The organism is Sphingobacterium kyonggiense, assembly GCF_039536825.1.
Classification (GTDB): Bacteria; Bacteroidota; Bacteroidia; order Sphingobacteriales; family Sphingobacteriaceae; genus Sphingobacterium; species Sphingobacterium kyonggiense.
Map to the genome: position 1 here is coordinate 230,687 of NZ_BAAAZI010000007.1, position 57,671 is coordinate 288,357.

General features: G+C 38.1%; 49 protein-coding genes and 2 tRNA genes (2 of these 51 running past the window's edge). 22 read left to right on the forward strand and 29 right to left on the reverse strand.

The window, feature by feature from the left end:
* Together ABD676_RS09755 and ABD676_RS09760 are read right to left on the reverse strand one after the other, a co-directional pair.
* Nucleotides 1-852 carry the 5' portion of a FecR family protein gene (locus tag ABD676_RS09755; protein WP_344674483.1) on the reverse strand. The gene continues 303 nt to the left of window position 1, outside the view, so 852 of the gene's 1,155 nt are visible here — the first part of the coding sequence; the start codon lies at nucleotides 850-852; its stop codon lies beyond the left edge, outside the window.
* 86 nt (nucleotides 853-938) lie between these two features.
* Nucleotides 939-1,463: an RNA polymerase sigma-70 factor gene (locus ABD676_RS09760; RefSeq protein WP_344674484.1), complete on the reverse strand. Its 525-nt coding sequence runs from the start codon at nucleotides 1,461-1,463 to the stop codon at nucleotides 939-941.
* A 383-nt stretch (nucleotides 1,464-1,846) separates the two neighbouring features.
* On the opposite strand from ABD676_RS09760, the gene rpsL reads away from it, so the two are divergent.
* From rpsL to rpsJ, 4 genes are all read left to right on the forward strand, one after another.
* Nucleotides 1,847-2,260, forward strand: a complete 414-nt coding sequence (gene rpsL / locus ABD676_RS09765; protein ID WP_188505550.1) for a 30S ribosomal protein S12 — start codon at nucleotides 1,847-1,849, stop codon at nucleotides 2,258-2,260.
* Between the two features lie 19 nt (nucleotides 2,261-2,279).
* Nucleotides 2,280-2,747, forward strand: coding sequence for a 30S ribosomal protein S7 (gene rpsG / locus ABD676_RS09770; protein WP_344674485.1), 468 nt, complete (start codon nucleotides 2,280-2,282; stop codon nucleotides 2,745-2,747).
* 128 nt (nucleotides 2,748-2,875) lie between these two features.
* The gene (fusA, locus tag ABD676_RS09775; protein WP_344674486.1) at nucleotides 2,876-4,999 is read left to right on the forward strand and encodes an elongation factor G; all 2,124 of its coding nucleotides are present in this window, start codon (nucleotides 2,876-2,878) and stop codon (nucleotides 4,997-4,999) included.
* A gap of 78 nt (nucleotides 5,000-5,077) precedes the next feature.
* Nucleotides 5,078-5,383 carry a 30S ribosomal protein S10 gene (rpsJ, locus tag ABD676_RS09780; RefSeq protein WP_013667229.1) on the forward strand — a complete coding sequence of 102 codons (306 nt, stop codon included), beginning with the start codon at nucleotides 5,078-5,080 and terminating at the stop codon, nucleotides 5,381-5,383.
* Between the two features lie 321 nt (nucleotides 5,384-5,704).
* Here the strand turns inward: rpsJ and ABD676_RS09785 are convergent, their stop codons facing one another.
* On the reverse strand, nucleotides 5,705-6,343 hold the full coding sequence (locus ABD676_RS09785) for a porin family protein (protein ID WP_344674487.1): 639 nt from the start codon (nucleotides 6,341-6,343) through the stop codon (nucleotides 5,705-5,707).
* A 310-nt stretch (nucleotides 6,344-6,653) separates the two neighbouring features.
* On the reverse strand, nucleotides 6,654-7,295 hold the full coding sequence (locus tag ABD676_RS09790) for a porin family protein (protein ID WP_344674488.1): 642 nt from the start codon (nucleotides 7,293-7,295) through the stop codon (nucleotides 6,654-6,656).
* Between the two features lie 305 nt (nucleotides 7,296-7,600).
* On the opposite strand from ABD676_RS09790, the gene ABD676_RS09795 reads away from it, so the two are divergent.
* Nucleotides 7,601-7,671 (forward strand) — tRNA-Cys (locus ABD676_RS09795).
* Between the two features lie 28 nt (nucleotides 7,672-7,699).
* Nucleotides 7,700-7,879, forward strand: a complete 180-nt coding sequence (locus ABD676_RS09800; protein WP_344674489.1) for a spore protein — start codon at nucleotides 7,700-7,702, stop codon at nucleotides 7,877-7,879.
* Between the two features lie 42 nt (nucleotides 7,880-7,921).
* On the opposite strand, the gene ABD676_RS09805 is transcribed toward ABD676_RS09800, so the two are convergent.
* On the reverse strand, nucleotides 7,922-8,665 hold the full coding sequence (locus ABD676_RS09805; protein WP_344674490.1) for a copper homeostasis protein CutC: 744 nt from the start codon (nucleotides 8,663-8,665) through the stop codon (nucleotides 7,922-7,924).
* 184 nt (nucleotides 8,666-8,849) lie between these two features.
* Here ABD676_RS09805 and ABD676_RS09810 point away from each other — a divergent pair, with 184 nt between their 5' ends.
* Nucleotides 8,850-9,206 (forward strand): hypothetical protein, encoded by a 357-nt coding sequence (locus ABD676_RS09810; protein WP_344674491.1) that lies wholly within the window; start codon nucleotides 8,850-8,852, stop codon nucleotides 9,204-9,206.
* A gap of 207 nt (nucleotides 9,207-9,413) precedes the next feature.
* On the opposite strand, the gene ABD676_RS09815 is transcribed toward ABD676_RS09810, so the two are convergent.
* Nucleotides 9,414-10,478: a PLP-dependent cysteine synthase family protein gene (locus ABD676_RS09815; RefSeq protein WP_344674550.1), complete on the reverse strand. Its 1,065-nt coding sequence runs from the start codon at nucleotides 10,476-10,478 to the stop codon at nucleotides 9,414-9,416.
* A 174-nt stretch (nucleotides 10,479-10,652) separates the two neighbouring features.
* On the opposite strand from ABD676_RS09815, the gene ABD676_RS09820 reads away from it, so the two are divergent.
* Entirely contained in the window at nucleotides 10,653-11,111 is a 459-nt protein-coding gene (locus ABD676_RS09820) for an Lrp/AsnC family transcriptional regulator (protein ID WP_425565285.1), read from the forward strand.
* On the opposite strand, the gene ABD676_RS09825 is transcribed toward ABD676_RS09820, so the two are convergent.
* Nucleotides 11,108-13,987 carry an outer membrane beta-barrel protein gene (locus ABD676_RS09825; RefSeq protein WP_344674492.1) on the reverse strand — a complete coding sequence of 960 codons (2,880 nt, stop codon included), beginning with the start codon at nucleotides 13,985-13,987 and terminating at the stop codon, nucleotides 11,108-11,110. The two genes, ABD676_RS09820 and ABD676_RS09825, sit on opposite strands and share 4 nt — an antisense overlap.
* 1,077 nt (nucleotides 13,988-15,064) lie before the next feature.
* On the opposite strand from ABD676_RS09825, the gene tnaA reads away from it, so the two are divergent.
* Nucleotides 15,065-16,441, forward strand: a complete 1,377-nt coding sequence (gene tnaA / locus ABD676_RS09830) for a tryptophanase TnaA (protein ID WP_344674493.1) — start codon at nucleotides 15,065-15,067, stop codon at nucleotides 16,439-16,441.
* 179 nt (nucleotides 16,442-16,620) lie between these two features.
* Complete coding sequence (locus ABD676_RS09835) at nucleotides 16,621-17,190, forward strand: hypothetical protein (protein ID WP_344674494.1); 570 nt, start codon at nucleotides 16,621-16,623, stop codon at nucleotides 17,188-17,190.
* Between the two features lie 103 nt (nucleotides 17,191-17,293).
* Here ABD676_RS09835 and ABD676_RS09840 read toward each other — a convergent pair whose 3' ends face one another.
* From ABD676_RS09840 to ABD676_RS09855, 4 genes are all read right to left on the reverse strand, one after another.
* Complete coding sequence (locus tag ABD676_RS09840; RefSeq protein ID WP_344674495.1) at nucleotides 17,294-17,836, reverse strand: putative glycolipid-binding domain-containing protein; 543 nt, start codon at nucleotides 17,834-17,836, stop codon at nucleotides 17,294-17,296.
* A gap of 132 nt (nucleotides 17,837-17,968) precedes the next feature.
* On the reverse strand, nucleotides 17,969-18,541 hold the full coding sequence (locus tag ABD676_RS09845; protein ID WP_344674496.1) for a Crp/Fnr family transcriptional regulator: 573 nt from the start codon (nucleotides 18,539-18,541) through the stop codon (nucleotides 17,969-17,971).
* The gene (locus ABD676_RS09850) at nucleotides 18,542-19,570 is read right to left on the reverse strand and encodes an SDR family oxidoreductase (protein ID WP_344674497.1); all 1,029 of its coding nucleotides are present in this window, start codon (nucleotides 19,568-19,570) and stop codon (nucleotides 18,542-18,544) included.
* Between the two features lie 336 nt (nucleotides 19,571-19,906).
* A tRNA-Pro gene (locus ABD676_RS09855) sits at nucleotides 19,907-19,980 on the reverse strand.
* A gap of 274 nt (nucleotides 19,981-20,254) precedes the next feature.
* On the opposite strand from ABD676_RS09855, the gene ABD676_RS09860 reads away from it, so the two are divergent.
* Genes ABD676_RS09860 through ABD676_RS09870 form a run of 3 tightly spaced genes read left to right on the forward strand, consistent with a single transcriptional unit; the run spans nucleotide 20,255 to nucleotide 21,899 of the window.
* Nucleotides 20,255-21,148: a hypothetical protein gene (locus tag ABD676_RS09860; RefSeq protein ID WP_344674498.1), complete on the forward strand. Its 894-nt coding sequence runs from the start codon at nucleotides 20,255-20,257 to the stop codon at nucleotides 21,146-21,148.
* 19 nt (nucleotides 21,149-21,167) lie between these two features.
* On the forward strand, nucleotides 21,168-21,572 hold the full coding sequence (locus ABD676_RS09865; RefSeq protein ID WP_344674499.1) for a group III truncated hemoglobin: 405 nt from the start codon (nucleotides 21,168-21,170) through the stop codon (nucleotides 21,570-21,572).
* A 21-nt stretch (nucleotides 21,573-21,593) separates the two neighbouring features.
* Nucleotides 21,594-21,899: a Smr/MutS family protein gene (locus ABD676_RS09870; RefSeq protein WP_344674500.1), complete on the forward strand. Its 306-nt coding sequence runs from the start codon at nucleotides 21,594-21,596 to the stop codon at nucleotides 21,897-21,899.
* 5 nt (nucleotides 21,900-21,904) lie between these two features.
* Here ABD676_RS09870 and ABD676_RS09875 read toward each other — a convergent pair whose 3' ends face one another.
* Entirely contained in the window at nucleotides 21,905-23,002 is a 1,098-nt protein-coding gene (locus ABD676_RS09875; RefSeq protein ID WP_344674501.1) for an L-dopachrome tautomerase-related protein, read from the reverse strand.
* Between the two features lie 403 nt (nucleotides 23,003-23,405).
* Between ABD676_RS09875 and ABD676_RS09880 the strand changes: the two genes are divergently transcribed.
* Nucleotides 23,406-24,776, forward strand: a complete 1,371-nt coding sequence (locus ABD676_RS09880) for an NAD(P)-binding domain-containing protein (protein WP_344674502.1) — start codon at nucleotides 23,406-23,408, stop codon at nucleotides 24,774-24,776.
* 694 nt (nucleotides 24,777-25,470) lie between these two features.
* Here ABD676_RS09880 and ABD676_RS09885 read toward each other — a convergent pair.
* Nucleotides 25,471-26,469 carry a 3-keto-disaccharide hydrolase gene (locus tag ABD676_RS09885; RefSeq protein WP_344674503.1) on the reverse strand — a complete coding sequence of 333 codons (999 nt, stop codon included), beginning with the start codon at nucleotides 26,467-26,469 and terminating at the stop codon, nucleotides 25,471-25,473.
* Between the two features lie 23 nt (nucleotides 26,470-26,492).
* The gene (locus ABD676_RS09890) at nucleotides 26,493-27,908 is read right to left on the reverse strand and encodes a Gfo/Idh/MocA family oxidoreductase (protein ID WP_344674504.1); all 1,416 of its coding nucleotides are present in this window, start codon (nucleotides 27,906-27,908) and stop codon (nucleotides 26,493-26,495) included.
* Nucleotides 27,909-28,024: 116 nt separating this feature from the next.
* Here ABD676_RS09890 and ABD676_RS09895 point away from each other — a divergent pair, with 116 nt between their 5' ends.
* Nucleotides 28,025-29,425, forward strand: coding sequence for a 3-keto-disaccharide hydrolase (locus tag ABD676_RS09895; RefSeq protein ID WP_344674505.1), 1,401 nt, complete (start codon nucleotides 28,025-28,027; stop codon nucleotides 29,423-29,425).
* 57 nt (nucleotides 29,426-29,482) lie between these two features.
* Here ABD676_RS09895 and ABD676_RS09900 read toward each other — a convergent pair whose 3' ends face one another.
* From ABD676_RS09900 to alaS, 5 genes are all read right to left on the reverse strand, one after another.
* Complete coding sequence (locus tag ABD676_RS09900; protein ID WP_344674506.1) at nucleotides 29,483-31,636, reverse strand: DUF4954 family protein; 2,154 nt, start codon at nucleotides 31,634-31,636, stop codon at nucleotides 29,483-29,485.
* A gap of 7 nt (nucleotides 31,637-31,643) precedes the next feature.
* On the reverse strand, nucleotides 31,644-33,485 hold the full coding sequence (gene glmS, locus ABD676_RS09905) for a glutamine--fructose-6-phosphate transaminase (isomerizing) (RefSeq protein ID WP_344674507.1): 1,842 nt from the start codon (nucleotides 33,483-33,485) through the stop codon (nucleotides 31,644-31,646).
* Between the two features lie 130 nt (nucleotides 33,486-33,615).
* Nucleotides 33,616-34,308, reverse strand: coding sequence for a response regulator transcription factor (locus ABD676_RS09910; RefSeq protein ID WP_344674508.1), 693 nt, complete (start codon nucleotides 34,306-34,308; stop codon nucleotides 33,616-33,618).
* 106 nt (nucleotides 34,309-34,414) lie between these two features.
* Nucleotides 34,415-35,518 carry a redoxin domain-containing protein gene (locus tag ABD676_RS09915; RefSeq protein WP_344674509.1) on the reverse strand — a complete coding sequence of 368 codons (1,104 nt, stop codon included), beginning with the start codon at nucleotides 35,516-35,518 and terminating at the stop codon, nucleotides 34,415-34,417.
* Between the two features lie 5 nt (nucleotides 35,519-35,523).
* Nucleotides 35,524-38,139: an alanine--tRNA ligase gene (alaS, locus tag ABD676_RS09920; RefSeq protein WP_344674510.1), complete on the reverse strand. Its 2,616-nt coding sequence runs from the start codon at nucleotides 38,137-38,139 to the stop codon at nucleotides 35,524-35,526.
* Between the two features lie 290 nt (nucleotides 38,140-38,429).
* On the opposite strand from alaS, the gene ABD676_RS09925 reads away from it, so the two are divergent.
* The 3 genes from ABD676_RS09925 to ABD676_RS09935 all read left to right on the forward strand — a co-directional run bounded on the left by ABD676_RS09925 (nucleotide 38,430) and on the right by ABD676_RS09935 (nucleotide 41,569).
* Complete coding sequence (locus tag ABD676_RS09925) at nucleotides 38,430-39,269, forward strand: universal stress protein (protein WP_344674511.1); 840 nt, start codon at nucleotides 38,430-38,432, stop codon at nucleotides 39,267-39,269.
* A 14-nt stretch (nucleotides 39,270-39,283) separates the two neighbouring features.
* Nucleotides 39,284-40,144, forward strand: a complete 861-nt coding sequence (locus tag ABD676_RS09930; protein ID WP_344674512.1) for a universal stress protein — start codon at nucleotides 39,284-39,286, stop codon at nucleotides 40,142-40,144.
* Between the two features lie 96 nt (nucleotides 40,145-40,240).
* On the forward strand, nucleotides 40,241-41,569 hold the full coding sequence (locus ABD676_RS09935) for an OmpA family protein (RefSeq protein WP_344674513.1): 1,329 nt from the start codon (nucleotides 40,241-40,243) through the stop codon (nucleotides 41,567-41,569).
* Between the two features lie 77 nt (nucleotides 41,570-41,646).
* Here the strand turns inward: ABD676_RS09935 and ABD676_RS09940 are convergent, their stop codons facing one another.
* The 3 genes from ABD676_RS09940 to ABD676_RS09950 form a co-directional block, all read right to left on the reverse strand.
* Nucleotides 41,647-42,018 (reverse strand): VOC family protein, encoded by a 372-nt coding sequence (locus ABD676_RS09940; RefSeq protein ID WP_344674514.1) that lies wholly within the window; start codon nucleotides 42,016-42,018, stop codon nucleotides 41,647-41,649.
* 3 nt (nucleotides 42,019-42,021) lie between these two features.
* Complete coding sequence (locus tag ABD676_RS09945) at nucleotides 42,022-42,207, reverse strand: RNA-binding protein (RefSeq protein ID WP_344674515.1); 186 nt, start codon at nucleotides 42,205-42,207, stop codon at nucleotides 42,022-42,024.
* A gap of 114 nt (nucleotides 42,208-42,321) precedes the next feature.
* Nucleotides 42,322-43,809, reverse strand: coding sequence for an amino acid permease (locus ABD676_RS09950; protein ID WP_344674516.1), 1,488 nt, complete (start codon nucleotides 43,807-43,809; stop codon nucleotides 42,322-42,324).
* 484 nt (nucleotides 43,810-44,293) lie between these two features.
* On the opposite strand from ABD676_RS09950, the gene ABD676_RS09955 reads away from it, so the two are divergent.
* Complete coding sequence (locus ABD676_RS09955) at nucleotides 44,294-46,087, forward strand: DEAD/DEAH box helicase (protein ID WP_344674517.1); 1,794 nt, start codon at nucleotides 44,294-44,296, stop codon at nucleotides 46,085-46,087.
* Between the two features lie 121 nt (nucleotides 46,088-46,208).
* Here the strand turns inward: ABD676_RS09955 and ABD676_RS09960 are convergent, their stop codons facing one another.
* The 6 genes from ABD676_RS09960 to ABD676_RS09985 all read right to left on the reverse strand — a co-directional run bounded on the left by ABD676_RS09960 (nucleotide 46,209) and on the right by ABD676_RS09985 (nucleotide 52,264).
* Nucleotides 46,209-46,766, reverse strand: coding sequence for an HPP family protein (locus ABD676_RS09960; protein ID WP_344674518.1), 558 nt, complete (start codon nucleotides 46,764-46,766; stop codon nucleotides 46,209-46,211).
* A 58-nt stretch (nucleotides 46,767-46,824) separates the two neighbouring features.
* Nucleotides 46,825-47,613 carry a 23S rRNA (guanosine(2251)-2'-O)-methyltransferase RlmB gene (rlmB, locus tag ABD676_RS09965; protein WP_344674519.1) on the reverse strand — a complete coding sequence of 263 codons (789 nt, stop codon included), beginning with the start codon at nucleotides 47,611-47,613 and terminating at the stop codon, nucleotides 46,825-46,827.
* An 80-nt stretch (nucleotides 47,614-47,693) separates the two neighbouring features.
* Complete coding sequence (locus ABD676_RS09970) at nucleotides 47,694-49,529, reverse strand: DNA polymerase III subunit gamma/tau (protein WP_344674520.1); 1,836 nt, start codon at nucleotides 49,527-49,529, stop codon at nucleotides 47,694-47,696.
* Between the two features lie 138 nt (nucleotides 49,530-49,667).
* Nucleotides 49,668-50,276: an MIP family channel protein gene (locus ABD676_RS09975; RefSeq protein ID WP_344674521.1), complete on the reverse strand. Its 609-nt coding sequence runs from the start codon at nucleotides 50,274-50,276 to the stop codon at nucleotides 49,668-49,670.
* 703 nt (nucleotides 50,277-50,979) lie between these two features.
* Nucleotides 50,980-51,480, reverse strand: coding sequence for a hypothetical protein (locus ABD676_RS09980; protein ID WP_344674522.1), 501 nt, complete (start codon nucleotides 51,478-51,480; stop codon nucleotides 50,980-50,982).
* Between the two features lie 136 nt (nucleotides 51,481-51,616).
* Nucleotides 51,617-52,264: a C40 family peptidase gene (locus ABD676_RS09985; protein ID WP_344674523.1), complete on the reverse strand. Its 648-nt coding sequence runs from the start codon at nucleotides 52,262-52,264 to the stop codon at nucleotides 51,617-51,619.
* A gap of 173 nt (nucleotides 52,265-52,437) precedes the next feature.
* On the opposite strand from ABD676_RS09985, the gene ABD676_RS09990 reads away from it, so the two are divergent.
* From ABD676_RS09990 to ABD676_RS10000, 3 genes are all read left to right on the forward strand, one after another.
* Entirely contained in the window at nucleotides 52,438-53,334 is an 897-nt protein-coding gene (locus ABD676_RS09990) for an EamA family transporter (RefSeq protein WP_344674524.1), read from the forward strand.
* Nucleotides 53,335-53,432: 98 nt separating this feature from the next.
* On the forward strand, nucleotides 53,433-55,697 hold the full coding sequence (locus ABD676_RS09995) for an inorganic phosphate transporter (RefSeq protein WP_344674525.1): 2,265 nt from the start codon (nucleotides 53,433-53,435) through the stop codon (nucleotides 55,695-55,697).
* Nucleotides 55,698-56,848: 1,151 nt separating this feature from the next.
* Nucleotides 56,849-57,241 carry a VOC family protein gene (locus ABD676_RS10000; RefSeq protein ID WP_344674526.1) on the forward strand — a complete coding sequence of 131 codons (393 nt, stop codon included), beginning with the start codon at nucleotides 56,849-56,851 and terminating at the stop codon, nucleotides 57,239-57,241.
* 4 nt (nucleotides 57,242-57,245) lie between these two features.
* On the opposite strand, the gene mtaB is transcribed toward ABD676_RS10000, so the two are convergent.
* A protein-coding gene (mtaB, locus tag ABD676_RS10005) for a tRNA (N(6)-L-threonylcarbamoyladenosine(37)-C(2))-methylthiotransferase MtaB (protein WP_344674527.1) crosses the window boundary here: on the reverse strand, nucleotides 57,246-57,671 show its 3' end. 894 nt of this gene lie beyond the right edge of the window; 426 of the gene's 1,320 nt are visible here — the last part of the coding sequence; its start codon lies beyond the right edge, outside the window; it ends in the stop codon at nucleotides 57,246-57,248.

Consider the following 57,671-nt stretch of genomic DNA (forward strand, 5'->3'; position numbering starts at 1 on the left):
TAATGCGATTTTTGCCTTATTGGAGGTTACCTCGATCTTTCCTTCTGTAAGAATTACTTTTGGCTCTTCGGTATAGGACTTTACAGAAAAGGCAGTACCTACTGCTCGCACTTGCATTAAATCAGTTTCAACAATAAATGGTCGTTTGGCATCTTTTGCCACCTCAAAGTACCCCTCGCCCTTTAATTTAACTCGACGCTCTTTATTATTGAAGCTAGCTAAATACTCCAATTCCGACTCAGAATTCAACCACACCTTACTTCCGTCGCTCAAGACTAAACTATAGTAAGAACGCTTTGGAATATTTAATCTATGAATTTGATTTTCACTACCCTCTTTAGTCTTTAGTTTCTGTCCATAAGACAATTCTCCTCTTTTACTTTCAACCGAATTGAATGACTCATTTAATTCATAAGATCCATCTCCTACCACCTCTAATTTAGCGAAAGAAGTACCTGGCAGAATATCCGTATGTTGACCAAATTGATTGGTCTTGATTAAATAGCTTGGCTCTTGATTGTTTTTCCACCAAATCACTGATCCGACACCAATACTTAATAGTAAAGCGGCAATACTGATAATTCTATTCCAAGGATAGACTTTCTTCTCCTCCTGAATACTTTCTCCTATTCGATGATGAAATTCATTCCATTCCTGCTCCACACTCGTCGAATTAGGATTAAAATCAAGAACCACTTGTTGATCCTCAATCATATTTAAGATGATGTCTCGAGATTCGGGATATTTTATTAATAATTGACTCAACTGCTCTTCCTCCATTTCAGTCAATGAATGACCTTTTGCCAAAGAGGCAGCTAATTCGGCTAATATTATTCTATCCTGGTTTATCATAATTTAATAGCTAAGTAACCTAGAGTTCATAATAGGGTGACTCTAGTATCAAAAAAAACAAAATAAAAAAGCTAAAGCGCTGTTTTTTAGACAAATAATTTAAACAACATAATATAAAGAATGGAGTACAATAGACGGTTTTTCAACAATCTTAGGGCTCTTTGCCTTTGAGTCTTTACCGTATTTACACTAATATTGAGTTCCACAGCCACTTCCTCGTATTTTTTACCCTCAAAATAAATAAGTTTACAAATATGCTGGCAACCTTCGGGTAATTGTTTTATTTCGGCATATAACTCACCCATTACTTCAGAACGGATTAAATTATCCATCAAATCAAAATCATCAATTTCTTCTCTCGGTAATTGGGAATTTATACGATTACGGGTTTGGTCTCGTCGAATATGATTAAGACATAGGTTTTTTACGGTTGAATATAAAAAGCTTTTCACAACTAACTCCGGCTTCATCAAAATCCCCTCCTGCTCCACAAGTACCAAATAGGCATCTTGTACGATATCTTTTGCCAAATCTTCTGTCTTAACCCAATTAATAGCAAAAGACTTTAGCCTCAAGAAATAGGTTTTAAACAACCCTTCCACTGTAAGCATACGACGATATTATAAGCGGATTATCTAATGCTTATCTGAACACATGTTCTGATAATAGCTAGTGCATTGATTTTATAGCTTGAATAACTTTCTAAATATCAAAAAGTGAATCCAAATGTATTGGAATTCAGTTTTTAAAATTACAACAACACATCATTAAAACAAATAAATATTAGGATTTCTTGTTTAAACTAATTGAAGAAGAATAGCAATTACTAATGAAGGACTCCTTAGTATAGTTTCTTACATTGTAATTGAATTGTAGGGATTAACATTTAAATTTTAAAAACTTTAGTGCACAATGCTTTATGAATCAAAAAATCTTTATATCTTTGCGGACTTAAAAATATTATTTTAACAAATAAAAAAGCAAAAACAGGTAAATGCCTACTATTCAACAATTAGTTAGAAAAGGTAGAGTAGCTCTGGAAGACAAGAGTAAGTCTCCAGCGTTGGACAGCTGTCCACAGCGAAGAGGTGTGTGTACTCGTGTATACACTACTACCCCTAAAAAACCAAACTCAGCAATGCGTAAAGTAGCTCGTGTTCGTTTAACGAATGGAAAAGAAGTGAATGCTTACATTCCAGGAGAAGGACACAACTTACAAGAGCACTCGATCGTATTAATCCGTGGTGGTCGTGTTAAAGATTTACCGGGAGTTCGCTACCACATCATCCGTGGTGCATTAGATACTTCAGGTGTGGCTGGCCGTAACCAACGTCGTTCTAAATACGGAACAAAACGTCCTAAACCAGGACAAGCAGCTGCTCCAGCAAAAGGAAAAGGTAAGAAATAATTAAACGGAGGAAAATAAAATGAGAAAAGCAAAACCAAAAAAGAGAATCATTTTACCTGATCCAAAGTTTAATGATGTTCAGGTAACCCGTTTCGTAAACAACATGATGGTTGATGGTAAAAAATCCATCGCTTATTCCATCTTTTACGATGCAGTAGAATTAGTAGAAAACAAAACACAAGAGAACGGTTTAGAGACTTGGAAAAAAGCTTTAAACAACGTAATGCCTGCAGTTGAGGTTAAGTCTCGTCGTGTTGGTGGTGCCAACTTCCAAGTACCAATGGAAGTACGTCCAGAGCGTAAAATCGCTTTAGGAATGAAATGGTTAATCTCTTATGCTCGTAAGCGTGGTGAAAAAACTATGTTCGAAAAATTAGCAGGAGAAATCATTTCAGCTTCTAAAGGTGAAGGTGCTGCTGTTAAGAAGAAAGAAGATACGCATAAAATGGCGGAAGCTAACAAAGCGTTCTCACACTTCAGATTCTAATTTTGAACACAAAGAATCAAATATGATTACACCGACTTTAGATAATAGAAATTTTATTATCAGAGTCGGTGTATTTATTTCAACAATCCTGAAATAACAAAAGCCCTAAGGCTAACTGCAAAAATAATATGGCAAAAGACTTAAAATTAGTAAGAAATATTGGTATCGCTGCACACATCGATGCTGGTAAAACAACCACTACAGAGCGTATTTTGTTCTACTCAGGTGTTAACCACAAATTAGGAGAAACTCACGAAGGTTCTGCTACTACTGACTGGATGGCACAAGAGCAAGAGCGTGGTATTACCATTACCTCTGCTGCGGTGACTGTATTCTGGAACTACCGTAACAAAAAATATCAAGTAAACGTTATTGATACGCCAGGACACGTAGACTTTACCGTAGAGGTAAACCGCTCTTTACGTGTATTGGACGGATTAGTATTCTTATTCTCAGCTGTTGATGGTGTTGAGCCTCAATCTGAGACTAACTGGCGTTTAGCTGATGGATATAAAGTTCCTCGTATTGGTTTCGTAAATAAAATGGACCGCTCTGGTGCTGACTTCTTGAAAGTTGTAAAACAAGTAAAAGATATGTTAGGATCTGAAGCTGTTGCTTTACAATTACCTATCGGTGCTGAAGACGATTTCAAAGGTGTGGTTGACTTGATCAACAACCGTGGTATCGTGTGGAATGAAGCTGATAAAGGTATGACTTTCACAGAAGTTCCTATCCCTGACGATATGATCGACGAGGTTGCAGAATACCGTGAGAAATTATTAGAAGCTGTTGCTGGTTATGATGAGTCGTTAATGGAGAAATTCTTCGACGATCCTAACTCATTAACTGAGCGCGAAATCCTTGACGCTTTACGTAAAGCTGTTTTAGATAACGCTATCGTTCCTATGGTGTGTGGTTCATCTTTCAAAAACAAAGGTGTACAAACCATGCTTGACTTCGTAATGGAGTTATTGCCTTCACCATTGGATCAAGAAGCGGTAAAAGGTACTGACCCTCGTACTGGTGAAGAGATCTCTCGTAAACCTTCTGAGGCTGAACCATTCGCTGCTTTAGGTTTCAAAATCGCGACTGACCCATTCGTAGGTCGTCTATGTTTCGTACGTGCTTACTCTGGTGTACTTGAAGCTGGTTCTTATGTATTGAACACTCGTTCAGGAAACAAAGAGCGTATTTCTCGTATCTTCCAAATGCACGCGAACAAACAAAACCCAATCGAAAGAATTGGTGCTGGTGATATCGGTGCTGTTGTTGGTTTCAAAGACATCAAAACTGGTGATACCCTTTGTGAAGAGAAAAACCCAATTATCCTTGAGTCTATGGTATTCCCTGAGCCGGTTATCGGTTTAGCGATTGAGCCTAAAACTCAAGCTGACGTTGATAAATTAGGTATCGGTTTAAGTAAATTAGCTGAAGAGGATCCTACATTCGTTGTAAAAACGGATCAAGAAACTGGTCAAACAGTTATCTCGGGTATGGGTGAGCTTCACTTAGATATCTTAATCGACCGTTTGAAACGTGAATTTAAAGTTGAAGTAAACCAAGGAGCTCCTCAAGTAGCTTACAAAGAGTCTATCAACGGAACTTCTGAGCACCGTGAGGTTTACAAAAAACAATCTGGTGGTCGTGGTAAATTTGCTGACATCAAAGTTGTTATCTCTCCTGCAGATGAGGATTGGGATGTTGTTAAATCTCCACTTCAATTCGTAAATGAGATCGTTGGTGGTGCTATCCCTAAAGAATACATCCCTTCAGTTCAGAAAGGTTTCGAATCTTCAATGAACAATGGTGTATTAGCTGGTTACCCACTTTCAGGTATGAAAGTACGTTTGATTGATGGTTCATTCCACGCAGTCGATTCAGATTCATTATCTTTCGAATTAGCTGGTAAAATGGCTTACCGTCAAGCATTGCCTAAATGTTCTCCAGTATTAATGGAGCCTATCATGAAGGTGGAAGTATTGACTCCAGAAGAAAACATGGGTGATGTAATGGGTGACTTGAACCGTCGTCGTGGTCAGATGCAAGGTCTTGACTCACGTAATGGTGCACAAGTAATCAAAGCATTAGTTCCACTTTCTGAAATGTTCGGATATGTAACGCAGTTACGTACTATCACTTCAGGTCGTGCAACTTCAACTATGGAATTCGATCACTATGCAGAAGCACCTCGTAACGTTGCTGAAGATGTAATTGCAAAATCTAAAGGAAAAGTAAAAGGTCTAGAAGACTAATTCTAACGAATAAAAACAAACCGATCCCTGATTGTTTATAGCTCTAATCAGGGGTCATTTTAAAATCAAATAAATAAGATGAGCCAAAGAATCAGAATCAAATTGAAATCTTACGATTACAACTTAGTTGACAAATCAGCTGAGAAAATCGTTAAAACCGTAAAACCTACAGGTGCAGTTGTTAGTGGTCCTATTCCATTGCCTACTGAGAAAAAAATCTATACCGTTTTACGTTCTCCACACGTGAACAAAAAAGCGCGTGAGCAGTTCCAATTATGTTCTTACAAGAGATTGTTAGACATCTATTCATCAAACTCTAAAACTGTAGATGCCTTGATGAAATTAGAATTGCCTTCAGGTGTTGAAGTTGAAATCAAAGTGTGATAGATTTCTTTTGAAAATCACAAAAACCCCATCTCCTTTCGAGATGGGGTTTCTTTTTATAATATCCTAGAGATTTTTGATTTCATTCTTTTGTTCTTCTTTAAGTCAATAAACCATTGAAATTCGTACTGTAAAAATTGTAAACATCAAAATTTCTACTCCATTTAACTGTGATATCTTATTTCCCCTACTGATAGACAGAACCAAATAACCCAGATTGATGAAAGAAGCAACCTTATGAATTAAAAAACAATAAAAAAAATAGATGTCCTTTATCAGAACATCTATTTTCTATAAAATATTAGTTGAATCTACCAGAAACTAAAACTGAAAACCTATTCCTACCGAGAATACGCGGTTTGAGGCTTTAAAGTCATTTTCAGTAGATAAATTAGTTAAACCTAAGTTATAACCGCCATTAATTAAGAATCCATTTGACAACTTATAACCTAACATAAAATTAAGACCAGCATCGATTCGTTCCATATTTTTATCATCTCCACTAAATTTAATGTCTTCAGTCTCTTCTCCGGCGTCCTCACCTCCATCAACTTTAGATTTAATTTTACCGGAAAGGTTAAAACCAATATATGGTCCTGCACCTAAAAATACATTTCCTGTACCGGCAGGGATATAATAAACTGCATTTACAGGGATTTCCAAAGACATGACATTGATGTTTATAGAACCTTTTACTCCTTCAAATTCACCTTCATATTTTGCACCTTTTCCTTGCAAGGAAAGACCTGGTTGAACCGAAAAATTAGTCGCAACTGGGATATCGGCAAATCCGGTTACATAAAAGGATGGTAGATTTTTTTCATAGTCTTTTAATCCCTCTTCAATAGGTTCCGAATACTTCGCCAGATTTAAACCTGCTTTTAATCCATAAGATACCTGGGCTTGAGCCCCCACCAGCATTAAACATAATGCTCCGATGGTTAATACTAGACTTTTCATAGTTATAATTGTTTTTGCAAGAAGGCTGAATTACCTATTGCTGCTTAGAGAAGGATTTACAATAGTCTTGCCAAATAATTTGTCTAAAATATCGTCCTACAAGCTCTAATAAAGCTTTTCATTGTTGTTTGGTTAACCATTTCTTCCTAAAACACGATAATTTCATAAAATTTCAATTAATCGAACTACAATAAGAATAGTGTAGGTCAATTTTAATTTCTAGAGGATTTAGGAAGAAAAAAAAAGGTGTCCCAAACGGAACACCTTTTAATCATGTATATTCTTTTTTTACCTTTAAGGCTATTATTCCTTAGAATTGGAAACCAACTCCAAAAGATAAAGTACGTGTTGAGAATTTGTTATCTGAGTTATCACTAGGGCTCATGTTTGTTAATCCTAAACCGTAACCTGCGTTAATTAAGAAACCATTTCCTAATTTGTAACCAGCTAAGAAGTTAACACCCGCGTCTAAAGGCTTCATGTCTTTGTCGTCGCCTGAAAAGTCGATGTCTGTATCACCTTCTACACCCCAATCACCTAAATTACCTTTACCTTTTACTTTACCAGATACATTGTATCCTACATAAGGACCTGCACCGATAAATACATTACCTGAACCTGCAGGAATGTAGTAAACCGCGTTTACAGGAATTTCGATAGACATCAAGTTAGTAGTGATTGATCCATCTGAATTATCATTATTGATTTCATATTTATTACCTTTTCCTTGTAAGGAAATACCTGGTTGAACTGAGAATTGTGGTGCAACAGGAATATCAGCAAAACCAGTTACATAAAATGACACGTTATTTTTTTGGTAATCCTTTGCAACATCTGTTTGATTGCTGAACTTACCTAAGTTAACACCTGCTTTTAAACCATAACTTGTTTGTGCTTGTGCACCTGCTGCTAATATTACAACTGCTCCGAATGATAGTAATAATTTTTTCATAGTCTTTTGTTTTTTCTTATTTAAAATGCATTCTCAATGAATACGCTAAGGTACTTGCAAAGTTTAGACCAAAACTAACAAAACCCCTCAACCACCATTATTAAACATTAATAATCAGCAAATTAAAATTACATTCTTATAAATATATACGCTAATAATATTCAAAAAAATAGGGTTAACAATTCGTTATCCTTTAAAAACAGGGGCTCTAATTACGATATGAAGATTGAATTCTCAAATAAAAACAAAAAAGGTTTTTAATATTCAAAAGATAATCCTATTTTTGCATGCCTGTAAGGGTAAAGGGTCGGATGGCCGAGTGGCTAGGCTGAGGTCTGCAAAACCTCCTACAGCGGTTCGAATCCGCTTCCGACCTCGTTTGAACATTAAAAATATTGTTAACAATGGGAGTTACACGTTTAAAAAGAAAAGATAGAAGAAACAAGACTGTTGCACGTGTTGAAGTACAGTTTTTGAAATTAGGACGCAACATTGAACTAGGTTCAAAAAGCAAAATGTCCAAAAACAGCCAAATTACTAAGAACGACGAGATCTTAAACAAATTAGCTGCTGACGCAAAATAAGCTAGCTTTTGCTACAAAAAAATAAATAAGCCTTTAGATGTTCTAGAGGCTTTTTATTTGTTCAATGATTTCTCCTACCTTATTCCGATCACTGAAGATCACATCCTCATCCATTCCTTTTAGGTTGTCATTATGGTAAAGCATTTCCGAGGCTATACTTGTCTTGGCTGAGGCATGAATACTGCTTGCTTTCGTATAATTCAGAATATCTATCACATTTTGCGCATGCACACCAGAACCCGGCATGATTTCAATTCTTCCACCTGATAATTCCACAAGTTCCCGCAAAAGCGCTCTCCCCTCCTCTGCTGTATTCTTTTGACCCGAGGTTAGTAGTCGGTCGCACCCTAAGGAGATAATGTCCTCAAGGGCCTGATATGGGTCAGCACAACGATCAAATGCCCTATGGAATACCACCGTCATAGGTTTGGCCAAATTTACCAACTCTTTCATCCTAGGCATATCCACATGACCTGCTGCATCTAAAATCCCTATTACAACACCATTACATTTCAATTCTTTACACATCAGAATATCCGCCTTCATCTCTTCGAACTCCTGTTCATTATACAAAAAGTCTCCAGCTCTTGGACGAATTAATACATGGACTCCTATCTGAAGTAGATCGCGCGTTGTTTTGATTTGCCCGTAGGACGGGGTGGTACCTCCATTTTCCAAATTCTGACAGAGTTCAACCCGACTAGCACCAGCTAGCTGCGCCTGTTCCGCTGAATAAATAGAATTAGCACAAATCTCTAATTTGATACCGTTAATTTCTTTTTCCATGATAAATCAAATATATCCATTTTTAACCCTTCTGTACATCCTTTTTATTTAAGTAACAAATTATCAACAACTTATTAAAAACAAAATAATATATTTATATGTTGATTCTATTGCGAGCATCAAAAATAAGACTGTTATGCCACTTATTTCACGACAAAAACAAGTGCAGATACATCTATCAACGATGTATGAATCGTTACAGGTTAGCGTAGAGAAAATGAAGAAAGAATTACGCACTCATCGAAGTTTGTATGAGGAAGCCTGCAGTATGCATATAGATTCTGGATTCCAACATGAAAAACTATGGCTGAACGCCGACCGAAACTACCAAGATAAATTTATAGAATTTGAAACGCATTGTTTCCTTCTTGACATCCTTTCCGAATATCGTGACGAAGAAGGCAATTTTATGCATCTAGATGAAATCACACTTAGCCTGGAATCGCTAATTCAACAATACGTCAAACAAGAGGCTTATGAGATATGTGCCATTATACAGAAATGGCTAGACCATATGTACTCGAGATATCAATTGGTGTAATTGAATTTTATCATACGATACTTAATGACTCTCCTTAATTGAGGGTCATTAGTTTTTCTATGATAATTCTCCTTGTGTAATTATTGGAGGAAGCCTCCAGAGTTTCAGGACCCTTCAGTTCCTGGGAGAGGGCTCTCCCAGGCAGTCCGAAGGAAATTTAACAGTAAAATTTTTCAACCAATATTAGCCTATTGGTTCTATTAAGAGTTAGTGGCCAAATAGCGATTTTTCTAAACGAGAGATCGGGTGGAATCCGGTGAAATCAAGATCGGTTGATATATAACCTTCTTTCACGGGTTGTTCCTTAACCAAATCAGTTGTCAGGTACTTTTTATTATCATCCGATAAAATAGTTACCACAACCGCATCATCTCCCATTTCTTCTTTAATTTTTATAGCGCCGATTACATTTGCACCAGAGGAAATACCTACAGCTAAACCAAGCTGTTGAGCAAGCTTCTGTGCCATGATGATTGAATCACCATCCGATGCGCAAATAACCGGATCTAAATCCTCTAACTTAACAATAGCAGGAATGAACTCATCCGAAATCCCTTGAATTCGGTGTGCCCCTACTTTATATCCTGTTGTTAAGGTTGGACTTTCTTGTGGCTCCAATGGATGAATACGTACATTCGGGTTATAATTGCGTAATTGCTTTCCAACACCCATAACCGTTCCTCCGGTACCAACACCAGCAACAAATGCATCTGCTGTTAATCCTTTCGATGCTAATTGCAAGGCGATTTCCTTACCAGTGGTCAATTCATGCGCCTCCGCATTGAATAAGTTCTCAAACTGTCTAGGTAAGAAAACACCACCTTGAGCAGCCAATTCCTCACTCAATTTGATACTTCCTAAAAATCCACCCTCTTCTTTGCTGACCAATTGAATATCGGCACCCATACTTTTGATAATATCGATACGTTCCTTCGATAACCAGTTGGGCATAATGATTTTAACTTGATGGCCCAAAGACTTTCCGATTGCCGAAAATGCAATACCGGTGTTACCACTTGTCGCTTCAACAATCATATCACTTGGACTGATCTGACAGTTTGCATATGCCTTGTACAAGATATACAAAGCCATTCTGTCCTTAATACTACCTGTCAGGTTGTAATTTTCGCACTTCACATAAATCTTCCCTGCCTTACCCTTGTAGTTATATTGCAATTCTAACATCGGGGTATTTCCAACTAGACACCATAGGTGATTAAATCTACTGTCTAATTCTGGAGAAAGACACTTGCTCATTACCAACTCTTCCATCATTGTTTTGTTTGTTTAATAGGTTTTAATATTCTATACAAAATTCCCAATAATCCATAATATATTCAATATCTTAGGGTAAATTCAATAAATATTCACACTCTTTTAGCAAAAAGCAAGAAATTATTCGGAAGAATTAACTTAAATTTACCCATTCCAAGAAAATAAACGATTATGGAACTAGATCTAACAGACATCAAATTATTGAAGCTGCTTCAGGAAGATGCGACCATGAGTACCAAAGAAATTTCTTTGAAGCTTCATAAATCCATTGCTGCTGTACACGAGCGAATTAAGAAACTTAAAAAATCAGGCTACATCAAGAAAACCGTTGCGATTCTTGATCGACAGAAAATAGGTATAGGTTTGATATCCTTCTCTCAAGTATTTCTTAAAGCGCATACCTTTGAGGTTCTAAACGAGTTCGAGGAAGAAGTTAGTAAATTCCCAGAAGTCATGGAGTGCTATCAAATGGCAGGTTCTTACGACTTTATGTTGCGTATAGCAACAAAGGATATGGACACTTATCACCAATTCTTAAGGAATAAATTGGCCGTACTGCCGCATGTCAATACCGTTCAGACCTATTTTGTGCTTTCAGAAACTAAAAGCGAGACAGCCTATCATTTTTAATTGATGCTATACTCTGGATCTGGATCTACCCTAAAGTGCATTCCTCTTGGGCCAAAGCCGGATAATTGATATGTTAAACGCAATAAAAACACTCGTGTTACGACATTGCTTCGGGTATCAATAATGGAATTTCCAGAAACCTGACGAGACATCATGTTTCCTTGGTTTAGCAGATCATTCACATTGGCTGAAAGTCGCATGACATTATTTTTCAAGAATGATTTCCCTACGCCTAGATTAATCAATAAGGGATTTTGATTTTCAATGGCATAACCCTTATTAATTCTTTTGGAAACTGAAAAGTTCGTGAAATAGGTCTTAAATAAAGTCACTTCCCCATTTGTAGAAAGTGCAATATTGTGAAGCTCCCGATTTGAATTTAACAACTTTGGATTCTCATTCTTACTCAGGGAGTAATTTGCGCGAGCATTAATGTTGAAATTTTTCTTACGGTAGGACCCATCAAATTGCGATGAGAAGGTACGGGTAGTGAAGAAGGTAGATGTTGTAAATTGAGCAATATTAAATACTGGATCCGGCATTCCCATCCCTTGGGACATCTCGGACAATCCAGCAATATTATTATTGTTTACCTGGCTATAACTCAATCTTGAGCTCGCAGAAATTTCCTTTTTATTATATCGTAGGCTTACAGATTGGGAAAAATTCAACCCTTTATTATAATAGGCTTCACTGTTCACATACAGCAATCGGTTAGAAACACCTACATTTCCGGTATAGGAAAAATTAATATTCTTTTCCTTAAAAGGTAAGTTAATGGTGTAGTTCGTATAAGCATTATAGGTTCCATTACCATTCACATAATGAGTTTCTCGTTTATAACTCCCTAAAGTATCCGGGATAATGATCATATTGGTGACCACTTCATTTTGCGTGGTCGAGAAGTTCGCTGATAATTGCAGGTTATTTCCAGATTTTTCTTGTACCAGATTGAAATTAGAACTGATACGGTGTTGGAAAAAAGATTTTAGATCTGGATTACCAATTATGATGTTTTGCAAGTTCTGCGTATTAGGAACCGGCTGTAGTTGTCGATCTGATGGCGTATTATTATTCCCTGAATAATTAATGGAAAGGGTTTTCCCTTTCTTAAAAAGTCGGCTATAATTTAATGTAGGCGAATAATTTAAACTGTTATTATTAAAATGTCTATTCTTATCCTTATACTCATTGCGAAGGGTTACTGGTCGTAAATTCATTCCAATGGTTAATCGCCCACCCTTACGATTCAAGTTATAATTCATACCCAAACTTTGATCAATCATTAAACTACGCATGTCTGAACTTAAGGAATCCACAAAATGATATTCTTCTGTATTAGAATCATAAACATTCGTTGAAGTACTGTTTGTCATGTTTCGCATGAGTATGAGGTAATTCAAACTTAGAAACTGATTTCTGGTTCGATCTTCTGAAGGCTTATCCAAGTTAAAGGAATAAGAAGTACGAAAGGAAAAAGATTGCGTATGACTATTGTTCTCTAGGTTACGGTTCAAAACAGAATCTTTAAGCAGGTCACCCGTAGTCTGATTATAATACAATGTATTACTTAAAATGGATTGTAAGGATTCGTTTCTACTGTCATTAAACGAAATATTCCCTGAAATATTCCGCTTGCCATTATTAAATTTACGAGTAAGGTTAAGATCGAAGTCTATATTCGGCGAATTCCCTGTATTACTGGAAACATTGCGGAAACCCTGTTTTTGAACACCAGTTTGGTTATTTTCGCTACTGCTATTATTGTTTTGCTTGGTAAAACGCAAGGTAGCTCTTCCATTATAGAACCATACTTTATTTTGATTATTGAGACCCAGGTTCAAATTGTAAGAAGAATTGCCACTATTACCATTACTGAGTGAGCTATTGTAATAAGTCCCGACATCATTGATCGTCTCCACATAGTTTTCTCTAAAATAGGCGGCGTCATTCAGAGAACTGCTTATCCCAATATTATAGGCCCCTTTCTCTTTAAATTTATTCCGAATAGAAAAGCTTCCACCAATGGTCTGGCTCTCTCCTGCTCCATTATTTTCCGTACTATACTGAAGCGAACTGCCTATCTGTTTACTTTCATTGAAATAGTTAATATTGGCATTACCTGAGATTCGATTATTCGTTGCCGCATCTGAAGTAACATAGCCAAATTTACCTTTATTCATGCCCGGCTTTGTTACGATATTAATCATTTGGGTTGGTTCACCCGTTTTTTCACCCGTGAAATTTGCTTGATCACCAAAATCATCGATCATTTGGATCTTCGAAACAATTCCTGCAGGCAATTTTTTAATAAACTCGGCGACGTCGGAGGTAAAAAAATCTTCCCCATTTACCCGTAATTTGACAACGGGTTTATCATTCGTCCGCACGTTGTAATTCTCGTCGACTTCCATTCCTGGAAACTGCTTAATTAAATCGGCGACATTATCACCTTCCTGCACATTGAATGCCTCGGCATCAAACTCTACCGTATCTTGCATCACACGAATGGGATTAGGCTTTTTCTTAATCACAATTTCCTCAATCTGAATCGCTGATTCTTTTAATGGAACTTTAACCTGATGCAGCTCTTGATTTAAGGTGAGTAGAGTATGGTATGATTTATAACCCATCATACTGACTTCAAGAACAGCCTTTCCCGCTTTTAATTTGGAAAAACTAAATTCACCTTTTTTATTCGTCGAATTGTATAAACTATCCTTACCTACTACTAAAAGAACCTTAGCGCCTGCAATAGCCTGCTGAGCACTATCCACAACCGTTCCCTCCACACGAGATTCAACTTGCTGCGCAAAAGCAAAAGTTACTAAACAAGTAAATAATAAGATCAGCGGAAAATGGCGGTACATTTTCATTTAGGCGGAAAAAAAGTTTTTTGAGTTGGTTAACATATAAGTTAGTTGTCTACATAATCAATTCATCAAATTTTATGTTTGGACGCCCGAAGATATTCTAAAATCTATTAACTTCCAAGATAAAACCATAGTCTTCAAAGATGTTACAAAATGCAGTCAGATTAATATTCTATTTTTTGAAACGAATCATTTTCTAACAGCTAATAATTGGATGCTCAAATAACACAAATTCCATAAAATCTTTAAAAAATATAATTAGCACTTAGCTGTTATTCATCAAGGGGATTATGAAACGCTTGGAACAGCAGAGTCTTTCAGTTAAACTTTTATCCTTTAGAATAAAACTGCCCTCTATTTACCTTTATTTTGGATATTTTTCCTTTGTCTTTTGAGTGGAAAAACCCTACTTTCTGCTGTCTTTTGTCTGTAGTCTCCCCGCTTTTGTCAGTCGTCTTTTGTCGGTCGTCTAATAAAAATTGAACCTCATGGTTTGAAGTTCCTCCATCGTCGATGGAGGATGACGAGGCCTGGTGTGGGGTAAGAAAGACTCTTCGCTTCGCTCTGAGTTGTAAACGCCGAATTTATTATCCCACCATAAGTCTAAAATCAGATGTCTTTTGTCTGTACTCTCCCCGTTTTTGTCTAACATCTAATAGCGTAGCAGTCTCATATCGCACATCTATTTCCTAGGGGTTAGATTCGACACTCCTTCGGATCTCCTTCGGAACTTGTTCGGAACTCCTTCGGATCTCGTTCGGTTCCGACCGAACGAGATCCGAAAAAGATCCCTATCAGATCCTATGAAATTCCCTAAGTGTATCAAACCAATATAGTACTTGATACAAGTTCATACTAACTCAAATACCAATATGATTGCTACTGTCTAGCTATTCGAAAAAAACATAGAAAGTAGAAAAGTTTAAGCTTAAAATCAGCTACATGATGATATATATAATTTAGCTTAACCGATTTCGCGAAAACTGTAAGCTCGTTTGCAACATAATTATAGATTAATAGGTAAATTATCATAGTTTCTGTAAAGAATATTTAAATTTAGGCGAACCAAATATAAATATCATGGAATTACCTTGGGCGGAGCCCTATAAAGTAAAAATGGTGGAGGAGATTTTTTTATCTACTCCGGAACAACGTGCGCAGTGGATTGAAGAAGAGGGATACAATTTATTTAATTTAGCTAGTGATCGTGTATTTATTGATTTACTGACGGATAGTGGTACTGGCGCAATGTCAGACAAGCAATGGGCAGAAATCATGATGGGTGATGAAAGCTATGCAGGCTCACAGTCCTATTTAAAATTACGAGAGGTCGTAAGAAACACCCTAGGTTTCCCGTACTTCCTACCTACTCACCAAGGTAGAGCTGCCGAGAATGTCTTGTTCAGCATTTTAGTCAAAGAGAATAATATAGTCCCTGGAAACTCACATTTTGACACCACTAAAGGCCATATCGAATTTCGAAAGGCTCATGCAGTGGACTGTACCATTGATGAAGCATTTGACATCAATAACCTACATCCATTTAAGGGAAATGTTGACCTAGCTAAGCTGGAGGAGGTTTATAAAAAATATCCGAAAGAACAGATCCCTTTCTGTTTGATAACGGTTACCTGTAATTCTTCTGGTGGACAACCTGTCTCTATGGAGAATATCAAAGCTGTAAAGGAACTTTCCGATCGATATGGTATTCCTCTGTATTTTGATGCTGCTCGATTTGCTGAGAATGCCTATTTCATCCATGAACGCGAAGAAGCATACAAGAATAAAACGATTAAAGAAATCGTAAAAGAGATGTTTTCCTATGGAGAAGGCTTCTTGATGTCGGCAAAAAAAGATGGCTTGGTAAATATTGGCGGTCTTTTGGGCTTAAGAAATGAACAGCTGTATCGTGCATGCGGAAATATGGGAATCATCTATGAGGGATTTATTACCTATGGTGGTCTCGCAGGTCGTGATTTAGCTGCATTAGCTCAGGGATTAATGGAATCAACCGAATTACCTTATTTAAAAGCCAGAATTGATCAAGTAGAGTATTTAGGGAATAAGCTGATTGAATTTGGTATTCCTATTCAAAAACCTATCGGTGGGCATGCCGTATTCGTGGATGCACTAAACTTTTTGCCTCAGGTGCCACGAGAGGAATATCCTGCTCAAACCCTAGCTATTGAGCTTTACAAAGAAGCCGGTGTTCGGGGTGTGGAGATCGGTACGCTGTTGGCCGATAGAGATCCTGAAACCCGTCAAGATCGCTTCCCAAAACTAGAACTATTGCGATTGGCAATTCCCCGAAGAACTTATTCATATAAGCATTTGGATTATGTAGCCGTTGCCTTAAAGAATATCTTTGATCGAAGAGATGAAATAAAATCAGGCCTGGAGATTGTCTGGGAATCAGAAATCCTAAGACATTTTACCATCTTACTGAAAAAGAAATAGGGATTGTTGCAGATCTTGAAAAAGCTTGTATAGAGGTTATACAAGCTTTTTTTGTGGGTTGGTTTTTATGGAGGGTTGTTAAAGAAATAAATTAACTCCCAGTTTATTTAAAAGATGCTTATTTTTATTTATGGTTTTTATTACAAACTGCAACATTTCATTTTAAATGCACTAAGGATATGAAACAGTCCCTCTTAATACTTATTCTAGTCATCAATTGCCTACTAAGTCCTATTTATGTATCTGCTCAAGAAAAGATTGTAGCTGAAGTATTTGATGTCGATCAGATGCTATTCAATGGAAAGGTTAAACGTTATTTTACTTATTCGGAGTTCAAAAAGGTATTTGGCGAAGCTGATAGTGTCAATTTATTAATTGATGTACAACCATGTAATTATATCTTCGAAAATGAGGATGGAAGTAAGGATGCCGGTGATAGTTACTTGTATAAGAATGGGTCTACATTTGAAAGGAGTAAAGAGAAAGTTGCTGTTGATGAATTCCGATTTAGTAAAGACAATTACTTGTTATACAAAGGCAAAAAATTAGATGGGAAAACGAGTCTTGAGGATTTAAAAAAGCTCTTCCCCAATGCCGTAAAGTTAATGTATGATTTGAAAGTTTATAAGGAAGGAGTTCTACAAGTGATTCAATTAAGGGAGGATGAAAACAATGTCTCCGATGGCCATATCAAAATATTTATGAAGGACGGTTATTTGTATTCTATGCATTGGTGGTTTCCGTGTTAGGAGGGCAAGAAAAGTTGGACTTTGTAAATTAGGCTATTATAGGAAAAAATCTCCCAGTTACTTGAACGTATCTGGGAGATTTTTTTTGAAAATTTATTTTTATTTAGAATTGCTTAAACAACTTAGGATAAAATATCACAAAACCATACTCATCCACTTCAATTTCCGCTTCAAAATTATTCGGTATGTTTTCAAATTTATATTTACGCTCAGCTATTCTAATGTATTTTTGTTGGAGGACTTCAATTTTATTTTCAAGTATATTAAGATAAATTACTTTTATTGTTGTTTCCTCTCCAATTCCAATATTTAAATTATTAATTGGAAGGGTATTAGTGAATGGACTTAATGATATATCGATAAAATCAATATTCGAAAACTCATTTCTTATTTCCTTATTGATCTCCCAACCTCTATTGATTTTGTTGCCTTTGATTATACTTTTTAAAGTGTCAACTTGAGCATAAAACTCAAAACTTTGAATCTCCCAATTTAAATTGATTTTTAATGTATAATCAACTGAATAGCTTTTAGTTTCAAACGTTCCAACAATTTTTGAATTAACAAGTAGATAATCATCCTCTTTTTTGACTTTGCAATTCTCAATTGATTTGTAAATTATTCCTTTCCAATTAATTGTTCTCATGGGCAGATGTTTTTGGATATAAATACTACATACTAATCAAAATTCATATTTTAAATCTCTCCTTCTCCCTTCTTGTCTTAGACCAATTGGCTGTAAGGCAAAATCATATTTATCAAAAAAAGATTAGGAGTATTATTTTGTTAATTCCCTGCGGATACGACTTAAGGACTGAGGAGTAATTGATAAATAGGAGGCAATATATTGTTGAGGAACTTGCAAAGCCAACTTTGGGTACCGCTTTAAAAACTCTAGGTATTTTATTTTAGAACTTCCAAAGTTTAGAAAATCATTGTCTTTAATTTTATTTAAAAGGGTTGCCTCCGTAATCGTCTTTAAAAAAATGAAGAAATTAGGAATATTTTCACAGAGCTTATTGACTTTTAACTTATGGATGGTATAGATCTCGGAACCTACAACAGCTTGAAATGCTTCACTAGCTGCTGTCCCTGAATAATAGCTCTCTAGATCCACAAAAAATTGATTTTCCTTAAAAAAGTATTTTGTGATCTCATTACCATTAACATCAGGTTTATAGATCCTGACAATTCCTGACTCTATAAAACCAATTTCGTGCGCAATCTGTCCCACTTCTAAAAAATGTTCAGTGGCATTTAGATTCTTCAATTTAAAATTTGAGGCTATTTCCTCAATATCTGAGTCTGATAAGATAGCCCCAAATCTTAATATAGATTTTAACTTTTCCATTTAATTGATAATACCAATATTCAAAATACTTTTTGCACAATCCAATATCGCATCCTCCTTGGTGATTGGTTTCCAACCTAACACTCGCTTTGCTTTACTGGCATCTATTTTTCTGGTAATTCCCAAATCTAATAAAATCGGTTTCAAGGATGGTTCAAAAAGTGCAATAAATCTTGACAAAAAGTTAGGCATTTCGTAATTCTTGATTTTTTTATCCGGATAATTTAACTTAAGAACATTCGCTAATTGTTTCATAGTCATATGACCCGATGAAGCCATGAATCTGTTGCCAGCTGCATGTTTCTTTTCTATCACATCGACCAGCAATTGAGCAACAGAACGTACATCTACAATTTCAAAAGCAATTTTAGGCATTGCCGGCATCTTACCATCCAAAATTTTAATCACAATATTAGCTGAGGTACCAAAATCTTCTTCTAACACTGGACCAAGCATTGCGCCAGGAAGTATGCTCACCATCTCCATGCCTGCCCCTTCTCTTTCCATAAAATCCCAAGCTGCCTTTTCAGCGATAGTTTTACTCCTTATGTAGGGTTTTGTATCAGTTTTGTTTGTTATATCGGTCCAATTTTCTTCTGTAAAAACTTGATCCATCTCAGCTTTCGTCTTACCATATACTACTGTTGATATGGATGAAACTAGAATTACCCGTTTGACATTGTTTGCCTTAGCAGCATTTAATACGTTCAAAGTACCTTCCTTGGCAGGGATAATTAAATCATTCTCATCCTTAGGTAATTCCCTAGGAAAAGGAGACGCAGCATGAATGACATAATCTTTATTCATAGAAGCTTCTTTCCAAACTTCTTTATCTAATAGCTCAGCCTGAAAAAAACTAAGATTATCGATATTATCCGTATGTTTTGAGATTATAGATCGCAATGAATCTGCCCTTTTTAAATCCCTGAGAGTGCCTGTAACTTTATACCCTCTATTCAATAATTCAATTGCTGTATGAGAACCTAAAAATCCACTGACTCCAGTTAGTAATACTTCTTTATTGTTCATAGCCTTCGATATTTTAATACAAAACAAAGTACTTGAACAACCGCGATTTCTCAATTACCAATTGGTAAGAAATTAAAAATTATTAAAAGGAGTGGATATAACTGATAGAATTGGTATACTCCCTACTAAATACTAAAAAAGTATTGTTGGCAGGATTGGCTCAACCCCACAATCCCCATACCCATACCCTGAGCCATCCTGTGTGGGGGTGGCCATAAAAAATCGAAGCTTCACCGAAGGTGATCTTTTTTCATTCAGGGGCTTGAGAACAAATAAATTTGGCTCTGCCCCTGAATGAAAAAAGCCTCCCGCTATGCGGAAGGCTTCGATTTTCAGTCGGGGTGGCAGGATTCGAACCTACGACCTCCACATCCCAAATGTGGCGCGATACCGGGCTACGCTACACCCCGATTAGGTATCACCTTTAAAGTGGTACAAATATACAACCTTTTAATCGCTACTCCAATACTACAACACAAACATTAAATTAACATCTTGATTATTTGGACAATAATTTATCTTTACATTCACTTAAACCAAAAATCAAAGACCAATTTTTAAATTTTCACCTCTAAAACACAATTAACCCTATTATTTGTTAAACCTCTAAAGGTCTAAATACGTCAAAAAATTTGGATGCTGACAATAATTAACCGAAGTTTGATTTTTTAAAGAAAGAAGGACATGAAATTCAGTACGGGCTATATCATTCTTATATTTTTTCTAGCAAGTTGTATCAATAGTGAAAAGGATAAAAACAAAAATACAAGCGATACAATCGTTGAGAACGGAAAAGAGCATGTGCTTAGCAATGCTGAAAAATTAGAGGATTATATCCTGGCATTAGATTCCAGCGATATCAACTCGGTATCCAAAGCTACTGCTAAGTTCAAGGAGTTATTCGACAAGAAAGATAGCTTAGCCAATGACGAGGGTGTTGCCTTGATTGTTGATTACTTAAGTAAAGTTGCCATGTATGCTACTACCAATGTATTCGATGATAAAAAGAATTACGAATCATTAGTGGACATTGAATTCCATGGTGGAACCAAAGCCGTGCCTGATGAATTCGAATCGCTGTATAAGACCATTAACAGCAATGGATTCCGCGTTCGTCAGACTGAAGGCATGTTTACTTTGCAAACCAATCCTTTTTACCTGCAAGAACAATTCTACCCGTATATTTCCGATAATTTCGAAATCTATCTACAACAGTTAGGTCGTGAAAATATGGAAGGATATGCTGAGGATGCTGCTATTGCTATTCCCTACCAATCTTTGGTGCAGCGTGTCATCTGGTGGGAAGATTTTGCCAATGCAACGAAAAACACCGTCGTAGGTAGAAAAGCCAAGGAACAATATAAGCGTTATTTTACAGCGCTGACCATTGGCATGGACAACACTCCAGCAATTGAATCTGAACAGATTGCAGCCTACTTCCAAGACGCTTATAATTACCTCAAAGACTTTGCCCCAAACTCCAACAGTTATAAGCGCCTACAGCCTTATATCACCTTATTGGAGCAAGAGAAGATTGAAGAAGCAAAGGCATTAGTGCCAGGTCTCTTAAACGAATAATATCCAAACAACAATATCCATGAAAAATCCAATGGCATTAAACGATTTAAGCGGTCCAGCGGATGTCAAACTGTTGGTGGATGAATTCTATAATTCCGTACAACAAGATGATCTCATTGGCCCCATTTTCAATGAAGTCATTCAAGATCGCTGGCCAGTACACTTGGCTAAAATGTATCAGTTTTGGGAAAGTATTCTATTTGATAAAACCACCTATCAGGGAAGACCCTTTCCTCCCCATGCCCAGTTACCTATCCAAAAAGAACATTTTGACCGTTGGTTATCCTTATTTTATCAAAATCTCGATCGCCTTTTTGCTGGACCTATCGCAGAGCAAGCGAGATTTAGAGCCGATAAAATGGCGGAACTATTCCAAATAAAACTCGCCAACATCCGAAACGATAAATTTCGTCCGCTTTTATAAAAGAAGCTGTATTTTTGCCATATGGCAAGATCCTTATCCAGACCTCCTAAAACTGTCGACCTCCATGCTGAAGCTTTTTTGGCTGACCTCGATAATTACGAACTCAATGAATTATTAGCAGAGAGTTTGGATTATCTACGCGAGCAATTGGATGCCGCGATATATTGGTCCTATCCAGAAATAAAATTTATCCATGGAAAAGGCAGAGGAATTCTTCGCAATGCGGTATATGAGGAATTACAGCATTATAAAAGCTCCGGAGCCATCAGCCATTATCACCCCTCCTATCAAAACGAAGACATTGTAATTGTTGTCATTGGATTATAAATCCCTTATAATACCTTGACACGATACACCTGAAATGGGTATTGAACTAAATCCTGACCATTATTCCAATTAGGCAGTAATTGCATCTGCGCACATGAAAAATACAAATATCCATCTGATCCCACTCCCATCGAGTCTGGCCATAAAACACGACTATCCTGTGTGACTACCTCAAGTTTCCCTTCAGGCGTTAACCTTTTAACTGTGTAATCCAAGGAAGTCGTCAAATAGATATTTCCTTTAACATCAGCTACCAATCCATGAGTTATACCAACATTCCCCATATCCTCTACAAAACCCTCCAAATCAGTATCCTTTAGCATTTCATCAGCCAGATATTTGGTTTCTATGCGATAGAGATGTGTAGCATTGATGGGCTTAAAATAGAACCATTTGTTATCCTTGGTCAAAGCAATACCATTAACATTAGATCGGAAGGGCTTCCCTTGTTTATCGCGCATTTCTCGACCTTCATAACTAAGAACTATTGAAGTATCAGCCAGCGTATATTTACTATTTGAAAGCACCGTTCTGTTTTCACCATTTTCAAGATTCAGCACAACGATCCCCGCTAAACCTGGATCAGACAAATAGGCCAAATTCTTCTCTGTATCAACCCGAACATCGTTTAACGCTGACTTTTTCTTATCCAAACTCGGAAAATCAAATCGTTTATTTAGTTTATTCGTTTTTAGATCAAACCCATAAAGTCTAAACCTTCCATCTTCATCTTTCGCTTCATCATTTGCAAAAATCGAACTCGAAGAAGCAGGTTTAGAATCTAAAACCCATAAATAATCTTTGGAATCTATATAGATATCCTGAACGTTGACAAAGCGATCCTCTGACATTCCGGAAGCATCTTGCCAATCTGAATTAGGAAATGCCACTCGTTCGCCATTTTCGATCTCCGATAACCCCATGGTATAGGGTGCTTTATTTGGAAAGGAGACAAAAACTCGATTGCTGGACGATACGGAAACACCTATGGGTTGAGATTTATCAAATGAGGCAACAACTTCCAATTTCGGATCGGTTATTTGGGCTTGTGTTATCATGGTCATACTAGTAAGAAGGCTGGTAGCAATTATTAAATGTTTCATACAATAAGATTGATTTTTCTTTTATAATCTATGATTTCAAGGTTTCTGTATCAGCCCTGCAAATTCCACTGATTATAAAATACAATTTGTAAATAATAAGCAATGTAATGTAACAAAAACAGCAAAATAGGTTTATTTATTTCGTAATACGCTTTATTTTTGTTATATTAGCAAATATTGATGATTCTACCATCACAATAATCATCGCCGAAAGCTATTTAAATCTTTCAATATTCGTGTTAGTAACTATTAAACAAGGTCCTTTGACTATTGTTTAATTTTTCTGCACATCTATATTCCGAAATCGGAATTCTTAGGAACCTTATGGTTCAATTTTAGACTTGTGAAAAACATTACTTCGTTGAAAAACGGAGCGATTAAAACATAAAAAACAAATTAATATATGACAAATTTTAAAGTTGGAATTATTGGAGCTGGCCCAAGTGGTCTAGCGATGTTAAGAGCATTTGAATCGGAACAGAAAAAAGGTAATCCCATCCCAGAAATTAAATGTTATGAGAAACAAGATAACTGGGGCGGCATGTGGAATTATACCTGGCGTACGGGTGTAGGGAAATATGGCGAACCCCTGCATGGCAGTATGTATAAATACCTTTGGTCAAACGGACCTAAGGAGTGTTTAGAATTTGCCGACTATACGTTTACAGAACATTTTGGTCAAGCCATTTCCTCATACCCGCCTCGCGAAGTGCTATTTGATTATATTCAGGGCAGAATCAATAAGAGTAATGCTCGAGATTATATTAAATTCAGTACTGTAGCGCGTTGGGTAGATTATATAGAAGATAAAAAGCAATTTCGAGTTGTATTCGATGACTTGAAGAAAAATGAAACATTTGAGGAATTCTTTGACTACCTAGTGGTTGGAACCGGGCATTTCTCGACGCCAAACATGCCTTATTTTGAAGGTATTGACAATTTCCCAGGCGCCGTCATGCACGCGCATGATTTCCGTGGTGCGGATCAATTCATCGGTCAAAAACTCTTGTTAATAGGGAGTTCTTATTCCGCAGAGGATATAGCCGTACAATGCTATAAACATGGAAGCGATGAGGTAACCATTTCTTACCGCAGCAACCCTATCGGCACATCTTGGCCAGAAGGCATCAAAGAAAAACCATTGGTTACTCATTTTGATGGAAATACAGCTTACTTCAAAGATGGAACAACGGAAGATTATGATGCAGTCATCCTTTGTACAGGATACCAACATAAATTCCCTTTCCTACCGGACTCTCTACGTCTAAAAACCAAAAACTGTCTGTACCCAGATGGTCTTTACAAGGGCGTAGTTTTCAATGAAAATGAACGATTAATATTCTTGGGTATGCAAGATCAGTATTACACGTTTAATATGTTTGATACCCAAGCTTGGTATGCACGCGATTATATGCTTGGTAGAGTTCCATTCCCAGCAAAGGCAGAACGTGATGCCGATATTAAAAATTGGATGGACTACGAAGCAAGTACGGAAACTGGTGCTGAACATGTGGATTTTCAAACAGATTACATCAAGGATTTGATCAGTTACACCGATTATCCAGCGTTTGACTTGGACAATGTTGCCCGAATGTTCAAAAGCTGGTTAAAAGATAAGGAAACCAACATCTTGAATTATCGTGATCAGGTCTACACATCTGTGATGGATGGCACTGCGGCTGAACCGCATCACACCCCATGGATGGAAGAACTTGATGATAGCCTAAACCGTTATCTTCAAGAAAAATGTGAAGAAGAACGAGAATTGGTATAATAAGTAAAGCAGTCTTTTCAAAGGCTGCTTTTTTTTGTTTTTAAAAAAAAATCACCTTTCACTATTAGTCGTATTTCACTCCTATTTTGCTTTTACTAACCTTGGGTTTGCTTCAATATTCGAACGGAATTTCTTAGGATATTTTACGGATCTCCTTCGGATCTCGTTCGGTCGGAACCGAACGAGATCCGAAGGAGATCCGAAGGAGTTCCGAATAAGATCCGTTAGAGTCTCGAAGAAAACCCCTAGGAAACCCCTGTTTAGTATAGACAAAAGACGAAAGACAACAGATGTTAGACCTATTGGCGGGATAGAATTTATTGAATTTAGGATAACGGTCGAAGCATGCTTCGACCCTACAGTTATGGTGGATTGCCAACAATAAAATCACGATTGTTTGTAGGGGTGATGCATGCATCGCCCGCCAATTAAATTTATAACCACCACGTCCAACTCAGAAAGACGTGAAGAGTCTGAGCCTTAGGGGCAGTTTTAGTCGATAGTATGAAATAAATAGACCTTTTGGCGGGGAAAAAGATTTGCTATTTAAAATTCAGTGCAGAGCGAGGATTCTCAATTGTCCTCCTAACGCGGGGAATCATTAGTTTTTCTGAACAAACTTTAAACTTTGAAAGTGAAATCAGGAAAGAGGAAAAAGCCTGCTGAACTCGTTATTCGTCAGCAGGCCTTCTTATTATTTTGCAGGAGTAATTGTAATCTTGCGGAATTCAATTGGACCGTGGTCTCCTTGAATGTAGATAGGTCCTGGTTCACCTTCCTTGCTATCCAATGCACCACCAGTAATTCCAGGGATTTCCTGATTACTAATTACAGTTTTGCCATTGGCAACAATGGTTACTAATCGGCCCACCAAGGTGATTTCCATTTTTTGCCATTCATTTGGTCCCAAAGCAACCATTTCATTAGGTGCTAAGAATCCATACACACCAGCAAAGTATAAAGCTCCCGGATGTCTGTCTTTCGGCGAGTCTTCGATTTGAACCTCATAACGACCTCTCAAATACAAACCTGAATTACTTCCTTCAGGATAGCGGAATTCCGTTTCAATTTTGAAGTCTTCGAACTTTTGTTCGGTCACTAAGTTCGCACCGGCAGCTTCATTGGTCAGAATACCATCCTTTACTACCCATTTGTTTTTGTCGTTCGATGGTTTCCAATTGGTTAAATCCTTTCCATTGAACAACTCAACAGGGGTTCCCCAAGTAACAGCAGTCGTACGGTTTAAGTATGGTGCTTTAACACCTGTAAAGCTGTATTTCTCGCCATTGTTTGACGTGATTGTTCCTTTTAAATCAGCACCTGCCAATTCACCTTCGATCACAAAATCGCCATCTCCACCTTCCCATTGCGGAGGGATAGCAAAGGAGAATTTTCCATTCACTAGCTTGATATGGGAAATCGGGCGGCTACTACCACTATCTCCTACCCAGTAACCAACTAAGGTGGAGAAACCCGATAATTTAATTTCAATCCAAGATGGAACTTGTGCACCTCCCTTATCCACCGTTAAATCCCAACGACCTAAGAGATCCTTTGATTCTTCCGGTATAGTTTGGGATGCCGGATTGTGTTCTACTTCATCTTTCTTTTCTTGCGTGCCTGAGGTACAAGAAGTCAGGGTCATCCCTAACAATCCTGTAAACGCTAAGCCATAAGCAAATTGTTTAATCATTTTTCTATTTTATTGAGGGTTATTTAAACTACATAATATTGTTCCCAGCCTTTTTTAGGTGGTGGCCCCATCAACAGGGCATTGGCAAATTTATCATTTACAATCTCTTTCCTTTGCGGATCAAATTGAAACTTGGTATTCATGCGCTGCGCAATAACGCCCAGACAGAAAACCTGGCTTAAAGGTCCAGCAATATGGAATGGAGAACGTGTTTTTTCCTGTCCCATACAGGCTTTTAAGAAGTTAGCAAAGTGATTGGAACTGGATTTAGGGACTTCTGGCAATTTATTCGCCATATCTTTAGCCCTTTCTTCTGGAATGATGCTGAGGGTACTTCCATGCGATCCACCTTTAAAGGTGATATCCTTTCCGTAAATGATCTTTCCAGGATTCAATTTAGCGGGCTCTAAGGCCCCCGTACTTGGCGGAGGTATGTTCGGATCCAATCCTGAAATGCCGTAGCCAGGAGGGATCGGAGGCAGGTTGTCCAAGCCGTCATACCACATGATATCAACAGCAGGCATTCGTTTCCTTTTCGGAAAGCTGAAACGCAGGGTACTTGACATCGGAAAGAAGAAGGAATTGTGCCCATCTAACTTCTCTGCAGCAACTTCAGTAGGCAATCCCAATTCTAAGAATTCATGAGCTGTATCAAGAATATGAGCTCCCCAATCTCCTAAAGCTCCCATTCCGAAATCATACCAACAGCGCCATTGTCCATTGATGAAATCTTTATTATAATTATGACCTAAGGTCTGCATTTGCCATAAATCCCAATCGAGGGTATTTGGAATATTTTCAGCAACCGGAAAATTCTTCATGTTGATATCCCAACCATGCCAGCGCCTAGGCATATTCATGTGACCGACTATCTGCGTAACATCCTTGATGATGCCGGCATCCTTCCAGGCTTTGAACTGGAAATAATTGGCCTCCGAATGCCCTTGATTTCCCATTTGGGTAGCGAGTTTTGGGTTTTTCTTCGCCTTAGCCATCATCAATTCAATTTCTTGAAATGTTCTAGCCATAGGTTTTTCTACATAAACATGTTTTCCTAAATCCATCGCCATCATACAGATTGGGAAATGCGAAAAATCTGGAACCCCAACCGATACGGCATCAATCTGGTTTCCCATCTTGTCGAACATGACACGGAAGTCTTGAAAACGCGGTACATCTGGAAACTTTTCCAGTATAGCTAGCGTATGCTTAGCTCCCATATCGACATCGCAGAGGGCAACAATATTGCAGAGACCGGTTTTATGAAATTCCAAGAGTATCTCCGCTGCCCGATTTCCTATTCCAACAGCCGCCAAATTCACTCGTTCATTAGGCTTTGCCATCAAGATGCTTCCAAAGCTGCTATTAGCTAAACTGATAGCACCACCAGCAAGAACGGATTTCTTGATAAAACTGCGTCGAGAGAAATGATGATTCATGGCTAGGATTGTAAAGGTTTATGTTAAATCATTTGATTATCTCTTAAAATTAAAAAAAAATCCTAATTTAAGGCAGCAATTGACAACTTTGTCCATAAACCTGTTACATTAACATCATGTTCAAAATAACCAAAAGACGTAAATTCCTGAAACAATCGGCCATATTTCTGGCACTTTTTAGTATAACCATTTGCAGTCATGCGCAATCTGAGACAGCATCTACCATGGAATTTCCATTTAATGGTAAGGACCTAAGCGGATGGAAGACTGTAGGTGGGAATGCGCCATTTTATATCGAAGAAAACAGCATTGTTGGTGTCATGACCAAGAATACAGCCAATACCTTTTTGGTTACCGAAAAGGAATACGGCGACTTTATTTTGCAAATGGAGGTTAAGCTAGATGGCACAACGACCAATTCCGGCATACAAACTCGCAGCCATATTGATCCGAAAGGAAATAATGGAAAAGGAAGGGTCTATGGTAGGCAAGTGGACATTGATCCTACCCCTCGCGCATGGACTGGTGGGATCTATGATGAAGGCCGTAGAGAATGGCTTTACCCATTGGATTTAAACCCTGCTGCTAAATCGGCCTATAGACCCGGTGAATTTAACGATATCATTATTCAGGTTATCGGTAATGAAACTCGAACCTGGGTCAATGGTATTCCTACCTCCTATGTTATTGACAGTTTGGACAAGACTGGATTCATTGCCTTACAAGTTCATAGTATCCCCGATAGCCTAGATGGGAAAAGGGTATTTTTCAGAAATCTATCGATTCGTACTAATCCCAAATTTCCAAGGGACTTCCCTAAGGATATCTACATTGTCAACACCAATGCGAACGATCTATCGAAGGCTGAAAAAGCCGCAGGATATTCCCTATTGTTCAACGGAAAAAACGCAAAAGGATGGCGGAGTGCACGTGGTAAGAAGTTTCCTGAGAAAGGTTGGAGTATTCAAAATGGGATGTTCTCTGTTCAGAAATCCGATGGTGGAGAGTCGACCAATGGCGGCGATATCGTGACCAAAAAACAATATAAAGCATTTGACCTCTCCTTTGAATTTAAATTGAGTCCTGGTGCTAACTCCGGCGTGAAATACTTTGTCACCTTAGATGAAAAAACAAAAGGTTCAGCCATTGGACCGGAATATCAAATTCTAGATGATGCTTTGCACCCGGATGCTAAGCTTGGTAAGGATGGAAACCGAACGTTGGCTTCCCTATATGATTTGATTACTTCCGACAGAAATCCTAGACCGCGCAGACCAATAGGACAATGGAATCGTGGTAGAATTGTTGTCGAGCCAAATAATAAGGTAACTTATTACTTAAATGGTTTTAAGATGCTAGAATTTGAAAGAGGATCAGAGGAATTCCGTAAGCTAGTTGCAGGAAGTAAATATAAGGATTGGAAAAATTTTGGTGAAGCAAAAAAAGGCCATATTCTCTTGCAAGATCATGGTGATGCTGTTTCTTTTCGAAGTATAAAAATTAAGGAATTAAAATAAGTGAAAATAAAAAACGGGCTGTCCACATATTGAACAGCCCGTTTTCTTTATTATTTCTTATAGAACAGCTTTGATTTCGCCTACTGCTTTTTTGAATTTCTCCAATTCAGAAGCCTGCAAGTTGATAAAGCTATTATCCTCTAGCCTACCAACTACTTCATCCATTTCAGCACGGTTTTCATAAACCATCATTCGGAATGGATTCTCATAATCCTTACTTCTGGTTTTGAAAATCTCTTGACAGATCCATTCTTTGGTTTCCAATGCCTCATTTAAGATATCCATCCAAAAACCCTTATGCCATGCTGATGCAGAAACACCAGTAATCTCCACTAAGGAAGCTAATGCATGGTTTGTTTTATCTTGCAGATACCTTGCACTAATGGCATGATAGCGCTGATGTATGCCGGACCAGGAATCAAGTTTTTTGGATTTTATATCCTCAAGAAGCTGCTTAACTTCTGTTTTTGGAATCAATTGAGATCCAATATTTTCAAATTCTTCCCTACCTACCTGTTCTGTAGCAAAAGCATGGATGGTTTCTTTTAATTTATCCGCAGGAATATGCTCCAAAACTTGACAAGCAGCGTAATAGCGAATTAATTTACGAAACAAACTGTGGGCTTCTCGAGCTTTTGTCAAGATGACTTTTCGTTTGGAAAACTCGGTATTCAAAAGCGTGATCTCCATATCCGCTGCCCCTTTACCATTAAGCCATTCCAAGGCATTGCCTCCAGATAATGCTCTGGAAACGGCTTCTTCAATTTCCTGAAGTGACGAAAAAAGCTCATTCACAGTATCAGGAGCCAAGATATCGTATTCAAAATATTGGTTTTTGAAACAACGCTTATCACGACTGATGAATTTATTGGTATTGCGCATCAAGGCGTACATATTGTACATGAACCAATAGCCCGGTACTATGACCACTTGATTGTTCGCTACATCGTTACTGACAAGGGAGAATGGAATTCTAACATCCAATTCATGTAGGAAGTCACCTTTCACGATCAAGGTATAGGACGCAAAACGAGAGTTGTGTTTCAAGCTGACACATAAGCCTGGCCAGAATCCTCGACCTGCAATAATTTCTCCGTCGGCAGCACGTGAGTTATGATTAGACCCAACGGTCGCACCAGCAGCCATGTTGCTTTGCCCTTTGATCAAGGAAGCACATAAAAATGAGTTATTATGGTGTTGCTCATGAGCTGGGAAAATCAAGGAATTCAAGACTTCACAGCAAGATATCGTGGAGTTATCCCCTAAAAAGGAGTTGATCAATCGAGCACCATATTTCAATTGAGAATAGGATGATAAAATAAAACGTACTGCTTTAACCCCGTAAAACACACGACAGCCATAGCCAATAATTCCGTTTACCAATTCACAACCTTCCCCAATTTGGGTGTAAGCTTCCGCTGTAGAATTAATTGTTAAATTCTTTAGCTTGCTTATCCCTTTGATATAGGCATCAGAGCCAATCTTTACGTTTTTGAAGATCTGGGAATTTTTAATCACCGTTCGATCACCAATTTCACTGTAGTATCCACGTGTGGTGCTGAACCCATCATTGGTAATATCCCAAAAACGTTGTTGAAGTTCCTTATCTTGTCTATTTCTTGTCCACAAATACACATCGGCAGCCTGCATGCCATCAAATGGCAAAACCGATCGACCACCGTTTTCATTACATAATTCCAGATAGATGCGGCTATAGTCCTGGTCACCTTCCTTTAGGATACCATTTCCAAATTTTGCATTGGAACTGGTTTCCATTTCATTCACATTCAACAATATCACCTCATTACCTACGATAAAGTGCGCAATGTAGCGGACTTGATGTAAGGCAACACAATCACCTAAATCGCAGGAAATAACTTGCGAATTATAAATACCCACAGGTAGGCGTATATCTCTATACTCGAGGTAAACTTCTTCCATATCGCCAATACGTACTAACCCAAAGAATTTATTGCGCTTGATCTGCTTGGGTAAGAATTTGTCGGTAACCAAGACATCCTGCCAATTGCTCGACTCATTACCATTCATTTCCAAGATGTTGATTTCCTCTTCCGTCAGGTTTCGGTAATCCTTCTTATTTTTTTGTTGCTCAAAACGCAAGTAGTACTCGTCCTTACCTTCCGGTAAAAATTCTTTGGGAATAAAGTCGTATCCAATACGGCTTAATGGAATTTTATTAATATAACCCATAGTCCCCCTATTCCACGGTAACCGATTTCGCCAAGTTCCTAGGCTTATCTACATCCAAACCACGGTAAACACCGATATAGTAGGATAGTAATTGTAATGGAACTACGGTCAATAATGGAGCGATTACCTCATCAACATTAGGCACACGCATAACATCATTCGATATATTAGGGGTAATTTCATCACCTTCAGAAACAACAGAAATAACCATACCTTTTCTGGCTTTGATCTCCTGAATATTGCTGACGATTTTTTCATGGTAAGCGTCTTTACTAGCAATGAATACCACTGGTAATTGATCATCTACTAATGCAATCGGTCCATGCTTCATTTCAGCCGCTGGATATCCTTCGGCATGGATGTAAGAGATTTCCTTTAATTTTAAGGCACCTTCTAGAGCCGTAGGGAAATTATATCCGCGTCCAAGGAACAACATGTCATGTGCATCCTTATACTTATATGCAATGGCTTTGATGTTGTCTACTTCATTATCCAATACCCATTGTACTTTCTCCGGAATCTGGTTCAGTTCATGACATAGATTACCAAATCTTTCTTCGGAAATCGTGCCTTTATCTTTAGCCACTTTCAACGCTATCATCATCAATACAGCCAATTGTGCTGTATAAGCTTTGGTACTTGCTACACCAATCTCAGGACCTGCATGGGTATAACATCCAGCATGTGAAATACGTGCAATAGAAGAACCTACTACATTGACAATACCGAAAATAGTTGCTCCTTGTTCCTTAGCACGCTCTAGTGCCACCAAGGTATCGGCTGTTTCACCACTTTGAGAAATCGCAAAGATGACATCATCGGAATCAATGATTGGATTGCGGTATCTAAATTCAGAAGCGTATTCCACTTCTACATTAATACGGCAAAGCTCTTCAATAACATATTCTGCTACTAGGCCAGCATGCCAACTGGTTCCACAAGCCACAATAATAACGCGGCGAGCGGCCATTAATTTATCTTTTATATCGTCAATTCCACTTAGGATAATCTGGGCTTCATTGGCCATAAGACGACCACGTAAGGAATCGGCAATGGTAATAGGCTGTTCGAAGATTTCCTTCAACATGAAATGATCATAACCACCCTTTTCAATAGCGGCTAATTCTAAGTCAAGTTTTTGAACGAAAGGAGTCAATTGCTCATTACCCAGGTTCTTCAAGATCAATTGATCTGGGGTAACTATAGCTAGTTCATAGTCATTAATATAAACTACCTCTTTGGTATAAGCTAACATTGGTGAAGCATCAGAACCTAAGAAATGTTCGTTATTTCCAATACCAATAACCAGTGGGCTACCCTTTCTAGCAGCAATGATCATATCGGGTTGATCGGCATGAACGAGCAAAATGACGTATGCACCCGTAACACGTTTCAGTGCAATACGAATTGCTTCTTCAAGCGAGCAATCGTTATTATATTGAATGTCTTCAATAAAGTTAAGAAGGACCTCTGAGTCGGTATCAGAATGGAATTCATAACCATCTTTTAATAATTCGTTTTTAAGTTGGGCGTAGTTCTCAATGATTCCATTATGGATCATAGCTAGTTTTCCAGATTTGGAAACATGGGGGTGTGCATTTCGATCAGATGGTTCACCGTGGGTTGCCCAACGGGTGTGACCAATTCCAGTGGTGCCAGCCGTGGATTGATCTCCAATAAATTCTTCTAGTGCGGCTACTTTTCCAGCCTTCTTATAGACCATTACCGCTTCGCCTGTTTGCAGAGCAACACCTGCGCTATCGTATCCGCGGTATTCTAATTTTTTTAAGCCATCAATTACAATTGGATAAGCTTGCCGTGTTCCGGTATAACCGACGATTCCACACATAATTTTCTCGTTTAAATTTAAGTTTTAAATATAATTCGTGTCAAAGATATAAAAATTTCACGCGCAAACGTTTGCGGTTATAACAAAAGAAAAACCGAACTAGGTTCGGTTTCTTATAAACTAATAAATATTAATCAAGTTCAAACTTGTAACCAACACCTTTAACGGTGGCTACATAGCCATCTCCTATCTTTTCTCGAAGTTTGCGGATGTGTACATCGATAGTGCGATTCGTCACGACTACAGAGTCTTCCCAAATAGCTTTGAGGATCTGCTCGCGTGTAAATACCTTATTCGGTTTTGAAGCCAATAAATAAAGTAATTCAAATTCTTTCTTGGCCAATACATGTCTTTCTTGACCGCGGAATACTAAAAATGAATCTCTGTCAATTACTAAATCAGAGATCTCTAATTTGTCAACTACATGCTCATCAATAGCTTCGCCTGCATTTCTACGCAAGATCGCATTGATACGGCTCATTAAGGCACGTGGCTTAATAGGCTTAGCGATATAATCATCTGCCCCAACATGGAAACCTGCAATCTCCGAATACTCTTCGCTTCTTGCCGTTAAAAATACCATGAAAGTTTGTTTGAATTCTGGTAAGGAACGCATGATTCTACATGCTTCTATACCATCCATCTCCGGCATCATGACATCAAGGATAATTAAATCTGGATAAACCTCTTTTGCAATCCGAACGCCTTCTTTCCCATTGGAGGCCGTAAATACCTGATAGCCTTCTTTTGTAAGGTTGTAGGAAATGAGTTCAACGATGTCCGATTCATCATCCACTACCAGGATTTTCTGCTTATTAGCCATATAACACTAACTTTTTTTGCTAAGATATGTACTTAATCATAAAATAAAGTTAACCAAATGTTATGAAATTGTTAAGCCTTAAAATAAACTTAACAATTCGCTCTTATTAATTTAAGGTTTTTGTCAAAAATTCTTCTAATGACTTACCTCTTAAATTCTTTGCAAGAATATTTCCCTGAGCATCAACAATATAGGAAGCAGGAATTCCTTTAATGGAGTAATCAATGATCAATGGGGAGCTCCAAGCCTTCAGGTCGGAGATGTTGGTCCATGTTAATTTATCGTCTTCAATGGCACGCATCCAAGACCCAGGGTTATCATCTAAGGACACGCCTAACACCGTAAAATTCTTGTCCTTAAAAGCTGCAAATTGCTTTACAATGTTCGGGTTCTCCTCTCGACAAGGCATACACCATGATGCCCAAAAGTCGACTAAAACAATCTTCCCTCTGTAATCAGATAATTTGACTGTTTTATTATCGGGCGTATAACCAATGATTTCAGGTGCCGGTTGCCCAACAGCTAGTTTCTTCAGTTTATCCACCTCAACACGGAAATCATTTACATAACGGTTATCAGAGAACTGATCTTTGATCTTATCGGAATAAGCAATCAACTGGGCTTCAGCCATTTCTGGATCTAAGGTAGTCATGGCATAGAAACCGGAAAGATCATTGTTCTTGTTTGCAAATGCAACGGCCTTCTCTGTATAGTCCTTGAAATATGGCTCGTATTGCATTAACATCGCAGAGCGAAGATTTTGAACTTCGTTTGTACCCAAATCTGCGGTGGCTTTGGTAAAAACCTGCTGCAGGGAATCACGCACGAAATCTATCCTCGATTTCAAAGGAGCAAATTCTTTTAGTTTTTGAGTAAGCTCAGAACCTTCAACTTCATAATTGTCGGGATTTTGCAAATCCACATTAAAAATCAATTCCTTACCTGGTTCGAGAATAATCGGGTAACGATTATTCCCGACCTGTAATGTTAATAGACGTTCCTGTGTTGTAGGACGCTCAAATTTAAAACGATTACCATCGGCTATAAAAGTTGAATCTAATTTACGGTCTCCCTCGTAAAAGCTTACCACTTTTACATTTCCTGGATTTTGGATTTCACCACTGACACGTATCGTATCATTATTGGAACAGCTCCATAGGCTCAGGAGCAAGGCTCCGAATAAACTACTTTTTATAGCAAACTTCATCATGATTCTTATTTTAAAAATTCTTTCGCTCTAGATACAGCTTTATCTAATCCTTGTACATCTTTTCCACCAGCTGTAGCGAAGAAAGGTTGACCACCTCCTCCACCTTGGATGTCCTTAGCAAGATCGCGTACGATATTGCCGGCATGATAACCACGCTCTTTCGCCAAATCATCAGAGATCATTACGGTTAAGCTTGGTTTTCCATCAATATTAGCCCCTAATACTAAGAACAGGTTATTCACAGCGCCCTTTAAAGCATAGGCTAAAGTTTTCACGGCATCTGCACTTGGTAGATCTACTGTGGTAGAAAGGAAGTGAACATCGCCTATTATTTCCATCTTGGATTCCAAATCAGCCATTAAGCCTTTGGATTTTTCCTTAATGTAATTTTCAATTTCTTTTTTCAAGGATTGATTTTCATCGATAACCTTCGTCAATGCCGAAACAAAGTCCTTAGGGTTATTTAACAGCTCCTTGAAGTTATTCATCAACTCAAAATATTCTCGGATAACTTGTGCAGCACGTGTACCAGTAATGGCTTCAATACGACGAACACCAGCAGCAACTGCCGATTCTGACATGATTTTGAAGAATCCAATCTCGCCTGTACCACTTACGTGTGTACCACCACATAATTCCTTTGAATAGTTATCATCAAAAGTAATCACGCGTACATGATCACCATATTTCTCACCAAATAATGCGGTCACACCTGATTCAATAGCTTTTTGATAAGGAACATTACGCTCCTCTTTTAAAGCAATGTTTTCACGAATCTTCGCATTAACGATATCTTCAATTTGCTTGATCTCTTCGTAAGTCAATTTAGCAAAGTGTGAAAAGTCAAAACGTAATACATCTGCTGAAACTAAAGATCCTTTCTGATTGACATGATCACCCAATACCTGCTTCAATGCAGCATGTAAAAGGTGAGTCGCCGAGTGATTAGCTTCCGTATCTTTACGTTTTGCTACATTAACTACTGCTTCAAATTCACCGTCTAAGGTCGTTGGCAATTGATTCGTAAAGTGAATAAATAATCCATTCTCTTTCTTGGTATCCACAATACTGATTTTCTCATTGGAATCTAAAGAACGGATATATCCTGTATCTCCGACTTGACCTCCACCTTCAGCATAAAAAGGAGTTTCCGCCAATACCAGTTGGTATTGTTCTTTTCCTTTGGCAGCAACCTTACGGTATTTTAAGATGCTTGTCTGAGCCGTTAATTGATCATATCCTACAAATTGACTCTCCTCATCTGCATTAACCACAACCCAGTCTCCTGTATCAATGGCAGTAGCGGCGCGAGATCTTTCCTTTTGAGCCAGTAAAGCATTCTGGAACCCATCCATATCCACAACTAAACCTTTTTCTCGAGCTAGCAATTCTGTCAAGTCGATTGGGAATCCAAATGTATCGAACAATTCAAAAGCAAAATTTCCATCAATAGCTGTATTCTGTTCGATGTAGTTTTCGAATCGTTGAATACCGGCAGTCAACGTTCTTAAGAAAGACACCTCTTCCTCTAGGATTACTTTCTCTACGAAATCTTGTTGTTGGTAAAGTTCATCAAAGACACCTTTGAATTGTTCCGCTAAAACAGGAACAAGCTCATGGATAAATGGGTTTTTGAAGTTTAAGAAGGTGTAAGCATAACGAACCGCACGTCTTAAGATACGACGGATTACATAACCTGCTTTATTATTAGATGGCAATTGACCATCAGCAATGGCAAAGCTTACTGCACGGATATGATCCGATAAAACGCGCATAGCGATATCGGTTTTCTCGTCAGCACCATAAACGATACCCGATTTCTCTGAAATAAATTGAATTAAAGGTTGGAAAACATCTGTATCGTAATTGGATGTTTTATGCTGAATACAACGAACCAGACGCTCAAATCCCATTCCTGTATCGACATGTTTTGCCGGAAGTGGTTTTAAGCTACCATCTTTAAGACGGTTAAACTGCATAAATACCAAGTTCCAGATTTCGATAACCTGCGGATCATCAGCATTCACTAATTGAGCACCAGACACCTGAGCACGCTCTGTGTCGGGACGCATATCGTAATGGATCTCTGAACAAGGGCCACAAGGACCTGTATCACCCATTTCCCAGAAATTATCTTTCTTATTTCCTAGTAGAATTCGATCTTCAGCAATCCATTCTTTCCAAAAGTCGAAAGCTTCAGTATCCTTCGCTAAACCCTCAGACTCATCTCCTTCAAAGATGGTGACATATAAACGATCTTTATCTAATTTATATACCTCAGTTAAAAGCTCCCAAGCCCATTGAATAGCCTCTTTCTTAAAATAATCACCAAAGGACCAGTTCCCCAACATTTCAAATAAAGTGTGGTGGTAGGTATCAATCCCTACTTCCTCTAAATCATTATGCTTTCCAGAAACTCTTAAACAACGTTGTGTATCGGCAATTCTAGGAAATTTAATCGGGGCTTCGCCTAAAAACAAGTCTTTGAACTGATTCATCCCTGCATTGGTAAACATGAGGGTTGGGTCGTTTTTCACAACTACTGGTGCTGAAGGTACAATTTGATGTCCCTTACTTTGAAAATATTCTAAAAAAGCCTGACGAATTTCTCTACTGGTCATTGATGTGCTGTATAAATTTGAACGCAAAACTACTTAAAAATCATTAATAATATAAATCTGACGCCTCAATTCAAGGCATCCCCGCCTATTTCTGCTTAATTTCCTAAATTTTGACTTCCAATTGATCGTGCAAGGATTAATTAAGGCAATCCATCAGCACATTTTTATTGGAATTAAAGGATCGAAGTTTCTAGAATATAGAAGTGATAGCTAAGCATATTCCCGTTCCCTACTCTTTTCATCAAATAATTTAGTAAATTTAAACACGGAAAAACATACACTTGCAATACATGAAAATGACCATCATAGTTCCTACGGACTTCTCACTCAATGCTAGATATGCTGCTGAATATGCTTGTGAATTGGCAAACGCCAAAGACTATAGCATTCACCTATTGCATTGTTATACTTCTGCTTCCGTTTTAGATGATGACGATCCAGAGCCGGTAGAGCCTACATTAAAGGCCGATGAGCTTATCCAAGAGCTTAAAGATGAGCTTATGGATTTATTTCCAAACTTATCAATTACCCTGGAATGTTCTAGAAGCCTTATCGTAGAAAAATTAACGGAATTGTCCCATAACAACGATTATGGCATCATTATCATGGGTGCTTCTGGCGAGAGCCAACATAAATCGGTGTATTATGGTAGCACAACATTAGCTGTCGCTTCCAAGTCTGAAATTCCAGTTTTGGTTATCCCTAATGAACCGACAAAGGCAACAGCGAAGCAAATTGCCTTATTGACTAATTTCAAACCTGAGGAACTTGATACCCTTAAGGCATATATGAAATGGATTGGTGAAGTAGATTCCTTGACATTAATCCATGTTTTCAAGGACGGACAGAAACAACAGAACGTGGAAGACACGTTAAACACCTGGTCTTTCAATATTCGGGAGATGTCTTCTATAGGAGAAGTACACAGCATCGCTGAACAAATCCACGCAGAAGACGATAACTTAGACACAGTACCTGAAGTAGTATACAATGTTATTAGTAAAGTAAACCCGGATATGATTTTGGTTACCCCAAGTCGCAAGACATTCTTTGAACGCTTATTTAAACCTTCGGTTTCCAAAGCCATTGCATTGGAATTAAGTAAGCCAGCATTTTTTGAAAAAGTTTAAATTTATCATAACACATGAGCAAATTATTAATTCCTATAGATTTTTCTGAGTATTCGGAATCCGCATTAAACTATGCTTGCGAGTTGGCAAAGGATTCTGGACAAAGCTTAGATTTGGTACACGTATTTTCTGAACATTCCAATACCTATGCTAACATCAAAGATGAAACGCCATTGGTTGACCCACGTGTTCCAGAAGCCCAATCCAAAATGAAAGAGCTAGTGGAGCAAACACAACAGAAATTTCCTAACCTTAAAATTGAAGGGATTTTCAGAGAAGGAAACTTATATGATGAGATCAAAGCCTTAACTAGCGCAACGGCATACGACGCAGTGGTGATGGGAACTCAAGGAGCATCTGGTTTAGAAGCGGTATTTATTGGTAGCAACACTTATGATACTATCATGAATACAACAACACCAGTTTTAGCTGTTCCCCAAAATGCTTCTCACTATAAAAAGGATAAGATAGGCTTGCTTTGTAATTTCAAAGAAGCTGAGCTAACCGCATTAGCACAAGCTATACCTTTATTTAAGGTGAACTTCCAATTGATGCTTATTCACATCAATACGTCTGAAAGAGCAATCAAAGACATCGATGCTGACTTTAAAGTATGGATAGACCGAATCGAAAAAGAATTGCATATCACCGATATTTCTTACATCATTAAGCCTCAAACCTTATTTATGGGAAGAAAAGAAAGTGTTGCACAAGGAATCACCTCCGTATTAATCGATGAACAAGTTGACATTCTATTACTTACAAAAAGTAAAAAGAGTGTTTTCCGTCAATGGACAGAAAGCAATGTAATCAAAAAACTTGCCTTCAACCTTCAAATACCTACCTTTTTTGCTCGAGTTCTTATAGCAAAATAGCTACAAACACGTATTGATTTTAAACATTGTTGCCAAAGCGAAAACTTTGGCAACAATTTTGTCATGCAGACTTAATAAGAAATTAACATATATAATATGAAAACACTTTACTTTAAAAAAGCTAGCATGTTAGCTGTTGCTGGATTACTTGCAACAACTTCTTTTGCTCAAACAAACAAAACTTCGGTTGAAGGCACTACTCCACTAGGTCCAAATTCAGAATACAGAACTTGGTCTTTCGGAATCAATGCTGGTGTTTTAAACCAATCTAATATCTTCGGTTTCAACAGAGACGGATTCGATAAATTAAAACACAACGTAGGTTATTCAGCTTACATCAAAAAACAAATTTCTCCATCTTTCGGAATTAAAGCACAATACATGGGTGGTAAAGTTGCAGGTATCAACGAAAATGCTGCTGCTACTCAAGTTTCTGAATTCGAAACGAAAATGCCTTGGTCAGGTGCTTTATCAGGAGAATTCACCATGGCTAACACCAACTGGAGATTCTTCAACAGCATTATCAAACCTTACTTCGCAGTGGGTGTTGGTGCTTTAAACTTCGAGACTACCACTACTACAGATGGTACTGCAACTACTGCTGATTCTCAAACTAAGCTTTATGTACCAGTTGATGCAGGTTTCAAATTTGCTGTAGCAAAAGGAATCAACATCGACTTAGGATACCAATTGAACTGGGCTAACCAAGATTTCGATGGTAAAGCTGGTGGTCAATACAAAAACGACTTATTCTCTTATGCACATGCAGGTTTAGAGATTGCTTTAGGCGATAGCCGCAAGCCATACTTAGGTAACAGCAACCCAGTTGGTACTTTAGTAGCGAAATACGATGAGCTGAAAGCTGAGCGTGATGCTTTAGTTGCTGCTAACGAACAATTGAAATCTGATATCTCTACGATCAATAACGACCTTAAAGATGATGATGGTGACGGTGTTGCTAACAAATTCGATAAATGTCCTAACACTCCTGCTGGAACTAAGGTAGATGGTTCAGGATGTCCTCTTCCAGAAATGAAACACGAAACTAAAGTTGTTGAGAAAATCGTTGTTACTGAAGAAGACAAAAAAGTAGTTGATGAAGCAATCAAAAACCTTGAGTTTGATCTTGGAAAAGCTACTATTCGCCCTACATCCTATGAATCCTTAAATCGTGTTGCTGCATTATTAATTGAGAAAAACTTCAGCTTGAAACTTGCTGGTCACACAGACAACACAGGTTCTATGCAAACTAACTTACGTTTGTCTAAAGAACGTGCTGAGTCAGTAAAAGCTTACTTAGTATCTAAAGGTGCTAACGCTTCTCGCATCGAAGCTACAGGTTATGGTCCTAACCAACCGATCGCTACAAATGCTACTGCAGAAGGTCGTCAGCAAAACAGACGTGTAGAATTTACGCTTTATTAATAGTAATAATAAACAAGCAAAAAAGGCTTGGGTTCTTTCAAAGAATCCAAGCCTTTTGTTTTATAAATAGATTTTAATTAATTCACCATTTCTCCAAATTGGATAACATATCCATTCAAATCATAGACTGCAAATTCGCGCATCCCCCAAGGGAATTCCTCCAAAGAATAAACCACTTCTAATTGATCTTTCAACTCCATCCAGATCACCTCAACTGCCTCACAAGTGATATAAAGACTACCAGTAAACATAGATCCATCGAAGGGTTTATTACCTACTGGTCTTGACAACATAATTTCTACCATCCCACAGCCTAAACTTGCCCATCCCCAATCTGCATTATATTCATTAAGCTCAAAGCCTAATACATCACGATAAAATTGAACAGACTCCTCCAGTCTATCGGTATAAAGGATAGGCCTTATCCCATGTAATACTGCTCCTTCCATAGCTTATTGCTTTATGATTTCTACATTCCTTCCCAAGGTTTTAAAGCGAATATCATCTTCCGTACATACGGTAATTGTAATCTGCCCAGTTTTACTGTGCTTCATATCTTGCATAATTCCTTTTTTACCTCGATGAACCCCTGCCACAACTTGACAGAAATCGCCGTTTTTAATTGAAAGTTTTTCCATTATCAATGGCTTGAAATAGTTTCTATAAATGTACTATTTAATGCTTGGAATGTATTGATTCAATTAAAAAAGCCCCTGATTTAAGATCAGGGGCTATCTATTTATTAAATAGTTTTAGTCTTTTCTATTAGCTTCTGCTTCGCGTTCTTTGCGTAAAACACTTTTTCTATGTCCATATAGGAAATAAACAGCAACTCCGATAGCCATCCAAATACCTAGACGCTCCCAGCTCACCAAAGGCAAGGAAGCCATCATAGCAATACATACCAAGATCCCTAATATTGGAACTAATGGCACCAAAGGAGTCTTAAATGGACGCTTAAGTTCCGGATTAGTTTTTCTTAATACCAATACCCCAATACAAACCAAGGTAAAAGCAAATAAAGTACCGATACTTACCATATGACCTAAGTCAGAAACAGGTACAAAACCAGCAAAAATACTCACGAACACCATGAAGATTAAATTGGTTTTCCAAGGAGTCTGTCTTTTCGAAAGATCTGAAAACAACTTAGGTAATAAACCATCTTTACTCATGGAATAAAACACACGGCTTTGTCCCAATAGCATAACCAAAATAACGGAAGTATAACCAGCAATAATCGTAACGATCATGGCTGTATTCAAGAAGTGATATCCAGTTTTCTCAAAAGCTGTTGCTACAGGCTTAGCATCACCGCTGAAAGCAGTATATGGAGCTAAACCGGTCATAACATAAGAGAATAGAACATAAAGAATGGTACAGATAATCAATGAACCAATAATACCGATTGGCATGCCCTTTTTAGGATTCTTAGCCTCTTGAGCCGCTGTACTTACTGCATCAAATCCGATGAAAGCAAAGAATACAACTGCCGAAGCACGGAAAATACCTGATATACCATAATGACCGAAATAGTCACCACTAAAGAACTCACCAAATCCAATCTTACCTTGTTTTAACAACTCCTCTCCTTCATTTGCCGGAATAAAAGGCGTATGATTCGCTGGATTGATAAACTGCCATCCTAAAGCAATAAAAAGAATAACAACACTAACTTTAAGAATAACCAATACATTGTTTACAAAAGATGACTCCTGCGTTCCCCGCATTAACAGAAGCGATAATAAACAGACAATGACAATAGCTGGAAGATTGATCACACCACCTTCCCAAGGTCCTGATAATAGCTCCGGAGGGAGATGTATACCGAGTATGACCATAAATTCATTGAAATACTGCGACCAACTTACTGCAACAGTTGCCCCAGCTAGAGCATATTCCAACACCAAATCCCAACCGATAATCCATGCCATAAACTCGCCCATAGTCGCATAGGAATATGTATAAGCACTACCTGCTACAGGAATCATAGAAGCAAATTCTGCATAACATAAGCCCGCAAAAGCACAGCCTACAGCTGCAACAATAAAGGATAACATAACGGCAGGGCCTGCATGATCTGCTGCAGCAATACCTGTTAATGAAAAAAGACCGGCACCAATGATAGCTCCGATCCCTAACGCAATTAGTCCTGAACTGGAAAGCGTACGCTTCAATGTACCCTCACCACTCTGTTCAGCTTCTGAAACTAACTTTGCGATTGATTTTTTATACCACATAATTTAGATTAGTTATTATCAGTCTCAAACCTACGAAAAAATTAAAAAACCTTACAGTTTTTTGACAGATTATCAGCCTAACCTCAAAATACTTAGCGTTTCAGTATTTCCAAATCAGCTACTCACAATTATTATTCTTACAAAATATTTATTTTTAGAATCATATTTTTTCAGAACTAGAAATCAACGAATTATATTTCAAATATATGACTCAAAAAATGTTACAATCAATCAGTTCAATGCAGTAACAAAGTGATTACTTGCACATTATAAGGATAAAATTAGATAACTAACCTCTTCAATTACAAAAATGGAACGTTATTAGCGCAGCAATATACAGCTACAAGAAATAGCTAATTCAGCTACAAATATATTGAGATTCAGATATTTCTAAAACGTAAAGTATTGAAATGTAGGATAAATCAATTATTGTTCTTATCTTTGCACCGCCTTAGGCAATTGTGCCTATTGTATATTTTATTTCATGAACCCATTTTTAGAACTGGGAATCCGTCATGAGATTGTTAATGCCATCTCAGAGTTAGGTTTCGAAAAACCTTCTCCCATCCAGGAAAAAGCCATTCCTGTATTACTGACTGGTAACGACGATTTTGTCGGATTAGCCCAAACAGGTACAGGGAAGACTGCGGCATTTGGTCTTCCTCTTTTAGAACAACTAGACTTTTCGGTAAAACAACCACAAGCATTGGTCCTATGTCCAACGCGTGAGCTGTGTTTGCAAATTGCAAGAGACCTAGAGAAATTTGCCAAACACTTAGACAATGTGCACGTGGTTGCCGTATATGGCGGTGCAAACATCAGCGATCAATTGAGACAAATCCGTCGCGGTGTACAGATCGTTGTTGCTACCCCAGGTCGTATGCTTGATATCATCGGCCGTAACGCTATCGACTTCTCTAACGTACGTTATGTCGTATTAGATGAAGCTGATGAAATGTTAAACATGGGATTCCAAGAGGACATTAACAATATCCTTTCGGAAACTCCTGATGACAAAAAAACCTGGTTGTTCTCTGCAACCATGCCTAAAGAAGTACGTCGTATTGCTCAAAACTACATGACCAACCCATTCGAGTTGACGGTAGGTACTAAAAACACCGGTAATACAAACATTGAACACCATTATTACATGATTAAGGCTAAAGACAAATACGCTGCGTTTAAACGTATCGTTGACTTTTATCCTGAAATCTTCGGTATTGTGTTCTGTCGTACTAAAATCGAAACACAAGAGATTGCTGAGGCTCTTATCAAAGACGGTTATAACGCCGACTCTTTACACGGAGACCTTTCGCAACAACAACGTGATAAAGTAATGAAACGCTATCGCGAGCGTAATTTACAATTGTTGATCGCAACAGATGTAGCTGCTCGTGGTATTGATGTAAACGATGTTACACACGTAATCAACTACTCTTTACCTGACGAAACAGAAAACTATACCCACCGTTCTGGTCGTACAGCTCGTGCTGGTAAAACTGGTACTTCTATTTCTTTAGTTAATGTTAAAGAAATGAGCAAGATTCGTCACATCGAAAAAATCATTGGTAAAGAATTCGTGCGCAAGCAAGTTCCTCAAGGAACAGAAGTTTGTGAGAAACAGTTGTTCGCAATCATTGACAAGGTTCATAATGTAGAAGTACATGAAGACCGCATCAATACATTCTTACCTCAAATCTTAGAAAGTCTTCAAGACCTAAGCAAAGAGGAAATTGTAAAACGTTTTGCTTCATTAGAATTCAACAGATTCTTGAATTACTATGAAGAAGCTCCTGACTTGAACATCGAAGCTCGTGATGCTGACCGCGGTCGTGACCGTGAGCGTAACGGTCGTCGTGAAAGCTCTAAAGGATATACTCGTTTATTCATTAACTTAGGATCTGTGGATGAATTCAGCCGCGGAGATATGTTAAGCTTTATCTGTAATAAAAGTAAGATCTCTGGAAAATCAATCGGTAAGATTGACTTGAAAGGTGTATTCACTTTCTTCGAAGTACAAGATGAAGAAGTAAACAATGTATTCCAAGGATTCAAGGATGTTGATTTCAACGGAAGAAATGTACGTATTGAAGTTTCTGGCGAAGGTCGCTCAAATGACCGTGGCGGAAGTGGAAGCGGAAGACGTCGTTCTAACGAACGTGGTGGTGGAGAAAGAAACGGTTCACGTAACGGTGGTGGTCGTAGAGATCGCAACGGTAATGGTGGTGGATTCCGTGACTTCTCTGGTAAACGTAGAGAATCTAAAAGTAGATACTAAGCCCTAGTGGTTTTCCATAAAAAAGGTTAGAAGCAGATGCTTCTAACCTTTTTCTTTTTTAGCATACTCCACTAAAAAAGCAATTTTAATTGACTTCTTTTTAGGATCTGCTTTATCTAAATTATCTATTTGAAAATCTTTTCTTGATTTGCAATCTTCTGGACTTTCTCAATCGAGATCCCCGAACCGGATAATGTCTTTTCTTGGTGATGTTATTAAACAATAGCGCCACAAGAAGTAAAATCATGGTGCCAGAAAACACAGGCGTTAGAACATAGAGATACCCCAAGCTACTAATATTAGCTCCGCCACTCACAGCGATCAGCGCAGTGGCACCTCCGGGAGGATGCAAGCAACGTGTTATCTGCATGGCAACAATAGATGAAGCCACAGCTAGAGGTGCTGTAATCCAAATAATATCAGGTAGTAATTGAGCAACCGTAACCCCGACAATAGCCGATACTACATGTCCTCCTACTAAATTACGAGGTTGAGCCAATGGACTTTGTATAGCGCCATAGACTAATACAGCAGAGGCTCCAAAGGAGCCAATCAGGAATACATTTTCTAAATATGCAAATTGATGCGATTGAATAAAGGCTATTAAGCCAATCCCAATAAACGCACCTACAAAAGACCAAAAGTGCTCCCTAAAATCGACTAGTGTCTCTCGATACATGACGTATCGATAGACTCGAAATTGCCGTTGAACAGATTGCCTAAGCTTATCTACCAATTTAAGCGTTTATTTGACGTTGACGGATTGCCTCGTAAATAACGACAGCGGCAGAAACAGATACATTTAAGGATTCAATCTCTCCAAACATCGGAATCTTCGCCAATTTATCAGAAATACGAATTAAATCATCAGATACACCTACATCCTCTGCACCCATAATGATACAAGAAGGAACAGTATAATCTACATCATAAATGGAATCTTGTGTTTTTTCAGTACTTACGACTAATTGTACACCAGACTCGATTAAGAATTTAGCTGTCTTGGATAAGGAATCCTGACGACAAACTGGAATTTTATACAATGCCCCAGCGGATGTCTTAATAGCATCCGGATTAATCTCTGCAGACCCACGCTTAGGAACGATGATCGCATGTACCCCAGCACATTCCGCTGTTCTCGCAATAGCCCCCATATTACGAACATCCGTTACACCATCCAACATCAGGAATAAAGGCGTTTCACCCTTCTCATAGATTTCAGGAAGGATCTCTTCGATATTCTGATAAACGATTGGAGATATAATGGCAATGACACCTTGGTGGTTCTTACGCGTAATGCGGTTTAATTTCTCAATAGGAACTTGTTGAAAAGCGACCTCATATTCTTTTACCAATGCTTTAAACTCAGCGAACAATGGTCCTGAAAGACCACGTTGAACAAATAGGGATTCAATTTCTTTACCACTATCGATGGCTTCCATAACGGCACGAATACCGAAAACCATTTGATTACTTTCTTTTTTCTCTCTTCTATCCCCACCCTCTCTACGCTGATATTGTTGCATGTGCTGTTGAATTATAATAATACGATTGCCATTCAAAAACAACCTCGTTCTTGAATCCTACAAAAGTAGCAATTTATTACTTAGCTAAGCCCCAAATCGAAGGTTTTTCGTAATTGATCTAATGCCGGGTTTTTAGCAACCATAGCTTGATATTTTTCCTGGGAAGTATATGGTTTTCTTTCGCGGGTGGTTTCGACCATGACACCTTCCACATCCAAAGCAAAATTGCGCAGTGCCGGACGTAAATAATTAAGGATATCAATTTTACCTTTTTGTAATTCATCCATCATCACCATGTTCTCCAACTCGATACGGATCTTAGTCCCTTCGAGTGTTGGGGTATTGCTCGTCATGATGGTATATAATGTAATTCTGTTTTCCGCTTTGATACGTTCAGCAAAACCATTCCATTGGCTTAAGAAGGCATTTGTAGTTACTTCGAAGAAATCATTACCCTGAACTAATTCCTCTTCTTCTTCCTCTGACTTTTTATCAGCAGTCAATATTTTTTTCAAATCCGGAACAACAACCGAAGGTTTAATAGCTCCCCATGAACGTCCTGTACCAGTTGTACTCGTGCTTTGCGGAGCACCGGTTTTAGTAGTAGATTCTGGTGGCACAGTAGTAATAGAAGATGGGGTAACCTCTTTAAAAGGACTAGGTACAGGCGCACTAGGCTTTATCTGACCCGTAACCCCAGCATTGAATTCTGTAGAAGTAGCAGTAGTTTTAGGACTTGGTGCAGCTTGTTTTACCCCTGAATCAGGGAGTTTTTTTTTTAGATCAGCGTTTGCTAATGAACCGTTATTGGCCATTTGAATTGCACTGGAAAGATGACACATCTTAAGCAAGGCCAACTCTACTTGAAGGCGTTGATTCTTACTTACACGATAGTTCACCTCACATTGATTCGCAATGTTCAATGCAGACAACATCAAGCCACTACTAATTTGCTGTGACTGCTCCAAATAACGCTTCTTCACATTCTCACTGGTTTCCAACAACTTCAAAGTTGAAGGATCTTTGGTGACCAATAAATTACGAATATGGCTAGATAAACCCGAAATAAAATGCCCTCCATCGAAACCCTTATTCAGGATCTGATCAAAAAGCAACAATACCTGTGCGGAATTTTCTGAATTCACCGCATCTAATAGTTGAAAGTAATAATCGTAATCTAGAATATTAAGATTATCGATGACAGCTTTATAGGTTAGATTTTTATTCGAAAAACTAACTATTTGATCAAACATGGACAAGGCATCACGCAGGCCACCATCAGCTTTTTGCGCAATAACATGCAGACCATCAGCCTCAAAAGAAACCTCTTCTTTATTGGCAATGTTTGCCAAATGATTTGCCATATCCTCAACCTTGATCCGATTAAAATCAAAGATTTGACATCGGGAGAGAATGGTCGGCAATATCTTATGTTTTTCTGTTGTGGCTAAAATAAAAATAGCATAGGAAGGTGGTTCCTCTAATGTCTTCAGGAAAGCGTTGAATGCTTGCTGAGAAAGCATGTGAACCTCATCAATGATGTATATTTTGTACTTACCGGTTTGGGGCGGTATGCGCACTTGTTCGATTAAGGAACGGATATCTTCTACCGAGTTATTGGATGCGGCATCTAATTCATGAATGCTGAAAGAATTACCATTTTGAAAAGCTTTGCAGGAATCGCATTCCCCACAAGCCTCTGCATTTTCACTGATATTCTCACAATTTATTGTCTTTGCTAGGATACGGGCACAAGTCGTTTTACCCACACCACGAGGACCACAAAACAAAAATGCTTGCGCTAATTGCTGATTATGAATCGCATTTTTTAAGGTCCCGGTAATGTGCTGCTGGCCTACAACCGAATCAAAAGTAACCGGCCTATATTTCCGAGCAGAAACAATAAAATTATCCATATACGAAGATAAACAATTTAAGGTTCTAGCGCAAGTATGAGAACCACCAGCACCAGTAAAAAATGAGAATATAAAGCACAAAAAAAGGAGTCACCTACAAGGCAACTCCCTATATTGAACTAATTCACAAAAGCCAATTTAAGCAGCAACTTTATTTTCAGAATAGGTCACTCGCCATAACACAGAACCTATAACTCCACCTACAATTGGCGCCACTAAGAACAACCATAACTGCGAGATTGCTTCTCCTCCAGCAAATATTGCAGGACCTAAACTTCTTGCAGGGTTTACAGAAGTCCCAGTAATAGGGATAGCAACCATGTGGATCAATACGAGTGTTAAACCAATAGCTAAACCAGCCATGGTACCATTTCCAACTTTAGAAGTCGTTGCTAGGATAACAAATAAGAATACTGCAGTCAAAACAGCTTCAGTAATAAAAGCAGACATCATGTTGAATTCATTTTGATAACCTTTACCCCATCCGTTGGAACCAAATGCCCATTCTCCAGCATTAAAACCATTCGTTTGCCCGGTTAAGATTGTCTTCAATACGAACGCACCTAATATTGCACCTATTACTTGGGCAGCAATATAAACAATCGCATCACGAGCTGAAATCCTTCCAGCAGCTAATACACCAATGGTTACCGCAGGATTAATATGACAACCAGAAATTCCTCCAATTGCGTAAGCAAATACGACTACGGATAAACCGAATGCCAGAGAAATACCCAATAAACCCAAGCCTGATGTTTAGGCCAGCGTATCACCGCCAGCAATGGCAGCGGCCCCACAGCCAAACAATACTAAACCGAATGTTCCAATCAGTTCAGCAATGAATTTTGATGAAATTTTTGTTTCCATAATTTAATATTTTGGAACAAGTTAATGATTATTACAGCTTTTTCACACTCAAATAATCCCTTCGTAGAAAATAAACCACAATGTAATTTACCATAATCAGTATTTATTAAATAGTCAGAAATAAATATATGCGTGATTTATAAGATAAAATTTTCTCTAAAGTTTTATTAATTCTAAGCGATTTAATAAAGTTTCATATTGAGAATCAATATATTCTATTTTATGATTTCAATCATAATTTCTTTAACTAACGCATATTTAAATAGCACATTAATTTTATTTCCAAATTTTTAGCAATTGTGGAAAAATAAATTCGAATTGACACGTCTTTTGTAATGAACTCATCGTCCAACAGACAAAAATGACAGCAGTTTTGAAAATAGAGAAATGAAATTGGCTACAAATTCTAAACGAAAAATTGTATGATGTTAAAAAAATAAAAGAGGTCGATATCACATCGACCTCTTTTCTTGTTTACCTAATAACCTTTTAATCACCAAACAATTTATTGAAACAAATTACTTGACTCAAAGGTATGGCTATATCATAAAGTTACCGTTAAGAGAAAATTAAATAATAAATATTATCTCGTCTTAGCGCTTGCTAACATGCGCATCACCTCATCAACGGTAGTTCTTGCTGCTTCAAACATCTTAGGATTGCCTGCATAATCAGCATCCATCGTAACGGACTTCGTTTTCTCTTTATATTTAAAGGTCAAAGTATAACGGGGAACTCTCGCTAAATCCTTCTTATCAGCTGCTGAAGTCGTCATATCATCTTGAACATTCCAAAAACCCAATTCCTGAGCTTTACGGTGTAGATACAACAAATCATCATTACGCAATCTTAACGTATCCTTGATTAATTGACCATCCTTAGTTAAGTATTCGTAATCCGCAGTTTTGGAATTAAAATGATTCAACATGGAATCTGGAAAACCATAGCGAATATCTACAGATTCGAAATCCGTAAAACGATATGGAGCATTCTTAATCATATTGGAATAGTAATAAACACAATAGATCAAAAATGGAACGACTATACTAAGTGCTAAGAATATTTTTTTGCTTTTATCCGACATGACTGTTCTTCAAATTGTGCACAAAAATAAAGATTTATAGCTAATAATTGTGCTTTATTTAGGAATACTCAGCTTCTTACATTAGGATTACAATGTCTATAGCTAAAGCAGTTCCTTTCGGTCTGATGGAAAGGACTTAAATATTTGGAGTACCACAACGGGTAAAGTATTTGGAATACCAAGCATCCTTGAGGTTGGAGATAATGACGCCCTTTCTTGTAGAAACATGAACGAACTTCCCATTGTGCAGGTAAATTCCCACATGATCTATGTTTCGTCCACCGAATGAAAAGAATACCAAATCACCCTCTTTCAATTGATCATCATATTTCCTTTTCACCTTTTCCGCCATATCCCTGGATGTTCTAGGCAGATCTTTTCCATAAACTTTCTGATATAGCATACTCACAAAGCCGGAGCAATCCACCCCGCCCTTATCTAGTCCACCCATACGATGCGGAGTACCCATCCAATCGTCAATCATGTAATAAAGACTTTTACTATCCAGGTCCTTGGTTTTGACACCCAGCAGGTGCGCATAGTTTTCCAACTTATTATTGCTGAACTCCATTCCACGAGCGTCGGATGCATCCGAAAGTGGAGCATTTTTATTTGGCTTTACGGCTCCAGTTGTAGGACGCCCCATTGTCTTCTTCCTCGCTCCACAGGAACTTAAAAATAAAATTGCCGATAATAGAATAATCCAACTGTAGCTGATACGCATAAAACCTCCTCTCCAAAAATAAACCTTAATCAATTCTCCCTCCAATCGCTTTTTTTCCACAGATGTGATTTACTTTATCTTGCCTCATGTATACTAAACTAGGGAACCCATGTTTTGCAGACAAGATTATCACTTATATTTTACGCTAGTACGAGTCAGAAAGGCCATAAAGGACTTCAATATGACAATTCTATTGAAAGTACTATGGTATAATTTCCGTTATTTTGCAGGCTATGAAAAAGACCCAAGGTGCCATTGCTGTTTTTATAGGCGCCGCAAGCTTTGGAATTTTATCCACTTTTGTAAAGAAAGCTTACGAACAAGGCTATAACCTCGGCGAAGTAACCGGAATCCAGGCACTTTTAGGTTCCATCATCCTTTGGCTCCTATGGTTTATTTGGCTTGCATTTGGTAAGAAAACCACCACATCAACTCAAAAACCAAAATCCCCAGCTTGGAAGATCCTCTTAAGTGGTGTGAGTACCGGTGCGGTGAGTATTCTCTACTATAAATGTGTTCAATTGGTCCCTGCCTCTTTGGCAATTGTCCTCTTGATGCAGTACATCTGGATTGGTCAGCTCATAGAATTTATCTTTTTCAAGGCCAGGCCTGATTTAAAACAAATTCTAGTCATTGTTTTAATACTTCTAGGAACTTTGTTTGCCACAGGTATGATTGAGGAGCCATTAGCCAGTTTTTCGTATGAAGGTCTTATTTACGGTCTCTTAGCAGCCACGGCCTATTCCATCTTTATGATTGTCAATGGACGTGTCGGAAATGATTACTCGGCAGTACACAAATCAGCCATTATGATCACCGGAGCATGTGCCTTAATCTTCATCACCTTACAACCCTTTACACTTTTCAATTTAGAAATCCTGAACGGCATTTTGCCTTATGGAATATTGCTCGCATTATTTGGGACAGTTATACCACCGTTTCTTTTTGCTTATGGCCTACCTAAAACAGGTTATTCATTAGGCTCAGTATTGAGTGCTGTAGAATTACCGGTTGCCGTCTGCATGTCCTATTTAGTTTTGCAGGAGTCCGTTAGTTTTTTAAAATGGGTGGGTGTATTCTTTATATTGGGCGTCATTATTTGGAAGAATTTGGTTAAATCAAATGCCTGATTTGATGTAATTTTGCCTAAACTTGTACATTCTTAACTTTCCGAACACAACAATGTTAATCACAGAGCTATACAAAAAGCAAATAACATAAACTTCACATGGAAAATTATCTTTACCTAGTCCTGATTACCTTAGCCGTACTTGCGGTCATCGATTTGATGGTTGGGGTCAGTAACGATGCTGTCAACTTTTTAAACTCAGCAATCGGCTCTAAAGCAATTCCTTTTAAAAGCATCATGATCATCGCCAGCTTGGGGATCCTATTTGGCTCCGTATTCTCCTCTGGGATGATGGAAATTGCCCGATCTGGAATCTATGTCCCCAGTAAATTTACATTCGATGATGTCATAACCATATTCCTTGCCGTCATGATTACGGATATTATCCTCTTGGATGTATTCAATTATTTCGGCTTACCGACCTCTACCACCGTTTCCATTGTGTTTGAGCTCCTAGGAGCTGCTATCTGTTTGGCTTTGTACAAGATTGCTACTACCGATGGCAATTTTGCTACATTAGCTTCTTATATCAACACACAGAAAGCATCCGAAATTGTCTATAGTATATTACTTTCTGTCATTATATCCTTTTCGGTCGGAATGATTGTACAATATATTTCACGTGTACTTTTCACTTTCCAATTCGAGAAAAAACTAAAAACCATTGGTGTAATCTTTGGCGGTATCGCTATGGCATCCATCTCTTATTTCATTCTGATCAAAGGGATGAAAGAGGTAACTTTTCTAAGTAGCGACATTAAAGAATGGGTAAAGACACATGAGCTAACTTTATTAGGAGGTAGTTTCGTTCTATTTACCATTGTCAGTTACATCATCAATTTATTAGGCTATAACATCTTAAAGGTCATCATTGGTATTGGAACGTTTGCATTAGCATTATCTTTTGCTGGGAATGACTTGGTGAACTTTATCGGTGTGCCGGTTGCAGCCATGCAGTCTGTAGAAATCTTCCAAAGTGTCCCTATGGCCAATCCTGATGGTTATACCATGGATGCCCTAGCCTCTTCAGAAATTGTTGCTCCGCTTTGGGCCTTGGTGATTGCCGGATTGATTATGGTCATTACCCTATGGACCTCAAAGAAAGCTAAAACTGTTATTGAGACTGAAATGAGCCTTTCCAATCAAGGTGATGGTAATGAGAAGTTCAAATCCAATATGCTTTCCAGAAGCATTGTACGAGGGTTTATACGCATTGGTTCGGTATTGACCTATGTCATGCCACGCACCATGCAAGCAAGTCTAGACAAGAAATTCGAGCATCCTATGATTGCTCAGGAAAAGAAGAAAAAGAGTAAGGACGAACCTATGTTCGATATGATTCGTGCATCGGTAAACCTAATGGTAGCAAGTAGCTTGATCGCTTTGGGAACCTCCATGAAGCTTCCATTATCCACGACCTACGTCACTTTTATGGTGGCTATGGGTACTGCATTTGCTGACCGCGCTTGGGGTCGTGAGAGTGCTGTCTACCGCGTATCCGGAGTTTTCCATGTAATAGGTGGTTGGTTCGTAACTGCCGGCTGCGCCTTCTTAGGAGCCTTCGTATTCGCTTATTTCCTTAAAATCGGAGGAATTGTAACCTTCGTAATTTCCCTAGTCGTATTGGCTTTATTATTATATAGAAATGCAAAGAGCCACGATAAGAAAATCAAAGCAAAAGCATTGCAGGAATTAAACTTAGAAAAAGCAGATATCATTGGATTACAGCAGGTAATTGAAACCAGTGCACAACAAATCAGTGAGACTTTCTCTAAAACCAATATTTTCTACAAGGAGTCTATTGACTCCCTCATTAAAGAAGACCTGGTCGCTCTAACCATGAATAAAAAATTGGTAAAGAAACTAATTGCCGACTTGAACTCGACCAATAATTCCATGTATGAGTTTATCCGAAATCTAGATGACAGCTCGGTAAAAGGAAGTCGTTACTATATCATTTCCCTAGGTTACCTTCAAGATATGGTGGAAAACGTGGCTGTTATCAATTCCAATGCGCTCTCGCATGTAGACAATAACCACAAACACCTGCGCATTAGTCAGGCTAAAGACTTAAAATATGTTGTAGAACAGATCGGTAATTGGTTTTCGGAAATCCACATGACCTATAAGCGTCTTGATTTCTCCAAAATTGATGAGCTTATCAAAGAGCGTGAAAACATTCAAGACTACATCAATAACCTTTTGGACAAGCAAATCGATCGTATCAGAACATCAGAAAACAGTCCGAAAAACTCACGCTTATACTTCTCGATCCTATTAGAAACGAATGAACTGATCAGTTCAACCTTCAAGCTCCTTCGCTTACACAAGGAATTTGAAAGCTTTAGGATTAGAAATAAGTAGGGAGATGAGATGTGAGACCGCTGCGCTATTAGATGTGAGATGTGAGATTTGAGATAGTAAGGGAATAGGTAATATTCCTTACAAAAAGAGCGAAGCAAAAATGAAGTAACTTTAAACTTTATAGAAAAGGTAACAGATTTTCAAATTCTGTTGCCTTTTTTTTGGGCTTTCTGTTGGTGTTTTTATGGTTTATTATATATTATTTGCGGTCGAAGCATGCTTCGACCCTACAGTTATCGGCATTAGGGTTAATAATTTCACGATTGTTTGTAGGGTCGATGCAGGCATCGACCGCCTAAATATTAAACTATATATTCAAAGACAACAGACCTGAAAATCTATTGTCCATTGCCTATTTCCACATCGCCTTTTATCTCACATCTAAAAGTGTAGTGATCTCATATCTCATATCTATAGTAATTTGCGCGGTCGAAGCATGCTTCGACCCTACAGTTACCGGTAATTGGGTTAATAATTTCACGAATGTTTGTAGGGTCGATGCAGGCATCGACCGCTAAAACGAAATCAAAATAATCCTTATATAGGATATTGCTTAAAAACGGGCGGACATTCCGTTCGTTCTCGTCTGGGATGAATCCCTTTCCTCAAACTCACTCAGTACCGCCCCTACCTAACGTACTACCTAGAAAGCTTGTTATTAGTCGTTTAATAGCGCCCCATACGTAGGGGCAGCACTGAGCGTAGCGGAATGTCTGCCCGATTTAAAAATAGTTATGAGACCGCAGCAGTATCAAATCTCCATTCCACTTTCTCCTTTTTCCTTTCCAATTTCTGGTGTTTTTTGTCTGTAGTCTCGTCGTCTCTCACAAGGGTTTCATTCGACACTTATTCGGATCTCCTTCGGAACTTGTTCGGATCTCCTTCGGATCTCGTTCGGTTCCGACCGAACGAGATCCGAACAAGATCCCTATTAGATCCGTGAAAAATCCGCAATAGTCACGAAGCAAATAGCTGCAATTACTAACTTATACACAGAGAAAATCCAATTCTCACTTCATTAACCTAAAAAGAATCTACCCAACATTAAATCCCCCACAACTTTTTACAACAATTATACGTTTAATTAACTATGAGGTAATGATTAGGTTACATTGCTGTTTTAATTTAGGTTATTACTTAAAGCAGAAGATATGGAAGAGTTTGTTAAAGTTCCCAAAGTGTATTTCGAGATTCCGGTTTATGATTTATCTCGTGCAGCAGCATTCTACACTCAAGTCTTCGGGTTTGAGTTTGAGAAAGAGTTAGTCGAGCGAAATGGCATTGAACAGTTAAGTTTTCAGGAAGAAAATCTAGGTATCTGTGGTGCCTTAGCAAAAGGGGATATGTACAGTCCTAACAGTAATCAAGTAGCATTTTATTACAAGACCTATGATATTGATGCCGTTTTGAACAATGTCCTTAAAGCTGGAGGTACGGTTATCCTTCCGAAAAAAATCGAGGATAATTTACGGTATATCGTTGCAGAATTTGGTGATTGCGAAGGTAATAGAATTGCCTTGCATCAGATTTATCCTTCGAAATAAACGATTAGTGGGTTAATACTTCAGGGATTTCCTCAATATCGACATCGCCTGATTCTGAGATGCTCAAGAACTTGACAGGAACGACTTCATTTACCAATAATGGATCATACTCCGTACGTACCTTCACATAATTCTTGGAGAAACCATGCATATAGCCGTCTTTGATATCGCCTTCGAATAGAACTAAATCCTCTGCTCCTAATTGCGATTCATAGAATGCACGGCGTTTCTTTTCTGAAAGTATGTGTAGCATCTTGCTGCGATCACTACGTTGCGCTCCTGGTACTGCACCTTCCATTTGGGCAGCGATGGTATTCTCTCTTTCTGAATAGGTAAACACATGCAGATAGGAAATATCCATGTCGTTTAGGAAGTTGTAGGTATCGATAAAGTCTTCACGTGTTTCACCGGGGAATCCAACAATCACATC

Excerpts from the sequence above, each read along its gene's own strand:
- ABD676_RS09760 (WP_344674484.1), bottom strand. The coding sequence starts at position 1,463 with ATGCTTACAGTGGAAGGGTTGTTTAAAACCTATTTCTTGAGGCTAAAG.
- rpsL (WP_188505550.1), top strand. The coding sequence starts at position 1,847 with ATGCCTACTATTCAACAATTAGTTAGAAAAGGTAGAGTAGCTCTGGAA.
- rpsG (WP_344674485.1), top strand. The coding sequence starts at position 2,280 with ATGAGAAAAGCAAAACCAAAAAAGAGAATCATTTTACCTGATCCAAAG.
- fusA (WP_344674486.1), top strand. The coding sequence starts at position 2,876 with ATGGCAAAAGACTTAAAATTAGTAAGAAATATTGGTATCGCTGCACAC.
- rpsJ (WP_013667229.1), top strand. The coding sequence starts at position 5,078 with ATGAGCCAAAGAATCAGAATCAAATTGAAATCTTACGATTACAACTTA.
- ABD676_RS09785 (WP_344674487.1), bottom strand. The coding sequence starts at position 6,343 with ATGAAAAGTCTAGTATTAACCATCGGAGCATTATGTTTAATGCTGGTG.
- ABD676_RS09790 (WP_344674488.1), bottom strand. The coding sequence starts at position 7,295 with ATGAAAAAATTATTACTATCATTCGGAGCAGTTGTAATATTAGCAGCA.
- ABD676_RS09800 (WP_344674489.1), top strand. The coding sequence starts at position 7,700 with ATGGGAGTTACACGTTTAAAAAGAAAAGATAGAAGAAACAAGACTGTT.
- ABD676_RS09805 (WP_344674490.1), bottom strand. The coding sequence starts at position 8,665 with ATGGAAAAAGAAATTAACGGTATCAAATTAGAGATTTGTGCTAATTCT.
- ABD676_RS09810 (WP_344674491.1), top strand. The coding sequence starts at position 8,850 with ATGTATGAATCGTTACAGGTTAGCGTAGAGAAAATGAAGAAAGAATTA.
- ABD676_RS09815 (WP_344674550.1), bottom strand. The coding sequence starts at position 10,478 with ATGGAAGAGTTGGTAATGAGCAAGTGTCTTTCTCCAGAATTAGACAGT.
- ABD676_RS09820 (WP_425565285.1), top strand. The coding sequence starts at position 10,653 with ATGGAACTAGATCTAACAGACATCAAATTATTGAAGCTGCTTCAGGAA.
- ABD676_RS09825 (WP_344674492.1), bottom strand. The coding sequence starts at position 13,987 with ATGAAAATGTACCGCCATTTTCCGCTGATCTTATTATTTACTTGTTTA.
- tnaA (WP_344674493.1), top strand. The coding sequence starts at position 15,065 with ATGGAATTACCTTGGGCGGAGCCCTATAAAGTAAAAATGGTGGAGGAG.
- ABD676_RS09835 (WP_344674494.1), top strand. The coding sequence starts at position 16,621 with ATGAAACAGTCCCTCTTAATACTTATTCTAGTCATCAATTGCCTACTA.
- ABD676_RS09840 (WP_344674495.1), bottom strand. The coding sequence starts at position 17,836 with ATGAGAACAATTAATTGGAAAGGAATAATTTACAAATCAATTGAGAAT.
- ABD676_RS09845 (WP_344674496.1), bottom strand. The coding sequence starts at position 18,541 with ATGGAAAAGTTAAAATCTATATTAAGATTTGGGGCTATCTTATCAGAC.
- ABD676_RS09850 (WP_344674497.1), bottom strand. The coding sequence starts at position 19,570 with ATGAACAATAAAGAAGTATTACTAACTGGAGTCAGTGGATTTTTAGGT.
- ABD676_RS09860 (WP_344674498.1), top strand. The coding sequence starts at position 20,255 with ATGAAATTCAGTACGGGCTATATCATTCTTATATTTTTTCTAGCAAGT.
- ABD676_RS09865 (WP_344674499.1), top strand. The coding sequence starts at position 21,168 with ATGAAAAATCCAATGGCATTAAACGATTTAAGCGGTCCAGCGGATGTC.
- ABD676_RS09870 (WP_344674500.1), top strand. The coding sequence starts at position 21,594 with ATGGCAAGATCCTTATCCAGACCTCCTAAAACTGTCGACCTCCATGCT.
- ABD676_RS09875 (WP_344674501.1), bottom strand. The coding sequence starts at position 23,002 with ATGAAACATTTAATAATTGCTACCAGCCTTCTTACTAGTATGACCATG.
- ABD676_RS09880 (WP_344674502.1), top strand. The coding sequence starts at position 23,406 with ATGACAAATTTTAAAGTTGGAATTATTGGAGCTGGCCCAAGTGGTCTA.
- ABD676_RS09885 (WP_344674503.1), bottom strand. The coding sequence starts at position 26,469 with ATGATTAAACAATTTGCTTATGGCTTAGCGTTTACAGGATTGTTAGGG.
- ABD676_RS09890 (WP_344674504.1), bottom strand. The coding sequence starts at position 27,908 with ATGAATCATCATTTCTCTCGACGCAGTTTTATCAAGAAATCCGTTCTT.
- ABD676_RS09895 (WP_344674505.1), top strand. The coding sequence starts at position 28,025 with ATGTTCAAAATAACCAAAAGACGTAAATTCCTGAAACAATCGGCCATA.
- ABD676_RS09900 (WP_344674506.1), bottom strand. The coding sequence starts at position 31,636 with ATGGGTTATATTAATAAAATTCCATTAAGCCGTATTGGATACGACTTT.
- glmS (WP_344674507.1), bottom strand. The coding sequence starts at position 33,485 with ATGTGTGGAATCGTCGGTTATACCGGAACACGGCAAGCTTATCCAATT.
- ABD676_RS09910 (WP_344674508.1), bottom strand. The coding sequence starts at position 34,308 with ATGGCTAATAAGCAGAAAATCCTGGTAGTGGATGATGAATCGGACATC.
- ABD676_RS09915 (WP_344674509.1), bottom strand. The coding sequence starts at position 35,518 with ATGATGAAGTTTGCTATAAAAAGTAGTTTATTCGGAGCCTTGCTCCTG.
- alaS (WP_344674510.1), bottom strand. The coding sequence starts at position 38,139 with ATGACCAGTAGAGAAATTCGTCAGGCTTTTTTAGAATATTTTCAAAGT.
- ABD676_RS09925 (WP_344674511.1), top strand. The coding sequence starts at position 38,430 with ATGAAAATGACCATCATAGTTCCTACGGACTTCTCACTCAATGCTAGA.
- ABD676_RS09930 (WP_344674512.1), top strand. The coding sequence starts at position 39,284 with ATGAGCAAATTATTAATTCCTATAGATTTTTCTGAGTATTCGGAATCC.
- ABD676_RS09935 (WP_344674513.1), top strand. The coding sequence starts at position 40,241 with ATGAAAACACTTTACTTTAAAAAAGCTAGCATGTTAGCTGTTGCTGGA.
- ABD676_RS09940 (WP_344674514.1), bottom strand. The coding sequence starts at position 42,018 with ATGGAAGGAGCAGTATTACATGGGATAAGGCCTATCCTTTATACCGAT.
- ABD676_RS09945 (WP_344674515.1), bottom strand. The coding sequence starts at position 42,207 with ATGGAAAAACTTTCAATTAAAAACGGCGATTTCTGTCAAGTTGTGGCA.
- ABD676_RS09950 (WP_344674516.1), bottom strand. The coding sequence starts at position 43,809 with ATGTGGTATAAAAAATCAATCGCAAAGTTAGTTTCAGAAGCTGAACAG.
- ABD676_RS09955 (WP_344674517.1), top strand. The coding sequence starts at position 44,294 with ATGAACCCATTTTTAGAACTGGGAATCCGTCATGAGATTGTTAATGCC.
- ABD676_RS09960 (WP_344674518.1), bottom strand. The coding sequence starts at position 46,766 with ATGTATCGAGAGACACTAGTCGATTTTAGGGAGCACTTTTGGTCTTTT.
- rlmB (WP_344674519.1), bottom strand. The coding sequence starts at position 47,613 with ATGCAACAATATCAGCGTAGAGAGGGTGGGGATAGAAGAGAGAAAAAA.
- ABD676_RS09970 (WP_344674520.1), bottom strand. The coding sequence starts at position 49,529 with ATGGATAATTTTATTGTTTCTGCTCGGAAATATAGGCCGGTTACTTTT.
- ABD676_RS09980 (WP_344674522.1), bottom strand. The coding sequence starts at position 51,480 with ATGTCGGATAAAAGCAAAAAAATATTCTTAGCACTTAGTATAGTCGTT.
- ABD676_RS09990 (WP_344674524.1), top strand. The coding sequence starts at position 52,438 with ATGAAAAAGACCCAAGGTGCCATTGCTGTTTTTATAGGCGCCGCAAGC.
- ABD676_RS09995 (WP_344674525.1), top strand. The coding sequence starts at position 53,433 with ATGGAAAATTATCTTTACCTAGTCCTGATTACCTTAGCCGTACTTGCG.
- ABD676_RS10000 (WP_344674526.1), top strand. The coding sequence starts at position 56,849 with ATGGAAGAGTTTGTTAAAGTTCCCAAAGTGTATTTCGAGATTCCGGTT.